General features: G+C 50.8%; 42 protein-coding genes and 1 pseudogene (1 of these 43 running past the window's edge). 11 read left to right on the top strand and 32 right to left on the bottom strand.

From position 1 onward, the window contains the following. From ACTNDI_RS10155 to ACTNDI_RS10145, 3 genes are all read left to right on the top strand, one after another. On the top strand, positions 1-736 hold the final stretch of the coding sequence (locus ACTNDI_RS10155) for a sensor histidine kinase (RefSeq protein ID WP_441100873.1). Its footprint begins 800 nt before the window's first position; only the last 736 of its 1536 coding nucleotides appear in the window; its start codon lies off the left edge, out of view; its stop codon occupies positions 734-736. Positions 737-791: 55 nt separating this feature from the next. Then, positions 792-2441 carry a helix-turn-helix domain-containing protein gene (locus ACTNDI_RS10150; protein WP_441100872.1) on the top strand — a complete coding sequence of 550 codons (1650 nt, stop codon included), beginning with the start codon at positions 792-794 and terminating at the stop codon, positions 2439-2441. Positions 2442-2705: 264 nt separating this feature from the next. Continuing rightward, positions 2706-6185 (top strand): bifunctional diguanylate cyclase/phosphodiesterase, encoded by a 3480-nt coding sequence (locus ACTNDI_RS10145; RefSeq protein WP_441100871.1) that lies wholly within the window; start codon positions 2706-2708, stop codon positions 6183-6185. 287 nt (positions 6186-6472) lie between these two features. Here the strand turns inward: ACTNDI_RS10145 and ACTNDI_RS10140 are convergent, their stop codons facing one another. The 6 genes from ACTNDI_RS10140 to ACTNDI_RS10115 form a co-directional block, all read right to left on the bottom strand. Further along, positions 6473-7741, bottom strand: coding sequence for a hypothetical protein (locus ACTNDI_RS10140; RefSeq protein WP_441100870.1), 1269 nt, complete (start codon positions 7739-7741; stop codon positions 6473-6475). A 72-nt stretch (positions 7742-7813) separates the two neighbouring features. Continuing rightward, positions 7814-8326, bottom strand: coding sequence for a ferritin (locus tag ACTNDI_RS10135; RefSeq protein ID WP_441100869.1), 513 nt, complete (start codon positions 8324-8326; stop codon positions 7814-7816). A gap of 122 nt (positions 8327-8448) precedes the next feature. Beyond that, complete coding sequence (locus ACTNDI_RS10130) at positions 8449-11166, bottom strand: glycosyl hydrolase family 95 catalytic domain-containing protein (RefSeq protein WP_441100868.1); 2718 nt, start codon at positions 11164-11166, stop codon at positions 8449-8451. Between the two features lie 88 nt (positions 11167-11254). Further along, a complete protein-coding gene (locus tag ACTNDI_RS10125; protein WP_441100867.1) occupies positions 11255-12082 on the bottom strand; it encodes a carbohydrate ABC transporter permease in 828 nt (275 codons plus the stop codon). Further along, positions 12083-12964, bottom strand: a complete 882-nt coding sequence (locus tag ACTNDI_RS10120) for a carbohydrate ABC transporter permease (protein ID WP_441100866.1) — start codon at positions 12962-12964, stop codon at positions 12083-12085. Between the two features lie 273 nt (positions 12965-13237). Next, positions 13238-14728 carry an ABC transporter substrate-binding protein gene (locus ACTNDI_RS10115; protein ID WP_441100865.1) on the bottom strand — a complete coding sequence of 497 codons (1491 nt, stop codon included), beginning with the start codon at positions 14726-14728 and terminating at the stop codon, positions 13238-13240. 530 nt (positions 14729-15258) lie between these two features. Here ACTNDI_RS10115 and ACTNDI_RS10110 point away from each other — a divergent pair. Beyond that, the gene (locus ACTNDI_RS10110; RefSeq protein ID WP_441100864.1) at positions 15259-16971 is read left to right on the top strand and encodes a histidine kinase; all 1713 of its coding nucleotides are present in this window, start codon (positions 15259-15261) and stop codon (positions 16969-16971) included. Further along, positions 16968-17735: a response regulator transcription factor gene (locus ACTNDI_RS10105; protein ID WP_441100863.1), complete on the top strand. Its 768-nt coding sequence runs from the start codon at positions 16968-16970 to the stop codon at positions 17733-17735. The genes ACTNDI_RS10110 and ACTNDI_RS10105 overlap by 4 nt, the downstream gene beginning before the upstream one ends. A gap of 1454 nt (positions 17736-19189) precedes the next feature. On the opposite strand, the gene ACTNDI_RS10100 is transcribed toward ACTNDI_RS10105, so the two are convergent. Beyond that, complete coding sequence (locus ACTNDI_RS10100) at positions 19190-21484, bottom strand: hydratase (RefSeq protein WP_441100862.1); 2295 nt, start codon at positions 21482-21484, stop codon at positions 19190-19192. Positions 21485-21829: 345 nt separating this feature from the next. Here ACTNDI_RS10100 and ACTNDI_RS10095 point away from each other — a divergent pair, with 345 nt between their 5' ends. Further along, positions 21830-22096 (top strand): hypothetical protein, encoded by a 267-nt coding sequence (locus ACTNDI_RS10095; RefSeq protein WP_441100861.1) that lies wholly within the window; start codon positions 21830-21832, stop codon positions 22094-22096. Positions 22097-22270: 174 nt separating this feature from the next. Here the strand turns inward: ACTNDI_RS10095 and ACTNDI_RS10090 are convergent, their stop codons facing one another. Further along, positions 22271-22969 (bottom strand): 5'-methylthioadenosine/adenosylhomocysteine nucleosidase, encoded by a 699-nt coding sequence (locus tag ACTNDI_RS10090; RefSeq protein WP_441100860.1) that lies wholly within the window; start codon positions 22967-22969, stop codon positions 22271-22273. A gap of 40 nt (positions 22970-23009) precedes the next feature. Continuing rightward, entirely contained in the window at positions 23010-24626 is a 1617-nt protein-coding gene (locus ACTNDI_RS10085) for an MBL fold metallo-hydrolase RNA specificity domain-containing protein (RefSeq protein ID WP_441100859.1), read from the bottom strand. Between the two features lie 424 nt (positions 24627-25050). Between ACTNDI_RS10085 and ACTNDI_RS10080 the strand changes: the two genes are divergently transcribed. Then, complete coding sequence (locus ACTNDI_RS10080; protein ID WP_441100858.1) at positions 25051-26115, top strand: undecaprenyldiphospho-muramoylpentapeptide beta-N-acetylglucosaminyltransferase; 1065 nt, start codon at positions 25051-25053, stop codon at positions 26113-26115. Positions 26116-26531: 416 nt separating this feature from the next. On the opposite strand, the gene ACTNDI_RS10075 is transcribed toward ACTNDI_RS10080, so the two are convergent. The 13 genes from ACTNDI_RS10075 to ACTNDI_RS10015 form a co-directional block, all read right to left on the bottom strand. Continuing rightward, on the bottom strand, positions 26532-26942 hold the full coding sequence (locus ACTNDI_RS10075) for an HIT family protein (protein ID WP_441100857.1): 411 nt from the start codon (positions 26940-26942) through the stop codon (positions 26532-26534). 60 nt (positions 26943-27002) lie between these two features. Then, positions 27003-28331: a DUF6382 domain-containing protein gene (locus ACTNDI_RS10070; RefSeq protein ID WP_441100856.1), complete on the bottom strand. Its 1329-nt coding sequence runs from the start codon at positions 28329-28331 to the stop codon at positions 27003-27005. A 131-nt stretch (positions 28332-28462) separates the two neighbouring features. Next, positions 28463-28927 (bottom strand): TadE family protein, encoded by a 465-nt coding sequence (locus tag ACTNDI_RS10065; RefSeq protein ID WP_441100855.1) that lies wholly within the window; start codon positions 28925-28927, stop codon positions 28463-28465. Positions 28928-29104: 177 nt separating this feature from the next. Next, a complete protein-coding gene (locus ACTNDI_RS10060) occupies positions 29105-29524 on the bottom strand; it encodes a hypothetical protein (protein WP_441100854.1) in 420 nt (139 codons plus the stop codon). A 69-nt stretch (positions 29525-29593) separates the two neighbouring features. After that, a complete protein-coding gene (locus ACTNDI_RS10055) occupies positions 29594-30295 on the bottom strand; it encodes a hypothetical protein (protein WP_441100853.1) in 702 nt (233 codons plus the stop codon). A gap of 512 nt (positions 30296-30807) precedes the next feature. Then, positions 30808-32355, bottom strand: a complete 1548-nt coding sequence (locus ACTNDI_RS10050; RefSeq protein ID WP_441100852.1) for a DUF5702 domain-containing protein — start codon at positions 32353-32355, stop codon at positions 30808-30810. A gap of 113 nt (positions 32356-32468) precedes the next feature. Then, a complete protein-coding gene (locus tag ACTNDI_RS10045; protein WP_441100851.1) occupies positions 32469-32648 on the bottom strand; it encodes a Flp1 family type IVb pilin in 180 nt (59 codons plus the stop codon). Between the two features lie 136 nt (positions 32649-32784). Then, the gene (locus ACTNDI_RS10040) at positions 32785-34011 is read right to left on the bottom strand and encodes a type II secretion system F family protein (protein ID WP_441100887.1); all 1227 of its coding nucleotides are present in this window, start codon (positions 34009-34011) and stop codon (positions 32785-32787) included. A gap of 133 nt (positions 34012-34144) precedes the next feature. Further along, positions 34145-35158, bottom strand: a complete 1014-nt coding sequence (locus tag ACTNDI_RS10035; RefSeq protein WP_441100886.1) for a type II secretion system F family protein — start codon at positions 35156-35158, stop codon at positions 34145-34147. After that, complete coding sequence (locus ACTNDI_RS10030) at positions 35115-36323, bottom strand: CpaF family protein (RefSeq protein ID WP_441100850.1); 1209 nt, start codon at positions 36321-36323, stop codon at positions 35115-35117. Before ACTNDI_RS10030 ends, ACTNDI_RS10035 begins: the two co-directional genes overlap by 44 nt. Then, positions 36281-37360: a hypothetical protein gene (locus ACTNDI_RS10025; protein ID WP_441100849.1), complete on the bottom strand. Its 1080-nt coding sequence runs from the start codon at positions 37358-37360 to the stop codon at positions 36281-36283. Before ACTNDI_RS10025 ends, ACTNDI_RS10030 begins: the two co-directional genes overlap by 43 nt. A gap of 216 nt (positions 37361-37576) precedes the next feature. After that, entirely contained in the window at positions 37577-38101 is a 525-nt protein-coding gene (locus ACTNDI_RS10020; protein WP_441100848.1) for a prepilin peptidase, read from the bottom strand. A 567-nt stretch (positions 38102-38668) separates the two neighbouring features. Then, the gene (locus ACTNDI_RS10015) at positions 38669-39808 is read right to left on the bottom strand and encodes an RNA-guided endonuclease TnpB family protein (protein ID WP_441100847.1); all 1140 of its coding nucleotides are present in this window, start codon (positions 39806-39808) and stop codon (positions 38669-38671) included. 81 nt (positions 39809-39889) lie between these two features. On the opposite strand from ACTNDI_RS10015, the pseudogene tnpA reads away from it, so the two are divergent. The 3 genes and pseudogenes from tnpA (at position 39890) to ACTNDI_RS10000 (ending at position 42791) form a co-directional block, all read left to right on the top strand. Continuing rightward, positions 39890-40290, top strand: a pseudogene (gene tnpA, locus ACTNDI_RS10010) (IS200/IS605 family transposase). A 79-nt stretch (positions 40291-40369) separates the two neighbouring features. After that, positions 40370-41107 (top strand): TraX family protein, encoded by a 738-nt coding sequence (locus ACTNDI_RS10005; protein ID WP_441100846.1) that lies wholly within the window; start codon positions 40370-40372, stop codon positions 41105-41107. Positions 41108-41354: 247 nt separating this feature from the next. Beyond that, on the top strand, positions 41355-42791 hold the full coding sequence (locus ACTNDI_RS10000; RefSeq protein WP_441100845.1) for a sodium-dependent transporter: 1437 nt from the start codon (positions 41355-41357) through the stop codon (positions 42789-42791). A 289-nt stretch (positions 42792-43080) separates the two neighbouring features. Here ACTNDI_RS10000 and ACTNDI_RS09995 read toward each other — a convergent pair whose 3' ends face one another. Genes ACTNDI_RS09995 through ACTNDI_RS09985 form a run of 3 tightly spaced genes read right to left on the bottom strand, consistent with a single transcriptional unit; the run spans position 43081 to position 45856 of the window. Then, positions 43081-44142: an NUDIX domain-containing protein gene (locus ACTNDI_RS09995; RefSeq protein ID WP_441100844.1), complete on the bottom strand. Its 1062-nt coding sequence runs from the start codon at positions 44140-44142 to the stop codon at positions 43081-43083. A 23-nt stretch (positions 44143-44165) separates the two neighbouring features. Then, positions 44166-44387, bottom strand: coding sequence for a hypothetical protein (locus ACTNDI_RS09990; RefSeq protein ID WP_441100843.1), 222 nt, complete (start codon positions 44385-44387; stop codon positions 44166-44168). A gap of 38 nt (positions 44388-44425) precedes the next feature. Continuing rightward, complete coding sequence (locus tag ACTNDI_RS09985; RefSeq protein WP_441100842.1) at positions 44426-45856, bottom strand: transglutaminase domain-containing protein; 1431 nt, start codon at positions 45854-45856, stop codon at positions 44426-44428. A 271-nt stretch (positions 45857-46127) separates the two neighbouring features. Between ACTNDI_RS09985 and deoD the strand changes: the two genes are divergently transcribed. Then, positions 46128-46868, top strand: coding sequence for a purine-nucleoside phosphorylase (deoD, locus tag ACTNDI_RS09980; RefSeq protein WP_441100841.1), 741 nt, complete (start codon positions 46128-46130; stop codon positions 46866-46868). A gap of 94 nt (positions 46869-46962) precedes the next feature. Here the strand turns inward: deoD and murI are convergent, their stop codons facing one another. From murI to ACTNDI_RS09945, 7 genes are all read right to left on the bottom strand, one after another. Beyond that, complete coding sequence (murI, locus tag ACTNDI_RS09975) at positions 46963-47754, bottom strand: glutamate racemase (protein WP_441100840.1); 792 nt, start codon at positions 47752-47754, stop codon at positions 46963-46965. Between the two features lie 324 nt (positions 47755-48078). After that, positions 48079-49911, bottom strand: coding sequence for a Na/Pi cotransporter family protein (locus tag ACTNDI_RS09970; protein ID WP_441100839.1), 1833 nt, complete (start codon positions 49909-49911; stop codon positions 48079-48081). Between the two features lie 200 nt (positions 49912-50111). Then, positions 50112-50363 carry a hypothetical protein gene (locus ACTNDI_RS09965; protein ID WP_441100838.1) on the bottom strand — a complete coding sequence of 84 codons (252 nt, stop codon included), beginning with the start codon at positions 50361-50363 and terminating at the stop codon, positions 50112-50114. Between the two features lie 113 nt (positions 50364-50476). Continuing rightward, positions 50477-52546: a 1,4-alpha-glucan branching protein GlgB gene (gene glgB, locus ACTNDI_RS09960; protein WP_441100885.1), complete on the bottom strand. Its 2070-nt coding sequence runs from the start codon at positions 52544-52546 to the stop codon at positions 50477-50479. 490 nt (positions 52547-53036) lie between these two features. Next, a complete protein-coding gene (locus tag ACTNDI_RS09955; protein WP_441100837.1) occupies positions 53037-53804 on the bottom strand; it encodes a TatD family hydrolase in 768 nt (255 codons plus the stop codon). Positions 53805-54106: 302 nt separating this feature from the next. Continuing rightward, positions 54107-56116 (bottom strand): methionine--tRNA ligase, encoded by a 2010-nt coding sequence (gene metG, locus ACTNDI_RS09950; RefSeq protein WP_441100836.1) that lies wholly within the window; start codon positions 56114-56116, stop codon positions 54107-54109. A 129-nt stretch (positions 56117-56245) separates the two neighbouring features. Further along, a complete protein-coding gene (locus ACTNDI_RS09945; RefSeq protein ID WP_441100835.1) occupies positions 56246-57466 on the bottom strand; it encodes a homoserine dehydrogenase in 1221 nt (406 codons plus the stop codon). Between the last annotated feature and the right edge of the window lie 205 nt (positions 57467-57671).

Here is a 57671-nt window from a genome sequence, read left to right as displayed (position 1 = left end):
CGAAATGGTCGTCAGCATGAAAGGTTATCTCCAGAAGCTCAGGGAATCCATGGAATCCGAGAACCGGCTGAAGGAACGGGAACTCCTCATGAACGCCCACCTCAAGGAAGCCGAGCTGAAATATCTGCAGGCCCAGATCAATCCGCACTTCCTGTTCAATACCCTCAATGCAGGCGCGCAGCTTGCCATGATGGAGGAAGCGGACGGGACCTATAAGTATCTGCAGAATGTCGCTGCCTTCTTCCGCAATAAGACAAACCGTGAGAACCAGATCACAACTCTCGCGGATGAAATTGCCCTCGCTGACAACTACATGTATATCATCAACGTGCGCTTTTCCGGCGCAATCACCTATGAGAAGAGAATCGACGATGATCTGACCCGGGTATCGGTACCCAGCATGATTCTGCAGCCAATCATCGAAAACGCGATCAATCACGGCGTCCGCGACATGGACCGCCCGGCGGTCATCATCCTCTCCGTTTACCGGACCGGAAGGTATATCACGCTCTCTGTCCATGACAACGGAAGAGGGATGACGGAGGAACAGATGAACGCGATTCTGTCTGGAAACGCTCCTGTCAGACGAAAGGGAGACGAGACAAACGGAGTCGGGCTCTCCAATGTAATCAGCCGGATGCGGCTGTTTTACAACAGCGAGGATGTCTTTGACATCACAAGCCCGGGCGAGGGACAGGGAACCGAGGTCCTGCTTTATATTCCCATGCCGGAATAACCATGATCATTAACGCGCCATGGATGTCGGCGCCGCATTAAAGGAGGAATTGAAAATGTACAGAGTTCTGCTGGCGGATGATGAAGGGATCGCCATCGATTCTCTTACGTATATTATGGATAAGGAATTTCATGACAAATGTGAGGTGCGCTCCGCCAGAAGCGGCCGCGCCGTCATTGAAATGGCGGAGACCTTCCGGCCGGACATCGCCGTCATGGATATCCGCATGCCCGGAATTGACGGTATCGAGGCGATCCGGGAAATCCGGAAATTCAGCCCCGCAACGGTTTTTATCGTCCTCACCGCCTATGACAAGTTCAGCTTCGCCAAGGACGCGCTGGATCTCGGCGTCATGAGTTTTCTGACAAAGCCTCTGGACCGCAAGGTCTTCGTCGATACGATGACCCGAGCGATGGCCGGTATCGACCGCACCCGTGAGCAGCGAAGCCGCGAGCTCTCGAATCGTGAAAAGCTCGATGCCGTCGTTCCCATGATTGAAAACGGTCTGGTTTATTCTCTGCTCCTTCTGGATAATTCCCCGCAAGTCACGGCAAGCTACTGCAATCTGCTGGAAATTCCTGAATCCTATGGTTTTGTCGCGCTTCTTGCGTGCGGAGACGTTGCATCCGGGCATGAGAATCCGGAACAGCCAAAAGCCCCTGCTCCCCTCACCGGAAGCGGAGACCACCTGGGCAATCCGATCGGAACCGGAATCCGCCTTCAGAAGTATTATGCAAAAATCCGTGAGATTCTGAAAGAATACAGTGCTCATGCTGTCATCGGGCAGATCATGATGAACAAGATCCCTGTCTTCATTCCCTATGAGGCCGCCAGAATGGACTATGTCGAAAGGGTCCGGGTGATCGACCGCGTCCGCAGAATCATCTCGCGCCTGAAGGAGGAGACCGGGGTAAATTACCGCATGGGAATCGGCTCTGTCATGCCTCTTTCAGACATGCGCACCTCTTATCGGGAGGCACTCCGCTCCCTCTGCGAGAACAACGAGACAGTATCCCACGCCGACGATCTCCCTGTCTCCTGCACCTACGAGCAGGATTACCCGATTGACCTTGAGAAACAGCTCTTCGACAGTGTGAAGAACGGCAATATCCGGGACGCCGGATTGTACGCAGACCAGTTTTTTACCTGGATGGAGAAAACACAGGCCGCGACCTATGAAAATAACGTGCGTCTGAAGACGATCGAATTTGTACTCTGGGCCGAGCACATTGCCTACCAGAGCGGAGGCTTTGGCCTGTATCGCTTTGCGGATCGCGGCGATTATCTGAATATTATCTCTGACTATACGGTTGCGGAGCTGCACACGTGGTTTGTAACGAAGATCCGGGATGCCGCCGAAAAAATCGCCGATAAGGCCAAAAGCAGCGCCAGCAGCCTGACGCACCGGGCAAAGGAATATATCGACAGCCACTACTCCCGAGACCTGTCACTTGATGACGTCTCAAGGGAGCTCAACATCAGTCCCTACTATTTCAGCAAGATTTTCAAGGAAGAGGAGGGTGTAACCTTTATCGAATACCTGACCGGCATCCGGCTCAGTCACGCCAAAAAGCTTCTCGCCGAGAATAAGCTTCCGGTAAAAGAGATCTGCGCTGCCGTGGGCTACCAGGATCCGAATTACTTCAGCCGGCTCTTCCGGCGTTCCGAAGGTGTATCCCCGACCGAATACCGCGAATCCCGGTGAATCTGTCCACTACGGAGCCTGTCTCCCGCGGAGTCTGTCCCCTGAGGAGTCTGTTCCCTTGAGGAATCTGCCCCCCTGAGGAGTCTGTCCCCTGAGGAGTCTGTCCCTCGCGGAGTCTGTCTCATACGGAGTGCTCAGCTCCCACCGGGTTGGAATTTTTTTCTGAAATCTGGACCGATTTATCGACATTTGATCTTTATGTAGCTTTTAACTCCCGGAAATGTTATAATCCATTTTTAATCATATGTGTGGGAGTATTATACATTGGCTGAATACGATGAACTTACCGGGCTGCTTTCGATGAAAGGATACCTGAATGCAGTCCGAAAATATCTGACCCTTTCTCCGGAAAGGCAGCATGTCCTGATTTTTTTCGACATCTGTGCCTTCCGTGATTACAATCATAAATATGGATTCCATGAGGGAGACGATCTTCTTCTGCAGTTTGCGGAGGAACTCCGGAAGACTTTCCCCGGCGATTATATCACCCGCCTCTCAGCGGATCAGTTCTCCGTGCTGATCGGCAGCCAGGATGTCTCCGACAAAATCGAACATCTCCATATTTTTGTCCATGCGCTGCAGAAAAATGTGAGCCTGGAGCTTAAGGCCGGCATCTATCTTCAGAACGGTCCGTCTGACACAAACGTCTCGCTCATGATCGATCACGCGCGTCTTGCCGCCAGGAGTATTCACGATCAGTACGACCACAATATCGCCATCTACAATGATGACATCGCTGAGCGTGAGGAGCTGAAGCGCTATATTCTGAATCATTTCAACGAGGCGCTCGAATGCGGATATATTGAGACCTGGTATCAGCCGGTGATCCGGACTCTGAGCGGGAGGATCTGCGGTTTTGAAGCACTGTGCCGCTGGAATGATCCCATAAATGGCATTCTGTCTCCCGCGCTTTTCATCGGCGTCCTCGAGGACGCCCATCTGATCTCCAGACTGGATCTTCGCATGGTAGAGAATGTCTGCCGGGATCTCAAGACCGCGGAATCCGGCGGACGACCGGTGGTACCGATTTCCATCAATCTTTCACGAAATGATTTTCTGGGCGCAGATGCCTTTAACGAAGTGAATTCCATCGTGACCCAATCCGGTATCTCTCCGGAGCTGATCAACATTGAAATCACCGAAAGTACACTGGAGGCCGAGCCGGAATATCTGCGGCATCAGATCAGCCGCTTTCAGGAGGCCGGCTATGAGATCTGGATTGATGATTTTGGAAGCCGGTACTCTACTCTCGGCACACTGAAGGACTTCAACTTCGATGTTCTGAAGATTGATCAGACTTTCGTCCGCGGCATGGAGAGCAACCAGAAGGCAAGAACCCTGGTCGCGTCCGTCGTCAACATGGCCAAGCATCTCGGCATCCATACGCTGTGCGAGGGTGTGGAGACCCGTGAACAGATTGAATTCCTGAATACAATCGGATGCGAGCAGCTCCAGGGATTTTATTACTCAAAGCCACTGCCGATTATGGAGATTCGGAAGCTGATTTCAAAATTCGGTCTGGAATCTCCTCAGAAGGCGCGCTGCTACAAAGCCATCGGTGAAATCAACATGATGTCCGATTCTCCTCTGGAATCCGGCAGAAGCTATGATTCCGGCTCAAGAGTTCCGCTCATGCTTGTAAAAGCGGATCAAAAGGGAACCAGACTGCTCTATCACAACACCGCAATGGACGAAATGGCCGAATCTCTTAATCTGCGGGATTCAGAGGATTTTCTTCAGTATTTTATGTCCGTTTCAACCTACCGAAGCATCATCCTCCATGCGATTACACATCCCGGGGACACGCAGGAATCAAATTCTCTCGACCTTGTCATCAGCAACAAATTCTGCAGCATCAGCTTCCGCACAATCTCATCGAAGGCGGACAGCTATGCCTACCTCGCGTTTACCGGACTGATTCTGGATTCTTCGTCAGCGATAACCCGTTCCATCCATATCAACGATGGAATCCGCCATCTTCTGACGATTTTCAACAGGATCGACCTGTTCAATCTCGATACCGGAAGGGCAGAGAATATCTACCTGAACGCAGCGCAGGACAGGCTGACGGATTTCTGCGACACAAGCAAAGAGGCCATCGCGGCATATGCGGAGAAATATCTGGATGAGGAGGATCGTTCCTCTTTCATAGACTTCTACGATATGGATAAGCTGAACACCCGCATTCCAGACGGAAACGCAAATTACGTCACGGCCTTTTTCGGGTCTCACGATAAAACAAACCGGCAGCACCTGCAGTCCTACACCCTGATTCCGTTCAGCACAAACGGCGCCCGTATGGTTCTGTCCTGTATCTGTGACATCGAAAACTCACTCTACAACAAGGCCTTTCATGACCAGATGATGCGAAATACCTCCATAGGATCTGACCGCATCAACGAATCCATGGCGAACCTTCTCTCCTCCTTCCTTGGAATCGTGCAGGTCAACGTTGAAGAAGACAGCTATACTCTGATCTACCGGAACTGGGATTCGGCATTCAGAACACATCTCACTTTTACGCAGGCCCGTGAGAGTTTCTGCAAAAATAACGTGCATCCCGATGACCGGGAACGCTATCTTGCGTTCATGGACTGCAGAACATGGATGGACCGCGCCTCGGAAAACAGTCTTCATGAGTTTTCCGAATCCTTCCGGATCAAAAACGGAAGCGGCGGTTATTCCTGGCTCATCCATAACATCATACAGAACGGCCATGACGCAGCTGTCTTTACAGTAGCTGTTCAATGGACAGGCAGCTCCTCCCAGGAAAAAATGCTCGACTTCTGGTATTCTCAGGGCCGGGATCTGCAGATGCAGATAGACCCCGTTACCGGCCTTCTCGACCGGAGAGGCATCGATCAGAAGCTTATAAGATACATTCGCAGCTACCCTTCCACCCCGGGTGTACTCATCAACCTGAATATCGATAATTTTAAAATCATCAACGATATTCTGGGACGCGACATCGGTGACAAGGCGCTTTGCCGTGTCGCGGATGCCCTGCGACAGAACTTCGATGACGGGGATATCATCGGACGCAATGCTGCAGATGAATTCATCGTCTTCATGAAAGATTCTTCTCTTACAGAAGCAAGTTCCATCGTAAGCCGCCTCGTATCGAGCCCGATGACTGTCGATTTTCACACTGAAAGCTACCGGTTTTTCCTGTCTGCCGGCCTCGTGGAATACCCGAAGCAGGGCAGCAAGCCCGGCACGCTCTGCCGCAAGGCAAACGCGGCTCTTTGTTCCGCAAAACAGTCGGAGGGGCACTGCTACAGGGTTTACGATTCCAACATATGCAGTGAAAACCGCACGCACCTTCAGAAGAGCATCACAAATCTCGCGTCGGATCTTCCAAAGGCCGTACTGGTCTACAAGATGGCAGACGACCTGCAGATTCTGTACGCCAGTGAATATCTCCTCCGGCTCTGTGAGTGTGACAGCATTGATGAATTCAACGAGTACTCGAAATCGAGCTTTCTTTCCATCCTCTGCCCGGAGGACAGGGATAAAACCAGAGAGCGTATCCGCAAATATTATGCAGAGCACGGCGACCCCTCAGATACCCGTGAATCTCTTCCCGACTATCTTGCCTTCTGCCAGAAATACCGCATTAAGACCAGGAAGGGCAGAATCCGGACGATCAGAGACTCCTGCAGACTCGTGCACAGCGTCTATTACGGTGATATCTTCTATGTATTCCTCGACGATGCGGACAGCACACCGGATCTGCCCTGCTGAGGGAGATCCGCCGGTTTGACGGCCTCTCAGCAGCGCGGCAGCCTGACGCTCGGCTAAACTCTCAGCGTCGCGGCAACCTGACGCTCGGCCAACTTCTCAGCAGCGCGGCAACCCGCCGCTCGGCCGAATCAACACACAGAAAGCTCTGCCGCTTCGGCTTATCGCCGAAGCGGCAGAGCTTTTCTCAGTCAGAGCAGCTGCGATGCTCTTTTTTTCTGCGGGACCGCCTCTGGACAAGGCTGTTCCCTTTATTACCCGCGGGTCCCCCCTGGCGCGGACTTTCCCTTTTATTGTCCATGAAATCGCCTTGTTGCGAGCAGAATACCGGATTTCATAAAATCATCGCCATAGCGGTCCAGAATAATTTCCGAATATCTGTTTTCCGGGTGAAGAATCTTGTTCCGCTGAAAATCAAGCGTTGAGCTCTTGCCAAGATCCCGTTCCATCCGGTCCAGCACCTCCAGTGCCTTATCGGTAAGCACGCTCCTGGTACCATCCGCGTTTCGAAGAATTACATTCTCCAGATCCAGCGATGCCGCCTTTTTCATATTGTGTATCGCGGATTTCTGTCTCTCTTCACTGAGCTCATGATTCGGCAGGACGGTCATCCATCCGATGAGCATCCGAAGAAATTCCACATCCTCCTCCATCAGGCCGAACGGGGACAGCGGATTGAGATCCAGCGAACGGATCTCAATATGGCTGATCCCTCCGGAAAAGCCCTCCATCGAATATTCGCCGGCCGGTTTCAGTCTCACCGGATAATACAGTTCCTTTGGCGAATGAAGAAGACCTTTCGTTACATACCTCTGAATCGAGGCGACATAGGCCTCTGTGCTCTCATATCGGAGCGTCGGGGTAAAGTCATTCCAGTACCCCAACTCACTGGACCGGACCGTAGCCAGTCTCAGATCCCGGACCCTGTCCCGCTGACTCTCCTCAAACAGAGAAAGATCATAAAGCGGGCTCGCCGCCGTCAGCGCCACAATCAGCCAGCTGTACATCATGGCCTTCCTGGCGAGATTCAGATACAGAGAATCCACAAATTCCCTGTAATTCCCCTCTCCACTATCCTCAAAAATCCGCTGCAGAAATTCAGGCGGATAGGAATAGTTGAAATGAATGCCGGAAAGCAGCATCTTCCGCTTACCGTATTTTCTTCCAAGATACTTCCGGTAGGCAGTCCGCTCAGCAAGCTCTCCCGAGAACCGCGCCACTGGGATCTCATCCTCCCCGGATATGCGGGGAGGATTGCTGAACGGCCACAGTACCTCACGGCCCGATTCCAGGTTCCACAGCGCATCCGCGACATATTCATGATATTCCCTCACCGAATCTACGGCTTTACGGACGCTGCCCTCGGGATTTGTGATAATCTCTACCTGATTTTCACAGAAATCCCGGTCAATATGCTTATTTCCGGGAAAAGGATGGGGCGTCTGTGCCAGACGCCCGTCCATCGTAACCCGAAGGCTCTCCTTTTCCAGTCCGAAGCCCCCGGAATGTCCGAGAAGCGACAGCTTCTCCTGATTGCTCAACCTGCTATTGATTCTCATAAACTACCTGATCCCGGAAGAACCGGATAAAGTACATCGGGCTCCCCGCCGTATCTTTCTTACCAGTCCCACTTACAGAACCAGAGACGGAGCAGCATAGACTCTTCCGAGAAGTTCCTGATTCAGCGCGTAAAGTCCCTTCGGATCAGAGCCGAAGAGCTTGAACTTGCGAATGAGGTCGTCCGCATTCTTCTCCTCTTCTCCCTGCTCCTTTACGAACCAGTCAAAGCACTGCATGGTGCGATAATCATTGACATCACTTGCTGCCTTGTAGATGCCGTTGATCAGGCTGGTCACGTACTGCTCATGCTCCAGACTGAACTTCAGCGGATCATCCAGGCTGCTGTAGGTCTTGTCCGGCTTTGCGACAGCCTCAAAGGTTACCAGCTCACCGTTGTTCTGAAGATAAGTGCGCATCAGCATCGCATGATCTCTCTCCTCCTGCGCCTGGACATCGTACCAGTGCGCGAAGCCGTCAAGCCCCTGATCATAATAATAGTTTGCAAAATCCAGATACAGATATGCGGAATAGAACTCCTTGTTGATCTGATCATTGATCAATTCTTTTACTTTCTTATCAAGCATGGCATGTCCTCTTTTCTGATAAATAAAAACATTTGTTCTTTCACCGAATTGTTAAATATGTCATACCACATTTTTGACGAGATTACAACCTCCGTTCAGATTACTGTTCCCCCCATCTCCGTTCAGGTTACTGTTCCCCCAACTATGTACGGCAAGGATTTTACAGTCCTCTTGCCCTTTGCAAACTGGCTGTAACAAGGTTTTATCCTGCGAATTTCCAGCCGTTCACCCGGGAAAGTCTCCGCTCTCAGGTACTCTCCTCCGGAAACCTCTCTGCGGCCGGTCTGCAGATGCACGATCTCCGCTTCTTCTCCCGGCCACGGATTCTCAAGTACCAGTTCTCTGCCCGCGTGGCTCAGAATCTGTATCGTTCCGACAATTCCAGCTTCAAGGGAAGCGCTCACCTGAAATGCGCCGTATGCCCAGAGCCTCTCAAAAGAAGCGTTCGGATGACTCTTCACCGGCCACACCCGGAAAATCCGGAGAATGCCCTCGTGACTGAGCAGCATCATCTCCTGCAGCGTATTCGGCACTGTGCTCAGGTTTTCGATTCCATGTGGATTCCGGTTGATATACCCGTTTGGCAGACCACGATGTACGATCCTCTCTTCCAGCTCCCTCCAGATCACCTCCGGATCATAGCCCACGCGGACTGCCGCAGGGAAAAACAGGCAGCTCAGGTTTGTCGCGTTCCATGCGCCGGCCTTTCTGTAGTGCGGATCAGAATCCCCCTGTTCATTGTCCAGGTCATCCGCGCCGGTGTCGTGCGTTTTCCGATATTCCGCCATCTGATTTTCAATAATGGAATGGACATGGACCGTATTCCGCGCCGTCTCGAGCACATCCGGATCGGATCCGAGCCCGATCGCCCCCGCCGGATAAATCTGCATAATATTTCCCGGAAAATGATAGGACCACTTTCCTCCTTTTCCTTCATCGAAAAAGACAGGTTTTTTCATCCATTCCTCCGGAACCAGCTTGCCAAGCGGCACCTCCGCCTCCGCCCAGAGCGTCGGATTCTCCCGGATATCCTCCAGTGTCCCCATCGGATACGGTGCCAGGTGATCCGCGATATCCTCCCAGTGACTCCGGCGTTCCTCATCCAGCCCGAGGTCGCGGCTGATGACCGGAAGAAAACGGAAGAGGCATTTCAGGTATCCGAGACTGTTGACCGGATCCATGGATTCTCCGTTCTTCCGGACATCATCCTCTGTCCGCTCATGCATGCTGTCGTCCCGGATATGCCAATATCCATCTTTTTGAATCAGATCCGCCTCCCAGAAATCCGCGAGGCTCTGGAGAAACGGGTATATTTTTCTCCCGTAATCCCGGTCCAGCGTCAGCGAATACCGCATGATCATATTCGTCGCACCGTGAACCGCCTGTGACTTCATGTGGAGAAGAAGCGCCTCGCTGACCATGCCTTTCGGTCCGAGTCCCAAAGGCAGACAGGTTCCTCCATGCTGATACAGCCTGTGGCTCATCTCCCGCCCGATATCCATCATGGCGAAGTACGGGGCGTCATGGGGATCCGCCTGTGGAAAATGCCCGGAGGCAAGCAAGCCAAGATAGGCCGACTGGTGATTGTAATTTATTTTGTAATTTCCGTTCCAGGCAGGACGGTCAAAGGTGCAGACTCCGAGAATTCCCGGAGGATAATCGGGGTCCCGGCTCAGACTTGCCATCACATACTGGGACAGGTAATAACGCTGCTCCATCATCGGATCGTCCAGACAGATTCCGGACACATTCCAGAAATCTCTCCACCAGCTTCTGTGAAGCTCTCTAAGCTCTGAAATCTCACGGCACGTGATCCACTCCGCTCTGGACGCTGCCATCTCCACCGGGCGCGACACCTTATTCCAGGTGCGCAGAACAAACACATAATCCGCGCTCTCTCCCGGGCGCAGCACCAGAAACGCCGTATCCTCTTGATTGCTGTTTGTATTCCGCACTCCCGATTCATCGTCGTTTGCTTTGACGCTCGATGCGCACCATTTATCTGCATCCGAATTCCTGCTCAGGGCGCAGGATTTACCTACACCCGCATTGCCGCTCCATACGGATGATTTATTCCCGTCTTCACGGTCTTCCGGACGATGAAAGGCACCGCCGAATCCTGCCTTCACCGGAACATCCACCTGCTCCTCGAAGGCCCGGAATCCTGACAGAATCCCGCCAACCGTTTTCTGTTCTTCGATCGTTCTGCCGCACATCATACCGACAGCGGTTCCTCTGAGGTCCGTCCCGCTCTCATTTTTCCCGGACAGATCCACTCCCTTCTCACATCCCATGCCCGGCTCATCCGGAAAACGGAAAAGAGCCTGAATCCGCACCGGGTCCGCCAATTCCGAGTGAAACCGTACCAGAAGAAGATTTTCTGTCGCCGCAACCATGCTTCGTATCGTCAGTTTTCCCTCTGTCCCTAAATCATAGTGCGCCACCGTGACTGCATCCCCGAGCTGCTGTTCGATGCGGCAGGCCGCTCCTTTCAGCTCCGGTATTGAGAACACGAGGCGGCCGACTGGTCTCGGTCCCCCCAGCGTGACCGCCGGTTCCATTGCAGCCGTCGAATTATCATGAAAAAACACCCAGTTCGGATTGCTCTCCATCTGCCAGAAATCATTCGTTGTAACCCAGAACTGCGGATATTCACAGGGGCCCGCAAAGGCCGCCAGCATATCTCCGTTCCCCAGAACCGGAGCGTCGGTTTTTGTCCCGGTATACTGCCAGATTCTCCATCTTCCGTTACCCGACACATCGACATCGCCATCCGGAACCGCCCGCGGAGGCCCGTCATACACAGCCTTGTACCGTTTCACTCTCTCGTAATGATCCATCGAAGTTCTCCCTCAAAATTTTTTCCTGCAATATAAGATAAGCCGGGTGACTGCGCCGCACAAAAAGCACACTCACCCGGCTCCTGCATTAACCCTTGACCGATCCGCCGGTCGTTCCCTCGAGCAGATATCTCTGTCCGATGAAGTATACAATAATAACCGGAATCAGCGTCATCACGATGTCCGCAAACACATAGTTCCAGTACTGCTGGTTTTTCCCGAAGAACTGATATACCGCCATGGTCATCGGGAACAGGCTGCTCTTGCTCGACAAATACAGCGGTGTCAGGAAATCGTTCCAGACGCCCATGAACTGCAGAATGAAGCAGGTGACAATTGTCGGCTTCATCATAGGAAGGTCTACCCGGAAGAACATCTGAAGCGGTCCGGCGCCATCGATCACGGCCGCCTCGTCGATCTCCCTCGGCACCGATTCAACGAAGCTGTATATCGTGAAGATGCAGAACGGAATCATCGAGCTGATGAACACCAGAATAATTCCCAGTCTGGTGTTTGTCAGATGGAACCACTGAAACACACGAACCAACGTTACATAGTTCACCGGAAAGAAAAGTCCGATGATAAAGAAATAGTACAGCCTCCGGTTAATCCGGATCCGGTTTCTGCTGAGAACAAATGCGGCCATTGCACTGATGATGACGCCCACGAAGGTGGCAACCAGCGCGTAAATCATGCTGTTCGCAAATCCGCGGATCAGACCGGCCTTCTGAATGACATCCATATAGTTTCCGAACACCCATGTCGTCGGAAGACTCAGATTCATTCTCGCCGCTTCCCCCTTCGTCTTGAAGGAGTTGATCACCACCATGTAGAGGGGAACCAGAACCAGCAGAGAAAGCACAACACAGACGACCTGCTTGATGATGGTCTGAAGAATTCTCTTAGACTTTCCCATTTATTCTCCTGCCTCCTTTCCGCTCATAACCTTGACAATGATCACACCAATCACCGCGGTAACCGCCAGAAGAATGGTGTTCATGGCTGTGGACATTCCGTACTGGCCACTGCCGTACAACTGGAATACGTAAGTGGTCATGACCTCGGTCTTATGTCCGGGTCCGCCGTTTGTCAATACATAGATGATATCGAAGACCTTCAGACCGTAGGTGATGCCGAATACCAGATTGATCATGATCGGTCCACGCATCATCGGAAGTGTCACATAAGACAGCTTCTTCCAGAAACCGGCACCGTCAATCTCTGCCGCCTCATAAAGGGAATCATCAATCGTATTCAGCCCGGCCAGGAAGATCGTCATGACATAGCCGATACCTCTCCAGGCATCCACCGAAAAGATCGAATTCCACACCATATGAGGATCGGACAGCCACTTCTGCTTCAATACATCGAGCCCAAGAGTCGTGAATGTGCTGTTCAGAAGTCCGGTATTGTAAGAAAAGATCGAGCTGAAGATAATTCCAATGATTACGAAGGGAAGAATGGACGGCAGATAGAATACCGTCCGGTAGAACTTCTTGCCCTTCAGCCTGGAATTCAGAAGAATCGCAAGGAAAAAGGCGGGAATAATTTTCACCACATTGGAGATCAGCGTGAACCGGACCGTATTCCAGAAACCCGCCATGTAATTCTTATTGGATGTAAAAAGGTCGATATAATTCTGCAGACCGATAAAATGAAGTCCGTTCTTCGGCGTCATTCTCCCCCAGTCCGTGAAAGAATAGAATACGCCGAGAATACTTGGAAAAAGGAAAAACACCACATAAATAATCAGCGGCAGAATGACGAACCATCTCGGGTAAATCTTATTTTTATTCATAGTTGCCTCATACTAATTTCTGTCAGCGGCTGCTGCATTTGTTTTCATGCGCTGCGGCAAATCCGCTTTCCCACCATCCGGTTTTATATCCTCTAACGAAGGAGTGTCGCCTGCAGAGGCCCTCCTCAGGCCTCCGGGCGACACTTCATTGTAAACGCTCATACGATGCATTGTGCCACAAACTGTATAAGCCGCGGATTGCTCCGTGCCCCACACGCGGGACATCACTGCCTGCTCAGAGCGTTTTCCTGTTCTCCGTCTGTTTCCGCAGGATTACTTCCATGCGGAATCACCGGCTGTTTTCGCCGATTCTGCACGGTTCGCATCCATATTCTTCAGGACGTCATTAGCCTCCATAGAGCCCTGGCAGAAGGAAATCATATCCGCGCCGAAATCCATCCAATAATCGTTGGTGTACTTGGTGCCGTTCTGAAGTACAGTTACGCCCATCTTATTCGGGTCAACCGAACTCATGAATTCCTTTTCCTCAGGCAGCCAGTGCTGTTCGATATCTACGTTTACATCCAGGTTCGTATACTGCGGAGAATTGTCCAGAATCTCCTGCAGGCTCTCCGGTGTACATACAAACTGGAAGAACGCCTTTACAAGATCCTCATGCTCCGTTCCCTTATAGCCGAACATGGTCGGGCCGGCCGGATTGGTCGGATACCAGGTGTTATCGCCGAGCGGGATCAGGAACATTCCAAACTCATCCTTTGTGCCGGTATCATCCTTGATCTGCTGAATGAAGCTGGAGTTTGCCATTGCCATTGCTGTATTTCTGTCGCCGAACTCATTGCTCAGGTTTGTGGAATCGGTTCCTACCCAATCCTCTCCAAAGTAGCCGTCATCGGAAAGCTCCTTGAACTCATTCAGAACCTCAAGCATCTTCTTGTTGTCTGCAAAGGTTGCCTCGTTGTTGTTCAGCTTGTCATAAAGGTCCGGATCATCCTCGGTGTATACACCGCCGATCTGGAAGAACGCGAGCTGATGCTGCCATCCGTCCGCGCCGGGCATGAACCACGGTGTCTCGACACCAGAATCTTTGATTGTCTTCAGATCCTTTTTCAGCTCATCATAGGTTGTCGGCACCTCGTTAATGCCGAGCTCCTTGAACATGGTCTTGTTGTAAACCATGACATACTCCGGAGAATTATGCCAGATCTGCAGTCCGTAGAGCTTGCCGTCGCTGATACAGGATGCCTGACGGGTCTCCGGCATGACGTTCTGCCAGTCAGCTCCGGTAAAATCGATGCAGTACTCTTCCGGATTTCCAATGTTGGACTCAATGGCTCCAACCGGGTTCGACTGAATCCAGAAAATATCCGGGCAGGTGCCGTTCGCCAGATCCGACTGGAGAATATCCAGATACTGATCGGCCGGAATCGTCTGAAGATCTACGGTGACACCATAGGTATCCTCGAATCTCTGGATCGTCGCATCATAACGGTTGTCCATCCATCCGGCGGATACCAGAATGCTCAACGTCTGACCGTCAAACTGGCCATCATTCGGGATCTCCTTGACCACTACATTGTCGCCGGAAGCCGCGGAAGTCGATGATACTGCCGTTGTCTCCACCGACTCTGTCGCGGATGAAGAAGATGTCGCCGCCGCTTCCTCCGCCGATGAAGAAGCAGCTGCCGCCGTCGATGAAGAAGTCGACGCGTTTGCCGAAGAGGAACTTGTCGAGCTTCCGCAGCCCGCAAACAGCGACGCAGCCATAGCGCCGCACATCAACATAGAGATTACTTTTCTTTTCATACTTTTTCCTCCCTCTCATTGTTGAATAAACTGACGTTTCCACATAACATAATCATAACAAGACAATGCATCCAAAACCATGGATAAAACCTTTCTGCAGTTGAACAAAATTGTCCTGTTTGAACAATTTTCTTCTATTTATTTTCGATTCCATGGCAATAATCACGAATTCCCTGTTCGTAATGGCCCATGTACACATGTGATCCGCTACAATTCCGGGATGATTTTCTGCGTCTGCTCACGGATTTGTCAAGTCCATGTAAAACGTTTATAATATGATGGTAACTTATAAAAAATCTCACTCGAAAGGAAATTATCTGTTGAAAAATCACATCCGGCACAGAAAATCGGAACCGGAAAAAATCCCTCCTCTGTCGGCCTCGCAAGACCAGAAAACAGCAAGAAGGCCCCGGAAGCTGCAGACCAAGCTGTTTCTATATATCCTGCTTCCTCCACTCCTCGTTCTGACCTTCTTTGCGCTGTTTTTTCTCCGATACAACTCGAATATCCTGATCAGCCGAGAGCAGAATATGCTTCAGACGCTCAATTCAACCTTGATGAATGAGACAGAGAAGCAGCTCAAGGACATGGATATGGTATCCTCCAATATAAATTTCTATAACCGCAAGACCAAATTTATGCCTGCCGTTCTGGATTTCAGCGTGACCTCCGATGAAGGCCATGCCTTTCTGGATGTTGTGCAGATGTCGAACGGTCTCGATCTTGACGCAGACCAGGTAAATATCTACGACCTCTATGGGCATGTCATCGAATCCGGGACCATCACCAAAAATGATACCTATTCCGAAAACAATGAAAAATGGCTCGAGAAGGCGGTCCGGCTTCGCGGTTATAAATTCCTGAGCGCGCCCTATGAGACCCGGAAATACTCCGCCGGAGCTTCGAATTCAGCATGGTATCTGTCTCTGTACCGGGCCTCTCTCGACGGCCAGAACCGTGTCATAGGCGGAATTGAAACGGTCAAGAACTGCAAGGTTCTCTTTCATGACATCACAGCTTACCTGAGCAAAAGCTCCACGCAGGCGGATATTTTGATTTTTGATTCGGACGGGACTCTGATTTTTCCTTATGATACAACTGAAAATCATAAAGACATCAGTCAGACCTACTATCAGACTCTTTCCGGCACGAACGACAGCTACGGCATCGGAACCGATCCGGAATCCGGAATCAAATATCAGTACGCCCGGCAGACCTCGACCTACAGCGGCTGGACCTATGTGGCTCTTCAGCAAAACAACGCCATTCTGCGTCCAGTCTACCAGATGCTCCGAGTCCTGATCACGATCACCGGCCTGATGGTGCTGTTTTCCATTATCCTCTCCCTGTATCTGACTCACAACATGGTCAAGCCCATCAAGCATCTGAAGCACGTGATTCAACGGCTGCGTCTGGAAAATCTCGGAGAGGAAAAGCTCGACCATTATGACGCCTCCTATGAGGAGCTCGGTGAGCTGTACCGGGAATTCCAGAAGATGAGTGAATCCCTTCAGCAGTCCCTCGCCGAGCTCGAAATCGCACAGAAGCTCGAGCTGAAATCCCGCGTGATTGCGCTGCAGGTGCAGATGAACCCTCATTTTTATTACAATACTCTTTCCTGCATCAGCATATTGGCGGAAAACGGTCAGAACAAGGATGTCACAAAGCTCTGCCAGACGCTCTCCCGCATCATGCGGTATATCACCAATACCGGCATCACGATCGTTACTGTTGCCGATGAGATTCACTATATTGAAGAGTATATGTACTGCATGAAAGTACGCTATCAGGAGAGTCTGAATTATCACATTGATATTCTCCCCGAAATCATGGAGCAAAAAATTCCCAAGCTCATCATTCAGCCCCTTGTGGAGAACTCCATCAAGTACGGGACCAATTGTCTGCCGCCGTGGAAAATCACCATTACGAGCTTCCGGGACAAATCCATGTGGTATATCCGGGTCACCGATTCCGGAAACGGATTCGGGGAAGAGGTGCTCGATGAACTGAATGAGAAGATCGCCACGATCAACCGCGACCTGAACCACAATCTCACCGATCTCAAAATCGGCGGGCTCGGCATGATCAATGTATATATACGCTGGAAGCTCTACTGCGGAGACGATATTGTCTTTGACTTTGGAAACACAGAAGACGGCCATGCTTATGTGACAATCGGAAGAAAAACGCCGGGCGGCACAGGAAATATGACAATTCCAAAAGAGAAAGGTTTTATATTATGAAATACGGAGTTATTGTTGCGGAAGATGAAATACTGATCCAGCAGAACATCATAAAAAAAATTGAAAATTCAGGAACCGGCTTCACCGTCGTCGGAAAGGCCCAGACGGGCATTCAGGCACTGGAGCTGATCAATGCCTCTAATCCCTATCTGCTCGTGACCGACATTCGAATGCCGGTCATGGATGGTCTGGAGCTGATCGAGCAGGCCCGTGAAAATCACCCGGACCTTGATGTAATCGTCGTCAGCGGATATTCCGACTTTGAATACGCCAAGCGTGCCATACACCTTCAGGTGAAGGAATATCTGCTCAAGCCCGTGGATGAGGATCAGCTTCGGACGGTTTTATCCTCTCTCGCAAACAAATACCGGATGGAAGAACAGGAGCTCGAGAAGAGCTTCTCCTTCGAATTCTCATGCCACTCCTCCCGGGAAATTGCGGAGCTTCTGAAGAATTACCTCACGCGGGAATTTGACCACGACATCAATATGAATCTGATCGCCGAAAAGCTGAACTATAGTCCGAGCTACCTTTCCAAGGTATTTCTGCAGACCTATCACATGCCTCCGACAAAATACCTGATATCCCTTCGAATGCAGAAAGCCAAGAAGCTCATGGATCGAAATCCCGACTATCCCATTCATATAATCGGAGAAGCTGTAGGGTATGACGATCCGGGCTATTTCTCGCGGATCTTCAAGAAATATGAGGGCGTCAGCCCGCAGAAATACCGGGGCGGTTCCACAGCCGACACCCCGGAATAAGAACCCGGGTATCGGGCAGTGCTTCCATGGGTGCCGCGGAATGAAACATCACTGCATTGTTCCAGAGTCACCCTGGACGCCTCGGAATAATAAGTTTACATCGTGCCTCTGCCCGCAAAAACAAATGAAAAGCAGTGGCCGCCTTATCAAATATTCTCTGACAAGACGGCCACTACTGAAATGGTTCAATGCTATTCAATTTTCTACACTTTCTTTATTTAATTTTTTGTACAATCGGACTTATTTAATTTTTCTTTCTAAGGACCTGTTATAAATAATAATGATAAATGGATTTAATTATTTTTCGGTTTCTGAATTACAGCTTATAAAATATTGACTGCTGTCACATCTCTAATCAGTCACATATCTTATCAATTACTGCTATGAATCACATATCCCTCTTTCGTGATTCCTCTTAATTACAGGTATGCTCTCTGTTTCTCTTAAAACAGTGCTTTCAATAAATTCAAAGGAAAGAAACATAAGTACGATAATCTTTATCTGTTCCCTGCGTCGTCAGGATATTGAGCTGTAGATTCTCGCATAGAACTCACGCTCCTGCATTCTCTTCTCTCTATCCCGCTTAGAAAGTTCTGTGAATTCATCGGAATCTCTTCCTCGTTCCGGCCGGTGATATCTGCACGCCTGTCCGAAAATCCCTTCCGATGTTTTGGATATTTCTGTCGCGTCCATGTAATTTCTCGTCTTTACAGGGCTTCGTTTCTTTACACGAATCCTTTGGATGCTTCAGATTTTCCGTGGTATATACTCAATATGAATTGCAAGCTTCACATTACCTTTCATATCATGGGTTCCGGATTATACCAGGAACTCGGTTACTTTCTTCTCTCTTATAAAAGGTCTTCTCTGAGGGAACTGCTTATGCAATACCACTTTCATATTGAGGATGATGTGCCGGTGGAATTCCCATTGGACTGTCCTCCTTCTCTCGTATTTTAATTAAAGATCCGAACTTAACGTTTATCCGATATGATATCAAAGGCCGTTCCCTCTGTTCATGTAATCCTGAATCGGATCTGAATATCAGGACGGAGCTTTTATCGGATTAATTCTGTCGCCCGTTCTTTAATGTGATTAAAGGATAACACAGAGAATCCTATTTGTCAATGCATTTTTAATTTATTATTTACTTATTCTCTCTTTTTCTCATCTTATTTTATTATTTTTGCTTTTTATTCATTCATTTCATTATATTCTGACATATTTCAGTAAAACTCCAGTTTTCATGTTATTGACCAACAATGAGCTCTCTCACCACTAGGCAAGAACATTCACAACGACAACAACTATCGGCATGGAGAGGCACAAAGCAATCCGTGTGCGTGTCCGCGGAGCAACCCGAAGCTTATGTATATTTTGGACGACAAAAAACAAAAAGGTCAGAACCCACACAAAAATCAGGGTTCTGACCTCACATAGCATCGACCGAGTGTTTACTTGTGATTGCGATAATAATTAATCAGGCATCCGTCCAGGATAATCTCTCTCTCATCGTCCGTCAGCTGGCCCAGTCGGAGTTCAAATCCGGTTAACTCTTCATCTCCGACAACATATGCCGTGATGACATCCTCCCTGCTCTCAACTGCCTTCCGAATGTCCGGAACAAACAGATAATCTCCGTTTTTAAACGGAAGACTGCCTGCAGGAATCAGGAACGGAAGCATACCCCAGTTGATCAGATTCGAACGGTATCTCTTCGTCGCGTAATCATTGGCGATATTTGCCCAGCCCCCGAGAACCTTCTGACAGGAAGCTGCCTGCTCACGAGCGGATCCGTCACCCGGTTTTACGGCAAAGATCGTGGAGCCGACTCCCATATTCTGGTGGCAGACATCCGGGAACTTCGTATGGATCACCTTCATAACCGGCTTCAGCTCCGGGAGCGCATCTCCAGCGCAGCCTCCCTCTTCCAGTGCCTTCTGTGCCTTTTGAACCTGCTTTGCCCTTCCTACATACAGAGGATCTTTTCTGGAAAGAGCAAACTCGGCAAGTCTGAGCGGATTGGAACGATAGGAAGAAGTCTCTCCCGATGGAATCAGTTCATCGGTTGTCGTAACCGGATCATGGATCTCCGATACCACCTTGAGAATCAGGTTCTCCGGAAGCGCAGACATCTTCGGCCAGTCCTTGATGTTCGGACCGAACCTCACTTCCACGGTCGGATCCGCGACACCATGGCTGTCAAATACGCGATGCGCGTAGATATTCGAGTCAAAGTGGTAAATCTGATGACGGTATTCACCGGCAAATTCTGTCGCGGGTGTCAGGTATCCTTTATTAGCAGCGGTTGCCGCGATGGACCGCGCGTCCATCAGAGCGACACCGGCAACCTGTCCCTCCTGGACCTTAGAGCCCTCACGGTTCGGGAAATTACGTGTGGAATGACGAATCGAAAGATCTCCATTCGCAGGAGTATCTCCCGCGCCGAAACACGGACCACAGAACGCGGTCTTCACCACAGCTCCCGTTTCCATCAGATCCGCAATCACGCCGTTAGCCGCCAGCTCCTTGTAAATCGGTGCACTTGCCGGATAAATATCCAGCGTAAAATCATCACAGCCGATGTACTGCCCACGCAGAATATCAGCTGCCTGGCAGATATTTTCAAATCCGCCTCCGGCACATCCCGCAATAACTCCCTGATCCACAAGGAGCCTTCCATTGTGTACCTTGTTCCGGAGATTATAATCCACTTTTCCGTTGAATGCCACCTGTGCCCGCTTCTCTACATCGTCCAGGATATCCGGGAGATTCGCGTTGCATTCTTCGATTGTATAGACGTTGCTCGGGTGGAACGGCATTGCGATCATCGGTTTGATCTTATCCAGATCCACATAGATGCAACCGTCATAATAGGCCACCGGGCCCGGGTTCAGCTCGCTGTAATCCTCCGGACGTCCGTGCTCCGCATAGTAGTCCCGGATTGTATCATCTGTCGTCCAGATCGAAGACAGACAGGTGGTCTCTGTTGTCATAACATCAATGCCGATACGGAAATCCGCTGACAGTGAAGCAACGCCGGGTCCTACAAACTCCATAACCTTATTCTTGACATAACCCTTGTCAAATACTGCTCCGATGATTGCGAGCGCAACATCCTGTGGGCCTACCCCCAGCACCGGCGCTCCTGTCATATAGACTGCAACGACTCCCGGCATCGCAATGTCATAGGTCTTGTTCAGAAGCTGTTTCACCAGCTCCGGTCCGCCTTCGCCCATGGCCATGGTTCCGAGAGCGCCATATCGGGTGTGGGAATCTGATCCAAGGATCATTCTCCCAGCTCCGCTGAGCATCTCACGGGCAAACTGATGAATGACCGCCTGGTGCGGCGGAACATACATGCCCCCGTATCTCTTCGCGCAGGAAAGACCAAACATATGATCATCTTCGTTGATCGTTCCGCCAACCGCGCACAGAGAATTGTGGCAGTTCGTAAGCACGTAGGGAATCGGAAATTTCTCCAGTCCGGATGCCCGGGCAGTCTGAATGATTCCTACATATGTGATATCATGTGATGTAAGCTTATCAAATTTGATCTGAAGATTTTCCATGTTGCCCGAGACATTATGTGCCTTCAGGATATTGTATGCCATGGTCTCCTTCTTCGCCTCATCCGCCGGCACAGCTTTTCCGGTTTTCTGCTGAAGCTGTGCGGCAGCGTCCGGTCCATCCGGAATCACGGTTGTTCCGTTTACCAGATACACTCCGCCGTTCTGTAATTCAATCATACCTGATCATTCCTCCTGTTAATCACTCTGATGCCGCGCTGTTCTGCCAGCCCGACCTGTACAGTAACCGACATGATGTAGACAGCGTCACCTACTGTATCCAGCCAGCTGCTCCGCTGCTCCGCAACTCACGCAGCCCTTCAGGCGGCCGGCTTTGTCGGTATGCCGCGCCTTTCGCCCCACTGCTTTACACCTTGTGTGAACGGATATGGCTCACCGCCCGCGCATATTCGCACTTACGTGCCGCTTGCGTGTCACTTCGCTGCTTCACAATGCGGATTGCAAATTCAGTGTTTATCATATATTATTTAGAATAATTTCGCAAGACGGGAGGAAAATTCAAACATGCGTTTCTGGGGAAAAATGATACGAGACAATCATATCCTGATGGATGTGACAATAACAGATGATAGCGAAGAGACAAGGACTCACAAGGTTTTCCATACCCTGGAACAGATCTGCCATGAATGGGATCTGAGTGTGCCCATCTGGCTGGACTCCAACATACGGGAATTCAAGCGAACCAAAAAGGTACGCTTCACACAGGACAGCTTTGTCGGAGAAGAAATTTCCTTTGATTTTCTGGAGCTTCAGGTTCTGGACGAAGACTGAAAGAGCCGCAGGCCCCTGAAGGCCGCGGCTCCCTGCTCTGTCCCGGATTCTGCGGATTCCTCCGCAAGCTTATATATCAATCAAATAGTCATTCCGGACTGTACCGGTTCAGATTCTGCGGATTCCTCCGCAAGCTTACATATCGACCGAATGGTCATTCTGAACTGTTCTGGTTCAGATTCTGCGGATCATCCCGCGCACAAGGCGCACACAGTGTCTCACGCAGTCTTCGGTAAAGGTGTTGTCATCCGCTACAGCGCTTCCGTCGGCCTTATCGGAGATCACGCGGATGATCAGAAACGGAACCCCGTTTCTCCACGCAGTCTGGGCGATGGATGCCCCCTCCATCTCTGCGCAGTATCCATGAAAGTTCTCCGCGAGTCTTGTCTTCACCTCATGATCCGAAATGAACTGATCACCGCTGACTACCGTTCCGCGGAAGGTGTGAATCTCGGGGTTCACCTCCGCATTTACCTCTTCTGCCAGCCCGATCAGCTTCTCATCACCCGGAAAACGGTAGACGTCCATGCCGGGAACCTGTCCCGGCTGGTAGCCCCATACTGTTGCGTCCATGTCATGCTGCACGGCCTCGGAAGACAGAACAATGTCTCCGATATCAATTTTGTTCTGAAGGCTTCCCGCGATTCCTGTATTGATTATATAATCTACATGAAAATCATCCACCAGAATCTGTGTGCACATTGCGGCATTTACCTTTCCGACACCGCTCTGCACCACAACGGCAGGTTTTCCTTCAAGAACGCCGCGGTAAAACTTCATTCCTGCCTTTTCCCGGATGTCGGTCTCACTCATCAGGTTCTTCAGCTCTGCTACTTCCGATTCCATAGCTCCGATAATTCCAATTAAACTCATAAAATATTCTCCTGTTATATTGATTTGCCTCTCGGCACACTCATCTGTCCCATTTGTCACAGAGAGCATTGATCTGGTCCGTAAACTTCGCCAGATCCTTATTCGCGCCTCCCTCATTCCGGCGAATTACCGCCAGAAGTCTCTGACCCGCTCCAACAAGGCGCTCATAAACGGCGGCAGCCCTGCGGTGGGACGCCTTTCCGCATCCACCGGATTCCTTCGAAATTAGAACACCCGCGGGCGCTTCAACGATCTGCCCTGTGGCGAGATCGAATACCGTTCCGCTGAACGGCGCATAGGAATCATACCCGAGTTCCTTCCGCAGCCGCTCCGCAAAAATCTCTGTCACAGCATCTTCTCCATGACACACAAACACCTTTGCCGGTTTTTCCGTGAACGCGGAAGCCCATCTCATCAGTCCCTCGTTATCCGCATGGCCACTGATCCCGGGCAGGACCTGAATGTGTGCCCGTATCGCTATCTCCTCGCCGAACAGCCGGATACTCTCCGCCCCGTCAACAATAGCGCGGCCGGGGGTGCCCACAGCCTGGTAGCCCACGAACAGTACCGTGCACTCCGGTCTCCAGAGGTTATGCTTCAGGTGATGCTTCACACGTCCGGCATCACACATACCGCTGGCGGATATGATTACCTTCGGAGTCTCGTCAAAATTGATCGCCTTTGAGTCCGCTGCGGTAATTGACGTCTTCAGATTTGAGAAGGCTATCGGATTGATCCCCTGTTTGATCAGCCTTCCCGCTTCTTCATCATAGCATTCTGCGGGGTGTCTCTGGAAAACGGTTGTCGCCTCAATTGCGAGCGGACTGTCCAAATACACCGGAAAATCGCCATGTCCGCGCACCATCTGGTTTTCCTTGATCTGCCGGATAAAATAGAGCATCTCCTGCGTTCTGCCGACTGCGAAGGACGGAATCACCACATTGCCGCCCCGGTCAAAGGTCTTCTGGATCACGTCTGCGAGTGATGATACGTAATCCGGAACCGGACCGTGACTCCTGTCTCCATAGGTAGATTCCATGATAACATAGTCCGCCTCATGAATATACTGAGGGTCGCGGATGAGCGGCTGATTCAGATTCCCGATGTCTCCGGAAAAAACGAGCTTCCGGGTGATCTCTCCCTCCGTCAGCCACATTTCAATACTGGCAGAGCCGAGCAGATGTCCGGCATCGATAAACCGGATTTTGATCCCCTCTGCCGGACAGAGAATCTCATTATAAGGTTTTCCGACAAGCAGGTCAATCGCGCCGATGGCATCCTTCATCGTATATGGCGGCATATACGTTTCCTTCCCGGCCCGTTTTCCCTTCCGGTTTCTCCATTCAGCCTCGAATTCCTGAATATGCGCGCTGTCGCGGAGCATAATGTCGCAAAGATCCGCTGTTGCCTCCGTCGTGTATATCGGTCCCCGGAATCCTCTCGAATAAAGAACCGGAAGGTTGCCCGAGTGATCGATATGCGCGTGCGTCAAAAGCACAAAATCGAGCTCTGACGCCGGGATCGGAAGCGGTTTGTTCTCGTAGATATTTTTTCCCTGTTCCATCCCGCAATCAACAAGAAACCTTCTTCCGGCCGCCTCAAGATAATAACAGCTGCCGGTCACCTCATGTGCTGCCCCCAAAAATGTAAGTTTCATAAACAATCCCCCAATCCGCAGCTTATAGAACCAATAAGAAACCTGATGCGAATGCTGATTCAATTATAATCTACTGCCCACCGCATTTACAAGAGGATGTGAATACCTGTCAGCGGCGCAGAAGCTGTGAAGCTACAAAGTAACGCGGGACATTTATATACATTGTGATACCCTCTTGAGGGGCATGGTGATGATCTGCTCGTGACTTGTCTGAGCTGTTACGCGCGAACAGAGACAAATCGTTGCATACAGTAACTGGACCGATATGATGTCTGCGGAATAACAGGAGCGGTATGGCCTCCGCGGAATGGCAGGACCGGTATGATCGCCGGGAATTGATTTCTTTCATAAAATCAGCTAGAATGCTTCTGAAAGGAATACAATCTGTTCCGATATTACTCACAGCATCTATGGAGGCCAATTGATGAAGCACATCGTTCTCACAGGCGGCGGTACCGCCGGTCATGTAACTCCGAATATAGCCCTGATTCCAGGCCTGAAGGAACTGGGATACGAGATTTCCTACATCGGTTCCTACAACGGAATTGAAAAGAGCCTGATTGAGGCCGAGGGGATTCCCTATTACGGAATATCTACCGGAAAACTGCGCCGATACATCGATCCCAAGAATCTGTCGGATCCCTTTCGTGTGGTGAAGGGCATCTTTGAAGCAAGAAAACTGATGAAAAAAATTCGTCCGGACATTGTGTTTTCAAAAGGCGGTTTCGTAGCAGTCCCGGTCGTCCTCGCGGCGAAACACTGCAAGGTTCCGGTAATCATTCATGAATCGGACATGACCCCAGGTCTCGCAAATAAAATATGCATTCCCTATGCTTCCAAGGTCTGCTGCAATTTTCCGGAGACGCTCTCTAGCCTGCCTGAAGGCAAGGCTGTTGTTACCGGTACGCCGATCCGGAAAGAATTGAGAGAGGGCAGCGCAGAGCGCGGCTATTCCTTCACCGGTCTTTCCCACGATAAGCCGGTCATTCTCGTGATGGGCGGAAGCCTTGGATCCGTGAATGTAAACAACCATGTCCGCGAAGCTCTCCCGGAACTCCTGAAGCAATATCAGGTTGTGCATCTGTGCGGCAAGCGAAATCTCGACCACTCTCTGGATTATACTGATGGATACCGCCAGTATGAATATATCAAGGAAGAGCTGCCCGATCTTTTCGCTATGGCGGATCTGATCATCTCCCGCGCGGGAGCAAACGCAATCTGTGAAATCAGCACCCTTGCCATTCCGAATCTCCTCATTCCGCTTTCCGCGAACGCCAGCCGCGGCGACCAGATTCTGAATGCGCGTTCTTTTGAAAAGCAGGGATACAGCGAGGTAATCGAAGAGGAAAATCTGACCAAAGACACTCTCCTCTCCGCCGTACAGAAACTTCATGACAACAGGGATACCTATATCTCCGCAATGAAGAACAGCAAACATACCGATTCGATTCAGATGATCCTGAATCTCATCCGGGAATACACAAAATAGCCGAACAGACGACAGCCGGAAATATAAACTCCCCTCCCAAAACCCATGAAGGGACGAGTAAGCGATGGAAGATCGTATTGACGGCAGTCGGATATATAAACTTCCCTCCCAAAATCGCCCGCACGTCGAGGATAAGACAAGAGGGAAGTCGGGCCGGTGAGGGAACCACCGGACCGATAAAGAGAAGAAATCCCCTGATAGGGCGAGCCTGACACGGCCGGTATTATTTTTCCCGCCGTGTCAGGCTCTTTTTTCATTCATGTCTCAAAAGGTTCTGCCGGAAACAGTCTTCTGTCATGTTGTCTTTCGCTCAGAAGCAGTCTTCTGTCACGTCGCCTTTCGCTCAGAAGCAGTCATCCGCCACGTTTGTTTCTCTCGGGATCAGTCATGTTCCTTCATTCCAGATGAACGAAGCCTTACTTAAGATCCTTTGCCTTCTCCAGAATCTCCTTCTTAGCCTCGTCTGTCAGCGTTCCCGGCTTCCATGTAACACCGGCTCCGTCCCCGTTGTATCTCGGGATCAGGTGAATGTGAAAATGAAATACGGTCTGTCCGGCAGCTTCTCCGTTGTTCTGAACCACATTATAGCCATCACACGGAAGCGCCTTCATCATAAAGGTCACGATCTTCTTCGCGAGCACAGCCGCTCTGGATAAGAGATCCTCCGGAATCTCCGTAATATCAGCGTAATGCTTTTTCGGAAGAATAAGCGCATGTCCCTTCGTCGCCGGTCCGAGATCCAGAATCACCCGGAAATCATCATCTTCATAAATTGTCGCCGACGGAATCTCGCCTGCTGCGATTTTACAGAAAATACAATCATTCATGATATTGTCCTCCCTGTCTGTTTGCATGAATTCAATATACATCCCTGTATACCTGCTTCATTATACACTTTCCGGCGGCGGTTGAACAATCCCTGCCCTGTGATACGTAAAACACTGATCCGAAAAACGCAGCCGGTCGCCGTCTTGAAGCGGATATGCCTCTCCGGAAACGAGCAGCTCGCCGTTCCGGAAGGTTCCGTTTTTGGAGTTCAGGTCGATAATCCAGTAACCATTTTCCCGATACACAAACCTGGCATGTATTCTGCTCACGGTTGGCACATTCAGAATCAGATCCGCAGATTTTCTGCTCTTCCCCAGAATATGGTTCCTCTTCCACAGTTCAAGCCTGTCTGTCCGGACGTTTCCGCTCCCGCCTCCTGAATCCTGTTCCCGGCCTTCCGGCAGCAGAAGGGCCTGAGCCCTCCGTTCCTCTCTCTCCTGCTTTCCCGATGCCAGAAGTACGGTTTCCTTCCAGCCGTCCTCATCGTCAGCGACATGATCGGCACTCCTTTCAGATCTTCCGGTTGATAATCTGCCTGCCATTTCTACCGGTAATTTTCCGGAAATTGCATCCACCTCATTTGCATGGGAATCCTCCGACTGGTTCGCCTGCTCCTGCCTTTTCCCATCCGGGAAAAAATCACGCATGATTGCCGCTCCCTCTTCATCATTTTTCCCTTTTTCCCGTCTTCTGCGTGAAAACCAGTTTCGAATCCCTGCAAACAGACCTTCCCCGGAACTTTTTTCATCTTCCTCAAAAAATTCATCCAGGATTCTTTCCCGCTTTTCCCGTCGTTCTCTTTCTTCCTCTTCTGACACTCCCTTGCTCTCCGGCACCGGATCCGGCCGGCATTCCTCAATAAGTTTCTGAAACTCCCCGGCTGAAATGTTTCCCTCCGCCGCCTTCTGGTAAAAGGCATAGCCCATGATCACCGATTTCTTGTCCCCGTGATCCAGATGCGGAAGAATCATTTCTCCGAGTCTTTTCATCTGCTCGGAAAAAGGCTCTTCTTCATCCGGATAATATATAAAGTAGATCCGCGTTCTCTCCGCATTGAGAAAAATAAGCTCCGGACTCATCTGTATCCCGTTTTCATCCAGAAGAAATTCCTCAAGATTTCCGATTGCTGCCAGTACAGAGGAATACAGCTGTTCCAGAAGCTGTCCCGTGATCTTCTCGGTCTCCAGAATATCCTCCAGTGTCTGCATCGAGGTCACATCATAGAGGTACCTTGTGCTCGAATCAATTTCCTGAATGTGACAATCCAGAAAACCCGGTATATGATTCTCTGTCAGCATTCTGACCGTATAGCTGTGAACGTCCGGAGTCTTTCCGTCTGAAAGGATCCTGTAATTGTGATAAATATCCCGACTGCTCTCGATTTTCATCCTCTCGCCCCCTTTTCTGCGGATCATCCAGTAAACGTCCATACGATAAGTCGTGCCACAAACTGTATAAGCTGCGGATTACTCCGTGCTTCGCACTCCCGCAATCCACAGGTGCCACATTTATTCGTGTTTTATCTCCCGAGAGCTTTCCTTACGGTTCTGGAAGCCCTGAGCTCTTCGACCGGGGTTACCTTATCCACATCCGCGCTGACCGACAGATTGAAAATATCCTGAAACGCCGCGAAGGTTTGATTGGAGAAGGAGACCGACGTTCCTCCCCTTCTGCAGCTGACATCAACCGCCGGTCTCGAAGCCGGTATAACCTGCGCATCCATTCTCTCCTCCGCCTTTCTTGCCGCCACACTCTGCGCGTCGATATCCCGGTCATACCGGCTGTTCCCGGCAAGACACACCTCCGCTGCCGCCGCCAGATACCAGTTCCTGTTATGCACGTAGAAACACAGAACAATAAGCACCGCCGTCACCAGCACCGTCACCGGAACAATAACCGACGCCTCCACCGTCATGCTTCCCCGCGCGAACCATGCTGCCTTCTCACGCACGGCAGCATACTTCCGATTCTTCTTTCTGCTCACATTTTTCCTCCTCGTCACCTGACTGCTCCCGCAGGCAAGCTCTGGGGTTCTGATTGCCAGGTGCAGCTTGTAATTGTACATTCTTTGAACGCCTTGGACTTACAAGTGTGAATCTGTTTGGATCACCACCTTCATTACCATTCCTCCCTTGAATATCTGTCATTTAGGAAATCTCTTTCATTGACGGCCAAACCACACGGATCCGGAAAAAACGCCCGAAACAAGCAATATCATAAACGACAGCCATAGAAACGGGACAAACGGCAGCGTGACTTTCCCGTCCGAACGTGCCGCCTTCACAATAACTCCTGTCAGAAGCACTCCGATGATTGCAGGAATAAGAATCCTGCACACGGCAATCAGGTCGCTCCACGCTCCACATGCGAGAAGGACAATGCCATCTCCCCCGCCCACCCTTTCCTTTGTCAGAACGGCTGCCAGCAGAAAAAGAAGCCCCGGGAACAATGCAGTCAGATCGACGCCTTTACGCGCGATGATACCGGCCAGAAGCAGCAGAAGCGTAAAGCCTGGAAAAATCCGACGTGTTTTCAGATCCAGCAGACCATTTACCGTCAGAATCAGCAAGATCATTCCCACACTCCAGCACCTCATTCCGACTCTCCTCTGCCTTTTCCAATGCTTTTACACAGGCCCCGCTCTCCCGCTTTACGCTGCTTCTGCTCTGTCCTTTGCCGCACATCGACTGCAGATATGCATTCCTTCCGCCTCCGAAGCCGGCACAAGATGAACCTTTCTCGTAAGCCCGCTGCAACGCGAAGAATTGTGATAACACTCTCCCTCTCCGGTAATATAGACAAGACCGTGCATCCCTCCCCTGCCGACACATTTCTCACACGCGTGATACCGTCCCCCTCCGGCATTTCTCATCCCCGGAACCAGCGCCGCAGGCACTCGCCGTATCTGAAGCTCCAGATACGTACATTCCGAACGGGTGTGATAGACACTTCCGTATTCTGTCACATAAACGAGACGATTTTCCTCCTCGGAAGGAAGTCCGCTGTTCTCCTCGGGATCTCTTCCCGTCCATGCATGAACTCTCCCTCTTACAGCAACGCTTCTTCCCGGAATCGGAACCGGAAACCATTCCGGCTTGTAATAGACCGGCTCACACAGATCAATGACAGCCGGTCCCGCATAAGAACCGGTCAACCCCGTAACCGCCCCTGCTTTTTCGACCGCTTCCTGAAGATGAATCATCCTTTTCACATACATCCCGTAAATATCCATCATGCAGATCAGTGACGTCACGCAGAGAAAAAACAACGGAACCGACCATGCCGCTTCCACGGTCAGACTTCCCCGTCTCCACCTGTCCTTTTTTCTCTCTGTTTTTGCTTTTGTTTTCATTTTTATCCCCTGCCAAAAAAATCTATGCGGTTGCCTGAAAATCCGTGCTTCTGGGTGAAAGAATCCATCCGGTCAGCGAAACCTTCTGATCCACTCACACGAAGTGGAAAGCGGTGGACGAGCGCCGCGGCAGACCGGTGAAGTTGGTCACAGCGGCAGCTGCGAGAGTTGCGAAGCAACGGAGTAGCTGGTTTATACAGCTTGTGGCGCCCCTCTTGCGGGGCATGGTTGTTTTCTGTACGGAATCCGCCGGGCTGCCTCCCGAATACGTTCAGATCCGGAAATGCATTCGCAGAATTATCTCATGTCCTTTCTTATAGTATAGTAATCATTCTTTTGTCGTTTCGGGTGTGGGGATTTTGGACCCTCCCGCAAAGCGGGAGACACCCCGCCGGATTCCGTATGGTTTGCAGGCTGCATATCATACCCATAGCTTCTCTCCCCGGTATGGTTAGCAAGCTACCAAGCTACATATCATACCCGCAGCTTCTCTCCCCGGTATGGTTAGCAAGCTACATATCATACCCGTAACTTCTCTCCGCGGTATAGGTATTGGTACCGACGGAGGTTCCGATTTCGACATTCACGGCATCGATACAGTGATCCAGACGGAAGTTCTTCTTCCCCTCATGGGTTCGGATATTGAGTTCCGTCAGATCCATGATTCTCTCCGTCAGCTTTTCCGTTCCTTCGCCCAAAAGCAGAATTCTCAGATAGTCCCTGTATTCCAGACCGGTCAGAGAGGATTTTCTCTCATTTCCTGCCGCAGATGTGAATCTCCCGATATTTTCGATTGACAGCTGCCAGGATTCCGCCGTCTTTACGAGCGGTATTTTTCCGCCCTGAGTCAGAACCTGAAGATCCAGAACAGACTCTCCGTACGCCCACGCCACCCGGATCGCAAATGCCAGAACAGGCGCAAGCTCCGGGTTCAGAAGTCCTGCGCTGATTCCGGCTGCCAGCAGATCCGCCTGTGCTCTTTTATCCGGGTCTGTCATCAGAAAAATCATATTGGACGCCGCTCTTAGAACCTGCATCTTCGAAAGTACCAGTTTCAGATTGTCCCGGTCATTTCTCCTCCCGCCTATCGCGTACTCTGCCTGGTATAAAAGCGGCTTCTGCTGTTCTCCGTCTTGAAAGCACGGAAAGTCCTCGATCAGAAATTCCTGGATCAGAAGTTTTTCCATCGGTCCTTCCCATTTCGAAGGCGTCATCCCCATCCCCAGAGAATGTTCTCTGTCGCTCAGCAGTTCTCCTGCTCCAATGCTTTTCCGGGAAAGACCGGGTTCATTTTCTCCGAACACAAGCTTCAGCAGGCCTTTCCCCCGGAGGAGCTGGTAAGAAAGAAGTGGGTTCTCCCAGACCGGCACGACATTGCCGCCGAATCCCTCTGCGATTTCTTCCGCCGAGATTTCTTCCGATTCTTCCCCGCTCTGTTCGACCGAAGGCACCGGACGGCACAGCCCCTCGGCAACATCTCTGTCATAATACTCCTGCGCATTTTCCGTCCGGTACGTTCCGGCCTGCTTTTTCAGCCCGTCCGCCTTTTCTCCATCCTCATATATTCCCTCTGATATTTTTTTCAGCAGTTCCGCTCCGGCCTGGAGCTTCATCTGTTCACACACCTGCCTTCGAAAGGCGGTATTTTCCTGATCGGTCGCCAGGACATAACCCGTCACCGAGCAATTTTCTCTGTTCAGCCGGATGCTCAGCAGATTTCCTCCTCCCGTCAGGTTATTCTTCGTCGGATCCAGGACATACTCCGAGTACGTCTCCGTCTCCCGGAGCACCTCATCCAGACGGAGACCGGATGTCCCGTACCCTCCGTCCAGAAACAGCAGTCCATAATCCTCAAACAGCTCGCGGTCGTACTGCGCAAATACCGAATACAATCCCTGCTCCAGGGCACTGGCAGTCGCGGCTCTCGCCGCAGCCTGCCGCATGGACTTCAGTCCCGCAAAAATCAACCCCAGGAGAACCAACAGCAGCATGCTGACAAACAGTGTGATACTGCCCCGGCTCATCCTCTCTCTTCGGTTATCCGTTAACAATTTCCGCATCTTGCCCCTCATCGCTCTTCCTCCGGTTATCTGTTAGCAATTCCCCGCTCCGTATTGTTCTTTCTGCGTTTTTCCGCTAACAATCACCGCGTGCCGTCCATCATCGATCCCCCTCAGATCCCCTGACTTTTACTTGTAATCTTGCTCAGAATACTAGACACCAGACTTGTCAGCTGACTCTTGAAGATAATCACAAGTCCAATCAGCACCACAATGATCAGTATGATTTCCACCGTGCTGATTCCATCTTCTTCCATCAAAAAAGCCCTCAGCATCTTTCGCAGTTTTTTCATTTTGTCCTCCTTTTCTCAGAGATACTTTCCCCTGGCTTTGTTCATGTTCCCGTAGATACTTCTTCCATGCTTTGTGCACATTGGTGGCGTACCGCCTGCGGGGCATGGCGTTTTCCTGAATCTCATCCGGATTTCGTCAGAGCTGCATTGTCGCCGGAATGATGATGATAAGCAGTACAATTCCAAGCATGACAAACATCGGAAAGACCATGCGTATGGCAGCCCGGTCTCCCTCCGCTCTTGCGCGTCTTTTCCGGGTCTCAAATGCTTCCTGCACTTCTTTTTCAAGCATCCCTGACAGCTGGCTGCCTCCCTTTTTCTGGCTCTGGGCGAGAAGCAGAGCCAGCTTTCTGTACTCCGGTGTGCCGCATCTCTCTCCGAAGTGTGTCAGAGCGTCCTGCTCATACACCCCATTATTCATTTCCGCCACGGTTATGCCGACTTCTCGGTACTCCCTTCCAAGTCTCTCCATCGCCTTTCTCACGCTGAGGCCCGCTGCCGTAAGCAGCTGCAGCTTGCTTACCAGTTCCGGATACTGACTGGTGAGGAGCTTCCTTCGTTTCTGTTCTGCTTTCTCCTTTCTGTCCTTTCCCGCAAAAAAAGGAGCAATTCCAACCAGAAGAATGATCATGCAGAGATAAGCTCCCTTATGACTGATTTTCCTGTACCAGGTCAGCTTCTCTCCGTCCGCCCGCTCCGGAAGCAGGTATTCCTCCGACAGATCTCTTCCATTCTTTGCGGCTCTCTCATTCAGCGCTTCACTTTCCTTCTGAATTCTTTCCTGTACCGCCTCCTTTTCTCTTGAGGGATATACAGTCATCACCCTCTGATATTCTTCCTCTTTTCCGGACAGAGAAAGTTTTCCGGTTAATGTCACCTTATCTCCGACCTCCGGAATCTCCGGAGAGAGAACGCCCTCCCAGCTGACGAGATCCGGGCGGTCCGTAGACCACTCCACCGTCATCGACGGGTTCGTAAAGTTCTCCGGAAGTTCCAGGTTCCACTCAATCCGCCCGAAATCTGCATTCTTTCCCAGAATCCTCTCGTCCAGTGCCTGCATCTCCTTCCGGATCTCTGCTTCCGCTTCCCGAGACGAATAACTCTGTTGCGGTATCTCAATTGTGATTTCCTCTTTTTCGCCCCTTCCGGACGCGACGGCCAGCTCCACCTGTTCTCCCGCAGCTTCCCCCGATGTTCTCCTGACGGATTTCACCGTTTCCCAGTCTCCCTCCCGTATCTCCCGGAAGACCACCACTCCCGCAGCCGCGGTACTGATGATTAAAATCAGAAAAAAGACGCCGGATATTTTCTGATGACGGAAAAGCCAGATGACAGCCGCTGCTGTAGCTGCCGGAAGCACCATTTTTATCAATTCTGCCTCCTTTCCCACACCACATACTTATACAATGCTCCTGCCATTAGCTGACCTTATACAGTGTGTGACACAACTTATCGTACAAGGGTTTACTTCATGCTACCTGTATATTCCTCAATGCTCAGACCTCGATTTTGCACATCTTTCTTCCCGCCGCAAATGCTCCTGCATACAGGATCAGACAGAAGGTCATCAGAACGGCGCCTGCCGGATTTCCGTAGATTTTGTCTGAAAATCCTTCAAATGTCACCCGCATGTACAAAATAATCCCCGCCGGCATGAAGCTCATGATGCTCTGCTCATATCGTCTGGAAGCCGTAACCGTGTCAATTTCCTGCCGGGTATCGATCTTCTCGCAGATATTTCTCCACGTTGACTCCAGAATATGACTCATATCCCCGCCGGTCCGCTTTGCGATCACCAGAACCTCGCTGAAATTCATGATATCCTCCACTCCGCTCCGCGTTCCGAGTTCAAGGAACAGCTGCTCTACCGGCTTTCCGAACCGCATCTGCCCTGTAATATCCTTCAGTTCTGCTGCAAGCGGATCCCTCCTTCCATACAATTTTGTGAGATCAGATGCCGACATGCGGACACCATTTTCCAGAGAATAGCCGGCCAGAAGATTCGTATGAAGAGAAGACAGAAAATCCCGGAAGTGATAATTCAGCAGCCGCTGCCTTTCCTCCCGCTTCTGCTTCTTCTTCGCGAGAACATAGAAGACCATGACCGGAACAGCCACCGGGGCAGCAAAGAGGGAATGGTAGCACAGCCATACCACGCACACTCCCAGCAGCATTCCGATGAATCCGTACTTCAGAAGCTCCACAGGTGAAAACGTGTAAACCCGGTAGTCCGTCCTTCCTGTCCTGCGTATTCTTTTCGCCCCTCTTATTTCATAGGATCCGCCTGCCCTTCCCGCCCATGCGGTCTTTCTTTTTCTGCCTGGCCCTTCCGCCCCTTCGGTCTTTCTTTTTCTTCCTGCTCCTTCCGCCTCTACGGTCTTTCTCCAGCGTCCTTCCTTCTTTTCTCCTTCTCCAGAACGTTCTTTGAGAACTTTTCTGCCTGATGTTCCTCCTTTTCGATCTTCCTCACGGGAGGCTGCGCCTCCGCCAGAGCTTTTCCAGTTTTTCACGATTTCCAAGTTCATTGACCTTTCTCAGCACTCCTTCTCTGTCCCTTTCAAACAGGGTACGGATCTCCGGCTCCTCTCCCTTCATCCCGGAAAGCTCTGCGATTTCCCCGAGCTGCCGTTTCCCGTCCGCCTCTCTTGTCAGATGAATCATGATCTCAACTCCGGACACAATCTGTCTGCGGATCACGGGAACCGGAAGCTGCTCTCCCATCAGGACCATCATCTCGAGCCTCGATATCATATCCCTCACACTATTGGCGTGTGCTGTCCCCAGACTTCCGGAGTGCCCTGTGTTCAGGCACATCAGAAAATCCTCTGCCTCCGCTCCTCTCACCTCTCCGATGATGATCCGGCTCGGCCGCATTCTGAGAGCAGCTTTAATCAGATCCCGGATCGTTATGGCATGACCTCCCTCCAGGTTTGCGTCTCTCGCCTCCATCCGAACCAGATTCGGAATGCCCTGAAGCTGAAGTTCGGCGTTATCCTCGATCGTAATGATGCGCTCCTCCGATGGAATACAGGATGACAGCGCATTCAGAAATGTCGTCTTTCCTGTCGACGTTCCACCCCCGATAAGCATCGAATACCTCGCCTCCACAAGGTCCTTCAGAAAAACTGCCGCCTCTCTCGTCACACTTCCCCACCGGATCAAATGCTCAAGCGTCACAGCCTCCTCCGGAAAACGTCGTATCGTAAGAATCGGTCCGTCGAGCGCAATCGGATTCATGACCACATTCACCCGCGAACCATTATCATCCGGAAGCCTCGCGTCTACGATCGGTCTCTGTTCATTTACCACCCGGTTGCACCTGCCCACAATCTGCTGGATCACATCCTCCAGCCTCTCTCGCGAAGCAAAATGACGTTTCCAGGAATAGAGTCTCCCTCCCTTCTCATAAAAGATATGACGATACCCGTTCACCATAATCTCCGTGATCTCCGGATCATCCATCAGCTCCTGCAGGACATCCAGCTTGCGGACCGAATAGAAAAGCGATTTGTGCAGCTGTTCCTTCTCGGCCAGAGACATCGGGGAAGACGATGAATCATTCAGGATCAGATCATCAATAAGTTCCTGTATTTCCTCATCTTCCAGATCCGGATTTTCTTCCAGATGATCCATCAGGCCGGCCCGTATTCTCTCAAAGATATCCTCGTTCCGCACCGCTTTCCCTCCTCCGTCATCTCACTGAAATCCATGCATCCCCGTATGATCCTTCCCAGCCTCCCGGACAGCTGTCTCTCCAGGAAATCATCATTTCCGGGAGCAGAGTCCGGATCCGGAAGGATCACCTCCCGTATTTTTTCTCTGCCTGCACGCTCCTCCAGCTCGGCGGCAAACGCCTGGTTCCGCATTCTGGAAACAGGATCGTCATGCGCGATGACGTAGATCTCCTCACAGCCCTGCATCAGCTCGTCAAACCCGTTCATCTTCCAGTCCAGATCCAGAAGGATTCTGCGGTATGTACTGGTTCGCGTCAGCTCGCCAAGCATCCCCGTCCACTGATCCTCCGTCATCTCCCCGATATCCGACGCATCCCTCACTGGAAGCAGATAATCGAGAGAGCCGAATTTGCGCAGCATTGTACTCAGCTGATAAATCAGACCGCTTCTCCCGCGTCGGTAAAAATACATCAGATCGCTGAGCGTCCGCATACTCTCCCCCTTTTCGGGAATAAACTGCTCCATACCGGATCTGGGCTCCAGGTTCAGATACAGGCTCGGAAATCTTTCCGACAGAATCCGTCCGTATATCATGGAAAAAATCACCTTCTGCCCCGGATCCGACACGGAGCATATCCCCGTTCTAATACAGGACGGCTTTGCGATGACCTCCGGCTCCGTCGCGGCTTTCTCCGCTCCGTAGCAGTCCATGACTTCTCTGACTACACGGCTCTGGCTCTGATATTTGTAAATCTGCCGGCAATTCGCGGCTTCCGGGAATCCCTCCTCCGGAAGGCCGGAGCCGTCCTCTGCCAGAATCATCACCGTCCCGATATCCATCTGACGTATCTCATCATCGGCCGCCCTTTCTGAAATCAGCAGAATCTCAATATGATGTTCAAGCGTAAATTCTCTGAGCGTTTCTACCGAAGTAAAACTCCGGATCTCGAATGGAAGATTTTGCTTTTCCGTTAAATAGTTCATAAAGCGAACCGCGTATTCTCTCTCCGTGTCGCACACCGCAAGTACTTTTCGCATCAAATTCTCCTCCTTCCGGATTTTTTCTGACACAGACCGCCATGGCACGACCGCACGGCCCTGTCCATCCCTCCTCAGTACCATCCCGCCCATGGCACACCCTCACAGCTCTGTCCTTCTCTCCTCAGTCCCGCGCTCTATGGCACGGCCCCACGGCTCTGTCCTTCCTCAGTCCCGCGCTCTATGGCACGGCCCCACGGCTCTGTCCTGCCCTCCTCAGTACCATCCCGCAGCCCATGGAATCAGCGCGCCGAATATAAAAACTGCCAGATGCACCCGTTCTTCCGGTCGGCTGCTCTTCCAGTATGGTTCCAGACCTCCGGAACCCGAAAATGTATATACGTATCTCTTCATAGAATGGAATCGGTCAAAAATGGGGAATCGGTCCGAACCGGACGGTGAGAGGCACAAATGCAGAACGGCATACACGGCTGCCGGCAGAAATGTAAACAGAAGCAACAGGAGCATCTGGCCGGGCTTCATGAAAATCCCGGTCACCATCAGAAGCTTGATATCGCCTGCTCCGATCATCCGGAACAGATAAAAGGGGATCAGAAGCAGAAAAGGAATCAGCGCAGACAGGAATTCCGGATGCCACCGGCTTTCCCGGCAAAACAGGATCTGCCCTGTGAGACTGAGAAGAAGTCCGGTCAGAACCCATCTGTTCGGAATTTTCTCCTCCTTCAGGTCAGAAAGCGCGGCTCCCTCTGCCAGAACCAGTACAAGAAGACGTGTATTCATAGGCTTATTCTTTCATTCGAGCAGACGTGTATCTTTAGACTCATTCTTTCATTCAGGCAGACATATATCTTTATTCTTTCATTCGAGCAGACATGTTCATACAGGTCATAAATGTTTAGCGGGGAAATCCACAGGCTTGCCTGTGGGTATAAGTGAGTTGTCTGGGAATCTGTGTAGAAATGTGTGATGGATTTGATGGTTTAAGAATATAACGCGCCTGCACCTTTTTCAAGCCGGTAAAGTACGTCACTATCCACAAATAATTTTTCCGGATTTTGTAGGATTTACCCGGCGTCACTTTATGGTATAATGGTTTTCATTATTGGCCTTGCAGAACTTTTTGACACTTTGCCTGCAGGATATGCGTGTTTCCTGATTTTGACGACCGCCTGCAGGACGTCCGTATCCACAGGTAGCTGTCAACTACCCACGACCTAAAGGTCATGGGCTTGTAACTGCCCAGTCGTACTAACGACTTACGTCTCCGACCTTTAACCCCAATAGATACTGCTATCTAAAGTGGCGTTACATCATGGGGGTGGTTGACAGCACCCCTTGCAGCAAAGTTTACTCTGCTGCAACTGCATCAGGTACTTGACTATCAGCAAGATAGTTTATTCCCATACGATACAGATTCATAGCTCCAATACGGTCATCATTTGATTGATAGCCACAGTTCCTGCAAGCAAACAAATGTATCTTCTTGTTACGGTTAGCCTTTTCAGTATGTCCGCAGATAGGACAGCACTGACTTGTGTAACGAGGGTCAACTTTTATTACAGAAGATTGATTCTGTTTTGCTTTGTAAATTAATTTTTGTTCGAAGTCATAAAACGCCCACGATACAGAAACATAGCGATTTTTTGTTTTCACACGTTCTGTGGCATTACGAACACCTGTCAAATCTTCAAGTACGAAAAGAGTATGCTTTGGATTGGATTCAACGAGTGCCTTTGATACACAATGGTTCACATCCTGCATCCAACGGTTTTCTCGCTGACCGATAGCTTTCAGTCTTCTTCTTGCCGAAGGTGTCCGTCGCGTTTGGAGTTCTTTGCGAAGTTTGGAATAGCTAGCGCGTCTTTGCTTGATAGCTTTCCCGCTAACAAATCCAGACTTGTGATTACTGTCATAGGTTGCAACAACGAAGTTAATCCCTCTGTCAATGCCTACAACATTACAAATGTCAGAAATATTACTTTCTTCCACGTCATAAGTTACCGGTATGTAAAGATAATATTTGCCATGCCTGTTTATGAGCTTAGCAGTACCAAACTTATAAATTGTGGGGTCAAAATATTTAGACATGCCTTCAGTGAAATATGGCAATTTAACACGACCATTAAGCGTATTCACAGAAAAACAGTTTTTCGTTAAAGAATAATCTCTATTCCAGACCAAATCATACTGAGGTTTCTTGAAGGCTGGCCGTATCCACTCCTTTTGATTTTCAAGAATAGTTTTATATCTTGCAATGACCGTTTTCAAGACGGACTGAGCCATTTGAGATTTAAGGCCAAATTTTTCTCTTAAAGTAGAATACAAAACCTTATTAAGTGAAAACTGCTTTAAATCATGAGTTTGGAATACATAGTTTGAAACATAATTACAGGCATCACGATAAACAGACATAGTTTCATCAAGCAAAACCTTGTCTGTATCAGTGGCGACTATTTGAACTTTCGCTGTTATCGTCATCTGTTCCATAGATGTACTCCTTTTGTTGACATTTCACTAAATATAGTATAATCGCAGTTAGTGAAAGTCAATAACTATCAGAGGTAAACTATGAGAAATAGATATAATCGTCATAACAGACGAAAATACAGCCTAAAAGTACATATAGTTCTTGTAAATATCGTAAGCAACTATTAAAAGGTTCAATTGCTGACGATGTTAAGCAAAAGATTTTTGATATAGCCAATACTCGGGACTACGAAATAATTGCTATGGAAACAGACAAAGACCACATACATTTCTTAATAAGTTATGATACGACTGATAGGGTTTGCGACATTGTTAAGATTGTAAAGCAAGAAACAACATATTACCTATGGCAAAAGTATGGTTCGTTTCTGTCTCAACAGTATTGGAAGAAAAGGATACTTTGGTCAGATGGATACTTTGCTTGCAGTATTGGAGAAGTATCGTCAGCGACTATACAAAAGCATATTGAGAGTCAGGGTTGATGGCTAAAGATTTATAAGGCTCCTCCCACCACCTGAAGGTAGTGGGTTTCCGCCAATGATTGACGAAAGGATTTAATTTATGAAGAATCTGTTTCATCCGCATCCCGCAAAAAAAATATCGCTGAGCGGTAATGAGCTGAAAATCATCGCGTGCGTCAGCATGTTTCTGGACCATTTCGCGAAGGTCTTTCAGGCAGAGCTGGACTCTTCCCTGTATTTTGTCCTGGATAACATCATCGGCAGACTGGCCTTTCCTCTTTTCTGTCTCCTTCTGGCAGAGGGCTATTTCCACACCCGGAATCTTCGAAAATACATGATCCGCGTCGCGCTGCTCGCTCTCGTTTCGGAAATTCCCTTCAATCTTGCCATGTCGGGTCAGTTTTTCGATCCCCGCTGGCAGAACACCGTATTTACCCTTCTGCTGGGGCTTCTGATGTTCTGCTTTCTGGACACCATCCGGAGCAGATCCGACCCGGTCCGGCTTCCCGCCGTACTGCTTCAGATTCTGACCGTCTTCGCTTCTGCCGCTGCCGCATGGTTTCTGCGCACAGATTATGACGTCTTCGGAATCGGCGCTCTCGCCTGCTTCTACTATCTGAATGGACGGATTTTCAAAAGTCCCCTGACCGCAGATCTCTGGGCATGCTTCTGTCTGTTCCAGGAACCGGCAGCTTTTCTGTCACTCCTTCCGGTGGCAGCCTACAACCGCTCCAGGGGAAAGAGGAAAATGAAGTATTTCTTCTACTTCTTCTACCCGCTGCATCTGCTTCTGCTGGTCGTTCTGCATAAAGTGATCCGTGGCACCCATGCCCTGTAATTCTGCCCGCTGCAGCCCTCCGCAGATACGTCTCGTATTTCTGCGCGCAGCAGCTCTACGCAGATACACTTGTGAACCCGTGAACCTGTGCGGTACAGCCCGGGCAGACAGGACAACGCTCCTGCGGGAATGCAGCCCCGCCATACTGGACAACGCTCCTGCGGGAATGCAGCCCATTTGAAAAAAACAACGCCTTCAATAAAAGCAATATATATGAATACAGAAATAAGGAGGACAATAATTCACAATGACAGCTCAATCAGACCGGAACAGATCCGGAAAGAAGAAATCAAAGACAGGCTCCTTCAGCGGACAGCTGGGATTTGTAATGGCTGCCGCCGGAAGCGCGGTCGGTGTGGGAAATCTCTGGCGGTTCCCCTACCTTGCGGCCAAGGACGGCGGAGGACTTTTTCTCATCATCTACCTCTGCCTGGTTCTCACCTTCGGATTCACGCTTCTGACCTCCGATATCGCAATCGGCAGAAAAACAAGGAAAAGCTCTATTTACGCCTATGCCTCCATGCGGCCGCGCTGGAAATTCCTCGGAATCATCACATTCTTCGTACCCGTTCTCATCATGACCTATTATGCCGTAATCGGAGGCTGGATCAGCCGCTATATTGTCGTATATTTTACCGGAGCACAGAAGGCAGCTGCCGGCGACAGCTTCTTCACCTCCTTTATTACCTCACCGGTATCCCCGGTATTTTTTGCTCTGCTGTTCATGGCTGTGACCTCCATCATCGTCTATAAAGGTGTAGAGGGAGGAATTGAAATGGTCTCCAAGTGGATGATGCCGATTCTGCTGGTTCTCATTGTAGCGATTGCCATTTTTTCACTGACACTCCGCCACACGGATGAAAATGGCGTCACCAGAACCGGAATACAGGGACTTCTTGTCTACCTGACGCCGAATTTATCCGGTCTGACCTTGGGAAGATTTCTGCAGATCCTTCTGGATGCCATGAGCCAGCTGTTCTTCTCGCTCAGCGTCTCCATGGGGATTATGATCACCTACGGCTCCTATGTAAAGCCAGATGTGAATCTCAACCGTTCCGTCAATCAGATCGAGATCTTCGACACCGGTGTGGCTCTTCTCGCCGGTATGATGATTATCCCGTCCATTTACGTATTCTCCGGAACAGACGGCATGAGCGCGGGAACCAGCCTTATGTTCGTATCCCTCCCGAAGGTATTCTATGCGATGGGAGCCCCCGGCATATTCATCGGCGCCATGTTCTTTATCATGGCGGCCTTCGCCACCCTGACCTCATGCATTTCCGTTCTGGAGGCCATTGTTGCCAACTGCATGGAACTCTTTCACGCCTCAAGAAAAAAGGTCACCGTCATTCTGACCATCATCTATATGGCAGCTTCCGCTGTCATAGCGCTCGGATACAGCATCTTCTATGTGGAGGTCAGGCTTCCCAACGGTTCTGTCGGACAGCTGCTCGACATCATGGACTATATCAGCAACAGCTTCATGATGCCCTTTATCTCCCTGCTCTCCACCATTCTGATCGGATGGGTGGTCGGTCCGAAATGGATCATCGATGAAATGGAGTCCAGCGGAGACCGGTTCACCCGCAAAAAGCTGTATGTCATCATGATCAAATATGTCGCCCCGGTCATGATGTTCGTTCTGTTCCTGCAGTCCACCGGCCTGCTCAATGCCATTGCCTGAACGCAAACACTCGCGTAAAAAACGCAATAGCATGCTTCCCCGGCCTGAGCGCTCGGAGTATCTGCCCGCCTTCAAATTTCCCCGGCCTGAGCGGTCGAAGCGTCTGCCCGCCTTCAAATTTCCCCGGCCGGAACGGTCGGAGTATCCTGCCCACATTCAAATGAACACAGGAAAAGCGCACGCGTAAAAAACACTGCATACCCGCACAAGTCCGGCTGAATCCGGGCTTGTACAGGTATGCAGTGTTTTTCCTTCCAAATGACGCTGAAGAGGCCCCTATATCATCTGTTTATCTCTGTTTTTTCAGATACTCGAGCACCCGATCAAATTCATCCGGGTAGATACAGGTCGCCTCCCTGTTCTCCAGTACCATCTGCCGGCATTCCTCCAGATCCATCCAGCGCACGCTCTCCACCTCAGATTTCTGGAGCACGAGACGGCTCTCGTCGACCTGTCTCTTGTAGACAAAGAGATGCGCGAATTCGTGATCACGGAACATCCGGCCGTGAAATTCCTTCTCATAGCTTCCCTCATGGACACCCAGATACTCAAGATCCCCGGCACCGGCATGAATTCCAAGTTCCTCCCCTAATTCCCGCAGCGCCGACTCCAGCGGCTCGTCGCCGGCATCGATATGCCCGGCCGAGGAGATATCCAGACAGCCCGGATTCGAATCCTTGTCTGCGCTCCGCTTCTGCAGCAGGACCTCCATGCCCGACGGGCTGCCTTCCGACGGCCGCACAATCCAGATATGGACCGTTCCGTGAGGATCTCCCTCCCGATGCACTACATTCCTTTCCTGCACAATTCCGCTTCTGGTCCCGTCCTCCTTCAGCACATCAAACAGCTCCATCGGACGGCCGTTCAAGACCGCAGTCACCAGTCTGTCTTTCCCGTCATATACCAGCTTCAGGGAAAAAAACGGCACGTTCTCGTCGATGAGCCGGAAGAAAATCTTGTCTCCGGCCCAGAGATTCAGCTTCCACACCTCTTCGATGTCGATCCACGCAAGCTCGCCCTCGTCACATTCTGCCGGCTCGCCGCTGTATCCATCCGCGGTAAACAGAGACATATATTCATAATCCCCTTTTCCGGAGTCAAATGTCACGATCCCCCGGTACTGCCAGGATGTCAGTGTGTAGCCCGTTTCCTCGCGCACCTCACGGATCACGCACTCCTCCGGACTCTCTCCCAGCTTGAAATGGCCGCCGACTCCGATCCACTTGTCTCTGTTGACGTCATGCTTCTTCACGGTCCGGTGCAGCATGAGATATTTCCCGTCCCTTTTCAGATAGCATAGCGTACTCATATTTTTCAGGTCGTTTTTCTGTTTTTCCTTTACAAGATCCATCGTTCGTCTTCTCCTGCCATACATCACTCACGGCTTTCCCGGCCGGATATATGTTCCGGCCCGCTCCAGCCCTGTACCGGTTCCGCTTTCCCGGCCGGATGTCCGTTCCGGCCCACTCCAGCCCTGTACCAGCTCCAGCTTTCCCGGCCGGATACACCTCCGTCTTCTCCGCCCTTATACCAGCTCCGGCTTTCCCGGCCGGATATTTTTCCGTCTCCTGCCATGCCTGCGCAAATCACAGTCACGCCCCTGCGCACCTGCCTGTGACTATATATCCGCTTCCTCAGCCCGGTATCCCGTCCCCGTCATAATCGGTCTGTCCCCGGTAACCCACCGAATAGCCTGAAAGAACATCGTAGGTATAGGCAGTGCCGTTCGCAATCGGCGCAAGCTTTGAGATATAATCCGCCGTTCCACTGGCATGCCCGGTACCATCGTCCCGCACATGCACAGAAGATGAGAGGAAGGTCGCGTATCCGTCCGGCGTGTAATATGTGTACTCGCTGCCGGGCGTATAATTGCTGATCTGCTCTGTCGTCAGATTGAACATAAAATGACGGATCCGGTTCCAGTACGCGGCATCATTCAATGCCGCGTCAATGATCGGCCCGCCGGACGCGTACTGCTGCGGGTCCGAGTCCTGGTCGTCCCATGTCGGATCCACCTCATACCATTCACCGTCCAGCTGAACCAGATTCCACGAATGTGCCTCCATGGAATCCGGATCTGAGCCCGCATATCCCCCGACTCTCGTACATGTAATTCCCGCCTGCTGCAGAAGATACTCATAAGCATAAGAATACCCGTCGCAGACGCAGGTATTTGCCTGGTTTCTGCTGTTGGCGACCAGTGCACCGTATGCGGTATACCCGTAATCAAAGGCACCGTCCGGTGAGTAGGACGCAGCCAGATCCTTGTCATAGGTCACGGTATCAATCAGCTTGTCATGGATCTGCAGCGCAATCTCCGGCTGTGAACGCGTCAGATCTATGTCCGCCATAAAATTGCTCACCGCCTGATTGAAGGCTGTCATCTGGTTCTGATAATCATCATACGTCCTGCTCAGCCGGATCATAACATCATACGTCCCGCCTGTGCTCAGGCTGTTGTAATAATACTGGAAATTTCCGCTGCTCTGCCGGAACCAGAACAGCTCCGGATGATCGTAAATCAGCGCCTCGTATGCAATCGTCAGTTCCCTGCCAAATGCATCAGATGACGGATCCTCACTGACCGTCACCTTTTTGTGATAATCCGTAGATGTCGGGTCTCTCGTCACCGCCAGAAGCGCATTGTATATTCCCTGTTCCTCCGCGGAAAGCTGCGTGTAGTAGTAAAAAACCGGGGCATTATTCACAAAAAGTGAATCGCCCTCCGGCAGTTTGTCCTTATAATCCCCGGTCACTCCATCCAGAAACGAAGAAATGTCCGAGATAATCGACTGCCCGGAACTCGATGTGGACTGCTTTCCGGAACCGCTTCCCGCATCCGAACCCGATCCTGAAGGATCACCCGTTTCGCCGCTTCCTCCGGAAACAGAGTCCGCAGCTGACGAGGAAGTATCCTCAAGATCTTTATTCACATTAAAAAAATTCCGGAACATATCCGGAAGCTCTGAGACATGAAAGTCTCCGGAGCCGCAGCCCGCAAGCAGGGCCCCGCACATAAGCACAGTCAGAACGAAAAGTCCTGTCCTCTTTTTTCCTATCATCATATCCGTCTCCCTGATGAATGGTAAAACCGGTTCGTCCGGTTCACACCACTGCCATCGCATACTCTGAGGCCCGTGGTTTTTTATGAAGAGAATTATATCATGTTCCCTTCAGATATGCTAAAATATCAACGAAATCTAACCGCCGTCCCGCACGCGCTTATCTGCTGACGGAGCACGGCAAAAAAATCTGAACTATCTGCATCTGCTTTGCCGCCGGCATTCCTTTTCCAGAATCCGGTTTCGCAAAGCCATCGAAAGGAGCTAATGAATTATGGGAAATGTTTCACCATCCGCATGCATGGAAGTAAAAGACGGAACACATGTTGCAAAAGTAGTCCTGATGCCAGGCGATCCTCTCCGCGCAAAATATGTGGCGGAAACCTATCTTCAGAACCCGGTCCTGTTCAATGATGTCCGCGGAATGCTCGGATACACCGGGATCTACGACGGTGTCGAGGTATCCGTCATGGGAAGCGGCATGGGAATTCCCTCCATCACCCTTTATTCCCATGAATTGTTCACCTTCTATGGCGTCGAAGGAATCATCCGAATCGGTTCCGCAGGCGGCGTCGGAGACGATGTCAATGTACGTGACGTTGTCGTTGCAATGAGCGCCTCCACAAACTCCGCCGCTCCGTCCCGCTACGGACTGCCCGGCACGATCGCTCCGACCGCAGACTGGGGCATGCTCCGCGACGCGGTACGAATCGCAGATGAAATGGGTGTGCGCACCTCCGTCGGAAGCGTCTATTCCTCCGATTTCTTCTACTATCCCGATCCTGCCGTTGCGGAAAAGGAAAAAGAGGCAGGGCTTCTTGCCGTAGAAATGGAAAGCGCCGGTCTCTATACAGAGGCCATGTACGCTCACAAAAAGGCACTGGCCCTCTTTACCATTTCCGATCACCTCTTCAAGCCGGAGCATCTCTCCCCGGAAGAGATCAAGACCTCCTTCCATGAAATGATGGAAATCGCCCTGAAGACCGCTGCCGATACCGTGAGAAAGCTCGGCTGATTCTGCTGCACGGCGACCCGCTGCTCCGCCCATCCGGAACGACGGATCGCCGCGCGGCGTTTTATATTTTTGACATCCTTCACACGAATCCAGATTATTCGATGTCCGCATCCAGAAGCTGCCGGTAAATCTTCATTTCTTCCTCTGTCCTCAGACTGGAATCCAGAACGACTCTTCCCGGCTCTTCTCCTTTATTCAGCAGACCATGCCGCGAAAGCTGGCGGTGCAGTTCCCTTGCGGTTCCTCTGCCCCCGTCGTAGAGCGGCACATCTCCCATGACGCTGTGAATCTGCTTCTTCAGAAACGGATAGTGCGTGCATCCCAGTACAATTCCGTCAACCTGTCCCCGATAAGGCCCGATCATCCTCTCAAGCATCTGTGTAACGTCCGCCGCATCCAGATTTCCCTTTTCCACCCGGTCGGCAAGACCCGCGCAGGAAACCGGGATGAATTCCGCCTCCCCGGCAAGTCTTCCCGAAAGCTCATGGTATTTCTCCAGCCTCAGTGTGACCGGTGTCGCCATCACGAGAATCCTCCCGTGATGCTCCTCTCTGGCGGCCGGCTTCAGCGCAGGTTCGATTCCGATCACCGGCATTGTCTTTTCGTACTTCTCCCGGATCAGCCTTACCGCCGCACTGGTTGCGGTGTTGCAGGCGACGACAATCGCCTTGCATCCCTCATTCACCATGCGATCCACGATCGCCATGGAAAGCTCCTGTACCTTCTCTACCGTCTTCTCGCCATAAGGCGCATTCGCCGAATCCCCAAAATAATAAAAATTCTCGTTCGGGAGCTCGCGGATCATTTCCCTCAAAACGCTGATTCCTCCGACTCCGGAATCAAACACGCCTACATAACCCCTGTATTTTTTCTCATCTGTACTCATGTTCCCGCCTGTCCTGATTCAGTCTATCGGAATTACATCCGGTTTCCAACGTGATCTCCGCCGTACAATGCCAAAGCAGCCCTTCATGCCCCGCAATCGGGTCAGCATTTAATCTATAAAGCCAGCTGCTCCGTTGTTTTCGCACCTCTCGCAGCTGCCACATCTGACCGACTTCATCGGTCTGCCGCGGCGTTCTCCGCGCACAGCCCCTTCACAGCCGAACGCATACCACTGTTCCTGTCATTCAAAAAGTGCCGCGCCACATGTGCACGACACCTCTATCTTACCAAATGTTTCGGATTTCTTCAATTGTACGCAAGGACCTCATACGCGGACCTTCTTTGCCCTGGCCTTCGGACGGACGGCATCCGCCGGAATCCTTTCTTCACTCTCCGGATCCATCCCGCCCTGAAGAATTTCTTCACTCTCCGGGTGTGGACTGCTCTGAAGAAGTTCTTCTCTCTCGGGATCCGGCTCACCCTGAAGAAGTGTGCTGAAATTGATCTCCTTCAGCGCGGTATCCGACAGATTCAGGCAGCTGCTTCCCATCCGGTCAAGATCGTGCAGAAGCGCGTTGAAGCTCACCGTCATCTTCGCATCGCACTTTCCCTTTGCGACCCGCTTCACGTGATCCTTCCGCATCCCTTCATCGATGTCCATGACCATCTCCCGTTCCTTCTTCAGACTGTCCGTCTCAATTTTCCCGGGATCCGCCATGAGGACAAGTGTTTCCTCAAACATCCTGCGAATCAGTTCCATGGATTTCCGAAGCTCCTTCATCGCATCCTTGGAGTATTTCAGTTTCATATTCTTCGCTCCCGCGATGTTTTCAATGATACTCCGGCACAGATCCGCAATCCGGTCGATTTCACTCTGAATCAGAAGAACACCTGTCGCCATGGATGCCTGGTCCTCCGTGATGGCACCGAACGAAAAAACAGCGGCCAGATATTCGTTGATCTTTTCTGACAGCTCATGTACCCCCGCAGCCTCCGCACGGATTGTCCCAAGTACGGCATCACTGTCCTTCTGTGTGATCTCCTCCGCCTTTCCGAACATCCGCTGGACGATATGCGCGGAATGAAGTGTCTCCTGCGCCACAAGATGGAGCGCGGCAACCGGCTGCCGGATCAGCTTGTCATCCAGATATTTGGGCTCGCCGAGTGGAACCACCCGCTCCTTCTTTCCCGGGAGAAGCTTCATGACGATCCTGACCATCAGCCACAGAAGAGGCGTCCAGATCAGAGTCATGATGATATTGAAACCGGTATGGGCATTGGCAATCTGTCTGGAAATGACATCTACCTCATTGCCCTTCGGAGAGATCATCGTGATCAGATTCGCGTAGGGCTTTACAAACCAGATGAACAGCAGACTGCCGCTCACATTAAAGATACAGTGCGCCAGCGCCGTCCGCTTTGCGTCGATGCTCTGGCCGATACTTGCCAAAATGGCTGTGATCGTCGTTCCGATATTATCGCCCAGGAGAACCGGTATCGCTCCCGCAAGGCCGATGATGCTTGTGATCCCGTCTGCGGCAGGCTGAGACGCAAAATTCTGAAGAACCGCAATGGTAGCGCTGGAGCTCTGCACTACAAGAGTCATCATCAGACCTGTCAGAACACCCAGCACCGGAATATGAGCGACCTTCCCAATCAGGTTAATAAAGAAGGGACTGGAAGCCAGAGGTTTCATCACGCTGCCCATGATCTCGATTCCCTCAAACAGAAGCCCGAAAGCCAGGATGGTATTTCCGATGTATTTGATCTTCTGCTTCTTCGCGGTAAATCCGATGATAAAACCGATGAAAATGATGATAAAGATATAATCACTCAGCTTGAACGCTATGATCTGAGCCGTCATGGTCGTTCCGATATTCGCTCCGAAGATGATCGAAATCGCCTGCGGAAGAGTCATCAGGCCTGCGCTCACGAACCCGATCGCCATGACCGTCGTCGCACTGGAGCTCTGCAAAACCGCTGTAACCAGTGCTCCTGAAATCACTCCCAGCACCGGATTTCTGGTGAGCATCCCCAGCACCGTGCGCATCTTCTCTCCGGCCGCTTTCTGCAGACTGTCGCTCATCATGTTCATGCCGAACAGGAAAATCGCGAGTCCTCCCAGCAGACCAAATACTATCTGTACCTTCTCATTCATAACCTACCTCCGGGATCTGTAACGCTCCATTAACATATAGATTAAGCGTACAAAAGATAACCCGGAGAAACTATCTGTTTAATATAAAGTCTGTGTTAATGCTATGTTAATTGTTGTCGGAGCATTAACAAACGATATGTAAAAGGGCCGCCCCTTTCTTTTAAATTTTAGTTCAAAACTAAAATAACAAAAGCAATCTTCTAAACTCCCTTTAAAACATCGTCTATCACAGATTTTGCAAAATCATAGTCATTTTTTTTCACATAAACATAGTACATAATTTTTTGGTTCGGATTTTCACCAAAGTTGCCCAGCAATCCAGAACCTCTGTTAGACCTTCCAAAATCGCTACTTTTTATCTCATATCTAATCTTAGCACTATTAAGCTTTCTGGTAATATTTTGCAATTCTATCGTATCATATGTTAAAAATAGTTCTCTTTTCCCAAACATACAATCACCTTAAAATTAAGCTATCGCAGAAAGGAAGCGATTCATTCCAAAAGTTAACAGATACTCCCGCAGTATATGCTGCATGCATATATTGCAAAATTTTACACAGTCTGTCAGTTGAATTTGAATACCGCGGCTCCGTAAGCCGGAAGCTCGTAGGCGATGTGAAGCTTCTGCCCGTCGCATTCGCCCTCCTCGGCCTTGTATTTGAGCGGAACCTTGTGATCCCCTCCGTACTTCTCGCATTTGCTGTCGAGAATCAGCGTGTAATTCCCGGCCTTCGGCACGCCGCACATATAGTCCGCGCGCTCCACCGGCGTGAAATTGATGACAAAGAGAAGATTGTTTCTCTTCGTCGGCGACCATCTCACAAAGCTGAAGATGCTCCGGTCGCAGTCGTCCGCGTTCATCCATTCAAATCCCTCATAGCCCTTGTCATTTGCGTAAAGGGCAGGATATTTCCGGTACATGTTCAGCAGGTCACGCACATATGCCTGCAGATGCTCGTTCTTCTTGTCCTCCAGAAGGAACCAGTCCAGCTCCCTCTCCTCGCTCCACTCTCTGTACTGTCCGAAATCCTGACCCATGAACAGCAGCTTTTTGCCCGGATGGCCGAACATGAAGGTATAACCGACCTTGAGATTCTGGAACTTCTCGTCGTCCTGTCCCGGCATCTTGTTGATCATCGAGCATTTCAGATGAACCACTTCATCGTGTGAGAGAACCAGTATATATCTTTCGCTGAACGCATAGGTCATCGCGAAGGTCATCTTGTTGTGGTTGAACTTGCGGAAATACGGATCCAGCTTCATGTACTCAAGAAAATCATGCATCCAGCCCATGTTCCACTTGTAGGTAAACCCGAGGCCGCCGTCCTCCACCTTTCCGGTCACCTTCGGCCACGCGGTTGATTCCTCGGCAATCATCATGACGCCCGGATTCCGACCGGGCACAAGCGTGTTCAGATGTTTGAAAAATTCAATCGCCTCGAGGTTCTTGTTGTCCCCGTATTTATTGGCGATCCACTCTCCGTCCTTTCTGCCGTAGTCCAGGTACAGCATAGAGGCAACCGCGTCCACCCTCAGGCCGTCCACATGGAACTCCTCCACCCAGTAAAGCGCATTCGCAAGCAGGAAATTCTTCACCTCCGGACGGCCGTAGTTAAAGATCTTGGTGCCCCAGTCCGGATGCTCTCCCTGTCTCGGGTCCGCATGCTCGTATACGGCATCGCCGTCAAAATTCGCGAGTCCCTCGGCGTTTTTCGGGAAATGCGCGGGTACCCAGTCCAGAATTACACCGATCTTGTTGCGGTGAAGATAATCCACCAGATACTTGAAATCAGCCGGCGCCCCGTAGCGGGAAGTCGGTGCGTAATATCCTGTCACCTGGTATCCCCAGGACTGATCGAGCGGATGCTCGGCTATGCCCATAAGCTCGACGTGGGTATATCCCATGTCCTTCACATACTCGACGATCCGCTTCGCGAATTCCCGGTAGGTATAAAACCCTTCCGGATTTTCCTCACTGTATGGATGCTTCATCCAGGACCCGGGATGCACCTCGTAGATCGACAGCGCAGCCGTTTCCGGCACAAGGTTCTGCCTGTTGCGGATCCATGCCGCATCACCCCACCGATAGCTCAAATCCGCTATTCTCGAAGCCGTTCCCGGACGAAGCTCCGCCCAGTTCCCGTACGGATCCGCTTTGTACAGCTTCTGATTGTTCTTCGAGATGATCAGATATTTGTAGAGCTGACCCACTGCCGCTCCCGGGATAAAGATCTCCCAGATTCCCTGATCTTCGATCTTCTTCATGGGATTCGCATTCTCATCCCAGCTGTTAAACTCTCCGATCACATACGCCGCGACCGCATTCGGCGCCCATAATGTGAACCACGTTCCGTTCTCGCCATTCAGACGCGCTGTGTGCGCGCCCATCTTCTTGTACAGATCATAGTGAGTCGCCTGACCGAACAGATAAGAATCCAGATCAGAAAAAATATGCGGGTCCTGTTTAACCTTGTTTTCCGAAGACTCTTCTGTTTTTTCGGATTTCCCGGAAATCTCCGGTTCATCCACAATCTTTCCCGACTGTGCCTTCGCCACCGATCTTTTCACATTTTTCTTCACTGAATTTACGGTAGCAGCCGCATTTTTGCCTGCCTTTTCCGTTGCATCCTTCATCGCCCTCGACGCGATATCCGATGCCTCCTTCGCTGCCCTGGCAGCCTTTCCGGAAGCCTCTTTCACTGCGGCCGTCGCCCTCTCCACGGTCTCGCTTTTCTTTTCTTCCCCGATGCTTTTTCTTGCCATATCCCTCTCCTTTATACGGATGCTATTTTCTATGGAATTGCTGTCTCTATTCTCTATAAAAAATGTCCTCTCGTCCCTTTAACCGCTTCGCGTCTCTTCGTGCTTTTCCTTGTTGCCTTCGAAATCGCATACAGTCTCTTTCACACGCTTCGCGCGTGTCGATCCTGTATGCGTTTTCGAAGAGCTTATACAGTCATAATATCACAAAAAGATTTGGATTCGTATAGAAAAATATGGAAAATTACACAAATGAGGGCCCGATTTTCTTCCGTCATCTTTCTAATCCGCCCTATTGCATCCGATACATTTTATAATGCCTCCGATAATCCCAATTGCAATATTTCAGGCTGTCAGGTCAGGCTTACTGCAGCCGGTACATTCTGCAGGCATTCTCCCAGGTTGTCTGCTCGACTTCCTCCGCTGATATCCCCTTCAGCTCCGCGATCGCACGCACCACATACCGGAGATTCCGGGAACTGTTCCTGCTTCCCCGGTTCGGCTCCGGCGCAAGATACGGGCAGTCAGTCTCCAGAACGAGATGTGACAGAGGAACTGCCTGCACCGTTTCCTTCAGACGTCTGGCATTTTTGAATGTGACCACACCCCCGATTCCCAGATACATCCCCATCTCTGTATATTCCAGCGCCTGTTCGCCAGAATACGCATAGCAGTGAATCACACCGCCGATCTCTCCCAGGTTCTCCTCCCGGGCAATATTCATCGTATCCTGTGCAGCGTCTCTGCTGTGAATGATTACCGGAAGCCTGTGACTTCTCGCCAGTTCCAGCTGCCTTCTGAACCAGTAGATCTGCTCCTCCCGGTTATCCTTGTTCCAGTGATAATCCAGTCCGATCTCTCCCACAGCCACGCACTTCGGAAAACGCAGATATTCTTCCAGTTCTTTTACCCGTTCCTCATTCAGCTCCCCGACGTTGTCCGGGTGCAGACCAAATGCGGCAAAGGCATCTGTATAACTCTCCGCTATCCTTCGCGTTTTTTCCAGACTGGCCCAGTCGGAAGCTACGTTGACGAACCGTCCCACATGATAATCCGGAAGGGTCCGGATCATCTCATCTCTGTCCTCATCAAAAGCTTCATCCTCGTAATGCGCATGTGTATCAAATATCATTCTTCATCACCTCACAGGGTAAAATTCCATGCCGTAAACATCAGCACATACTGCTGAAACGGTTTGTCGTGAGCTATGCGCTCGTACAGCCACCCTTAACGTTTTGTCCCGGCCACGCGTATCTGCAGCCGCCCTTATCCGTTTTGTCCCGGGCAACGCGTTCCTGCAGCCGCCCTTATCCGTTTTGTCCCGGGCCACACGTTCGCACAGCCCCTTATATGGCAGAAGACTGCAACACACCTGCTGCAGTCTTCCGTATAACCCAGCCGCTATATAACGGCATTTTCTCTAAAAAATTTTATTTATGAAATCCCGGAGCCTGACGGCATATCTTTCTCAGGTGCCATCAGAGTCACATTTCCCTCACTGTCTTCCGCGGCGAGAATCATGCCCTGCGACTCCAGACCGGCAAGCTTCGCCGGCTTCAGATTAATCAGGCACATTACCTTCTTGCCGACCATCTCCTCCGGCTTATACCATTTCTTGATTCCGGACACGATCTGACGGGTCTGGTCACCGAATTTAATCTGAGACACCAGAAGCTTCTTCGATTTCGGAACCTCTCTGCACTCCAGAACCTCACCTACCGCGAACTGCATCTTCGCAAAATCATCATAGGTGATCTCCGCCTTCGGCTCAACGTGGATCTCCGGCTTCTCTTCTCCTGCTGCATCAGCCCCTTCGCCGGCTGTACCGCTCTGCGCAGCCTCTCCGGACGCGGCCTTCTGTCCTTTACGGATCTCCTCTACCTTTTCCATGACATCCTTCAGGTCCTGTCTTGCAAACAGAATCTCCGGCTCTTCCGTCACCTTCGTGCCGCTCTTATACAGGCCGAATTTGTCGGCATCTGCATAATCTCTCTTCCCGGTATTGAGCTGCTTCAGAATCCGCTCCGTCGTTTCCGGCATATACGGCTCAAGAAGCGATGCTCCTATGGTAATGCTCTCCGCGAGATTGTACAGAACCGTCGCCAGTCTGTCCTTCTTTGTCTCATCCTTGGCGAGTGCCCACGGCATGGTTTCATCAATGTATTTATTGCAGCGCTTGAAGAGCGCAAAAATCTCGGTAATCGAATCCGCGACGTGAAGTCCCTTCATCTTTTCCTCGACCTTGCCCGCAGTCTCTGTGACAACCGCCTTCAGCTGATCGTCCACGGGATCATTCACATTTTTGTTCTCGACAATTCCGCCGAAATATTTATTTGACATGGAAATCGTACGATTTACCAGATTGCCCAGCGTATTCGCAAGATCAGAATTCAGGCGTTCCACCATCAGCTCCCAGCTGATGACACCGTCATTCTCGAACGGCATCTCATGAAGAACAAAATACCGGACCGCATCAACCCCGAAGAGATTGACCAGATCATCCGCATAGATCACATTTCCCTTTGACTTGCTCATCTTGCCGTCTGCCTGGATCAGCCATGGATGTCCGAATACCTGCTTCGGGAGCGGCTCGCCCAGCGCCATCAGGAAGATCGGCCAGTATATCGTATGGAAACGGATGATGTCCTTTCCGACCAGATGAAGATCCGCCGGCCAGAACTTCCTGTACTGCTCGCTGCTGTTCCCGTCGGCGTCATAGCCGAGTCCGGTGATATAGTTGGTCAGTGCGTCCAGCCATACATATACGACATGCTTGTCATCAAAGTCTACCGGAATTCCCCATTTGAAGGATGTTCTGGATACACAGAGATCCTGAAGCCCCGGAAGCAGGAAGTTATTCATCATCTCATTCTTTCTGGATACCGGCTGAATAAATTCAGGATGTTCATTGATGTATTCAATCAGTCTCGGCGCATATTTGCTCATTCTGAAGAAATATGCCTCCTCCTTTGCCCGTGTGACCGGACGTCCGCAGTCCGGGCACTTGCCGTCCACCAGCTGGGAATCCGTCCAGAAGGACTCGCACGGCGTACAGTACCATCCCTCATAATGTCCCTTGTAGATATCGCCCTGCTCATAGAACTTTTTGAAAATCTTCTGGACCTGTCTGACGTGATACGCATCTGTCGTGCGGATGAACTTGTCGTAGGAGGTATTCATCAGATCCCAGATCCGGTGAATCTCAGCTGCCACGTCATCTACATACTGCTGCGGCGTGCATCCCTTCTCCTCGGCCTTGTTCTCAATCTTCTGGCCGTGCTCGTCCGTACCGGTCTGAAAATATACCTGATATCCCTGCATCCTGCGGAATCTCGCAATACTGTCCGCAAGAACGATCTCATAGGTATTACCGATATGGGGTTTTCCGGACGCATATGCAATAGCCGTAGAAATGTAATAATTCTCTCCTGTATGTTTTACCATTCTCTAATCACCTCTTCCGCCGACAGATGAGCCGGCTTCTCTGTTGAATAACGCCACATGCAGGACCGGGAGACCATCGTCTCCCGAACCTCATGTGGCATTGAATACCCTGTCACGTGCCTGTCTTTTTCAGAAAAATACACGGATTCTTCCGAGGATTTCTTCACCCATCTGGTCCGCTTTTGCCTTGAATTCAGATTCCTTCATCTTTTTTGTGATAAAGGCGAACTCGCCGGGCACTGCCGGCAGACTGATCGGCTCTACCCTGCCAAAAATCTCATTCACCTTGTCAATTTTTTCTGATACGGATCCCTTCACACGAACAAAGAAACGATTCTCCATCGTACTGACGTCACACAGCTTCAGGGTTCTGCTGCTCCAGTTCATCATTATATTGCGATGAAGATGCTTTGCCTCATCCACAACATCCGCCACAACCGCGCTGGCTGTAGGAAGCTTTCCCGCGCCGCTGCCGTAGAACATTGCGTCACCGAGAACATTCCCGTGAATGAAAATCGCGTTGAAAACTCCGTTCACGCTGTAAAGAGGGCTGCTTTCGTTGATCATGCCCGGGCAGACCATAGCGTAGAAACCATCGTCGACCTTACAGCTTGTCGCCAGAAGCTTGATCGCCGCGCCGATTTCCTGCGCGTACTTCATGTCCACTGCCGTGATCTTGGTAATTCCCTCCGTATAGATATCATGATAATCCACATGACGTCCGTAGGCCAGCGAAGAAAGGATGGCAATCTTCCGGCAGGCATCGTATCCCTCAATATCCGCCTCCGGATTGCGCTCCGCGTAACCGTTATTCTGCGCCTCCGCGAGAGCCTCGTCAAAATCAGATCCGTCCCGTCCCATCTTTGTCAGGATATAGTTTGTCGTCCCGTTCAGAATACCGGTGATCTGATCAATCTCATCCGCTGTGAGCGAAGAGTTCAGCGGACGGATAATCGGAATTCCTCCGCCGCAGCTCGCCTCAAACAGATAGTTAATGCTCTTCTCCTTCGCGATCTTCAGAAGCTCCGTGCCATACGTCGCAACGAGCTCCTTATTGGATGTGCACACGCTCTTGCCTGCAAGAAGAGCGCTCTTGGTAAACTCATAAGCAGGGTGCAGTCCGCCCATGGTTTCCACGACAATGTCTACCTCCGGGTCCTGCAGAATCACATTGAAATCATGGACCAGAACCTTCTCCACCGGATCTCCCGGAAAATCTCTGAGGTCAAGAACATATTTGATCTTGATCTCATCCCCTGCCTTCTTGTTGATACTGTCATGGTTGGTATTGATTACTTCAACTACTCCGGAACCTACGGTTCCGTAACCCAGAACGGCAACATTAACCATCTGTATTCTTCCTCGCTCTCATCTGATGTAGGTGTATAAGCTCTTCGAAAACGCAGACAGGATCGTCACACGCGAAGCGTGTGTAAGAGACTGGATGCGATTTCGAAGGCAACAGGTATGAGCGTGAAGCCGTGTGAAACACGGCGAAAACGCGAATACCTGTAGGATTGCGGGAGTGCGAAGCACGGAGCAATCCGTAGCTTAT

It is taken from the genome of Bilifractor sp. HCP3S3_D3 (assembly GCF_052063915.1).
In the GTDB taxonomy this organism is placed as follows: domain Bacteria; phylum Bacillota; class Clostridia; order Lachnospirales; family Lachnospiraceae; genus Bilifractor.
This window is presented reverse-complemented; position numbering and strand designations above follow the sequence as displayed.

Bases quoted from the DNA above. Each gene is read 5' to 3' on its own strand.
- ACTNDI_RS10140 (WP_441100870.1), bottom strand. From the start codon at position 7,741: ATGAGAATCAATAGCAGGTTGAGCAATCAGGAGAAGCTGTCGCTTCTC.
- ACTNDI_RS10095 (WP_441100861.1), top strand. From the start codon at position 21,830: ATGCGTTTCTGGGGAAAAATGATACGAGACAATCATATCCTGATGGAT.
- murI (WP_441100840.1), bottom strand. From the start codon at position 47,754: ATGAGTACAGATGAGAAAAAATACAGGGGTTATGTAGGCGTGTTTGAT.
- ACTNDI_RS10090 (WP_441100860.1), bottom strand. From the start codon at position 22,969: ATGAGTTTAATTGGAATTATCGGAGCTATGGAATCGGAAGTAGCAGAG.
- deoD (WP_441100841.1), top strand. From the start codon at position 46,128: ATGGGAAATGTTTCACCATCCGCATGCATGGAAGTAAAAGACGGAACA.
- ACTNDI_RS09995 (WP_441100844.1), bottom strand. From the start codon at position 44,142: ATGGATCTTGTAAAGGAAAAACAGAAAAACGACCTGAAAAATATGAGT.
- ACTNDI_RS10115 (WP_441100865.1), bottom strand. From the start codon at position 14,728: ATGAAAAGAAAAGTAATCTCTATGTTGATGTGCGGCGCTATGGCTGCG.
- ACTNDI_RS10070 (WP_441100856.1), bottom strand. From the start codon at position 28,331: ATGAAAATCGAGAGCAGTCGGGATATTTATCACAATTACAGGATCCTT.
- ACTNDI_RS10055 (WP_441100853.1), bottom strand. From the start codon at position 30,295: ATGAAAACAAAAGCAAAAACAGAGAGAAAAAAGGACAGGTGGAGACGG.
- ACTNDI_RS09970 (WP_441100839.1), bottom strand. From the start codon at position 49,911: ATGAATGAGAAGGTACAGATAGTATTTGGTCTGCTGGGAGGACTCGCG.
- ACTNDI_RS10130 (WP_441100868.1), bottom strand. From the start codon at position 11,166: ATGGATCATTACGAGAGAGTGAAACGGTACAAGGCTGTGTATGACGGG.
- glgB (WP_441100885.1), bottom strand. From the start codon at position 52,546: ATGAAGGATGCAACGGAAAAGGCAGGCAAAAATGCGGCTGCTACCGTA.
- ACTNDI_RS10110 (WP_441100864.1), top strand. From the start codon at position 15,259: ATGCTTCAGACGCTCAATTCAACCTTGATGAATGAGACAGAGAAGCAG.
- ACTNDI_RS10020 (WP_441100848.1), bottom strand. From the start codon at position 38,101: ATGAATACACGTCTTCTTGTACTGGTTCTGGCAGAGGGAGCCGCGCTT.
- ACTNDI_RS10040 (WP_441100887.1), bottom strand. From the start codon at position 34,011: ATGGTGCTTCCGGCAGCTACAGCAGCGGCTGTCATCTGGCTTTTCCGT.
- ACTNDI_RS10005 (WP_441100846.1), top strand. From the start codon at position 40,370: ATGAAGAATCTGTTTCATCCGCATCCCGCAAAAAAAATATCGCTGAGC.
- ACTNDI_RS10120 (WP_441100866.1), bottom strand. From the start codon at position 12,964: ATGAATAAAAATAAGATTTACCCGAGATGGTTCGTCATTCTGCCGCTG.
- ACTNDI_RS10125 (WP_441100867.1), bottom strand. From the start codon at position 12,082: ATGGGAAAGTCTAAGAGAATTCTTCAGACCATCATCAAGCAGGTCGTC.
- ACTNDI_RS09945 (WP_441100835.1), bottom strand. From the start codon at position 57,466: ATGGTTAATGTTGCCGTTCTGGGTTACGGAACCGTAGGTTCCGGAGTA.
- metG (WP_441100836.1), bottom strand. From the start codon at position 56,116: ATGGTAAAACATACAGGAGAGAATTATTACATTTCTACGGCTATTGCA.
- ACTNDI_RS10045 (WP_441100851.1), bottom strand. From the start codon at position 32,648: ATGAAAAAACTGCGAAAGATGCTGAGGGCTTTTTTGATGGAAGAAGAT.
- ACTNDI_RS10015 (WP_441100847.1), bottom strand. From the start codon at position 39,808: ATGGAACAGATGACGATAACAGCGAAAGTTCAAATAGTCGCCACTGAT.
- ACTNDI_RS10050 (WP_441100852.1), bottom strand. From the start codon at position 32,355: ATGCGGAAATTGTTAACGGATAACCGAAGAGAGAGGATGAGCCGGGGC.
- ACTNDI_RS10105 (WP_441100863.1), top strand. From the start codon at position 16,968: ATGAAATACGGAGTTATTGTTGCGGAAGATGAAATACTGATCCAGCAG.
- ACTNDI_RS09985 (WP_441100842.1), bottom strand. From the start codon at position 45,856: ATGATGATAGGAAAAAAGAGGACAGGACTTTTCGTTCTGACTGTGCTT.
- ACTNDI_RS10150 (WP_441100872.1), top strand. From the start codon at position 792: ATGTACAGAGTTCTGCTGGCGGATGATGAAGGGATCGCCATCGATTCT.
- ACTNDI_RS10100 (WP_441100862.1), bottom strand. From the start codon at position 21,484: ATGATTGAATTACAGAACGGCGGAGTGTATCTGGTAAACGGAACAACC.
- ACTNDI_RS10000 (WP_441100845.1), top strand. From the start codon at position 41,355: ATGACAGCTCAATCAGACCGGAACAGATCCGGAAAGAAGAAATCAAAG.
- ACTNDI_RS10135 (WP_441100869.1), bottom strand. From the start codon at position 8,326: ATGCTTGATAAGAAAGTAAAAGAATTGATCAATGATCAGATCAACAAG.
- ACTNDI_RS10085 (WP_441100859.1), bottom strand. From the start codon at position 24,626: ATGAAACTTACATTTTTGGGGGCAGCACATGAGGTGACCGGCAGCTGT.
- ACTNDI_RS09965 (WP_441100838.1), bottom strand. From the start codon at position 50,363: ATGTTTGGGAAAAGAGAACTATTTTTAACATATGATACGATAGAATTG.
- ACTNDI_RS09955 (WP_441100837.1), bottom strand. From the start codon at position 53,804: ATGATATTTGATACACATGCGCATTACGAGGATGAAGCTTTTGATGAG.
- ACTNDI_RS10080 (WP_441100858.1), top strand. From the start codon at position 25,051: ATGAAGCACATCGTTCTCACAGGCGGCGGTACCGCCGGTCATGTAACT.
- ACTNDI_RS10075 (WP_441100857.1), bottom strand. From the start codon at position 26,942: ATGAATGATTGTATTTTCTGTAAAATCGCAGCAGGCGAGATTCCGTCG.
- ACTNDI_RS10025 (WP_441100849.1), bottom strand. From the start codon at position 37,360: ATGCGAAAAGTACTTGCGGTGTGCGACACGGAGAGAGAATACGCGGTT.